This is a genomic window from Arthrobacter sp. TJ-254 (assembly GCF_058269175.1).
Genome location: NZ_JBZCNF010000001.1, coordinates 55,947 through 111,618, shown reverse-complemented (window position 1 = coordinate 111,618; position 55,672 = coordinate 55,947). Strand labels below are relative to the sequence as shown.

56 protein-coding genes (2 of these 56 only partly in view) are annotated in these 55,672 nt (G+C 66.6%); 25 read left to right on the top strand and 31 right to left on the bottom strand.

The features are described from left to right. A protein-coding gene (locus AC4D14_RS00570; RefSeq protein WP_490899627.1) for a glutamyl-tRNA reductase crosses the window boundary here: on the top strand, positions 1 to 433 show its 3' end. It extends 956 nt beyond the left edge of the window; only the last 433 of its 1,389 coding nucleotides appear in the window; its start codon lies off the left edge, out of view; it ends in the stop codon at positions 431 to 433. Between the two features lie 83 nt (positions 434 to 516). Here the strand turns inward: AC4D14_RS00570 and moeB are convergent, their stop codons facing one another. Further along, a complete protein-coding gene (gene moeB / locus AC4D14_RS00565) occupies positions 517 to 1,710 on the bottom strand; it encodes a molybdopterin-synthase adenylyltransferase MoeB (protein WP_490899626.1) in 1,194 nt (397 codons plus the stop codon). Between the two features lie 109 nt (positions 1,711 to 1,819). On the opposite strand from moeB, the gene AC4D14_RS00560 reads away from it, so the two are divergent. Together AC4D14_RS00560 and AC4D14_RS00555 are read left to right on the top strand one after the other, a co-directional pair. Then, a complete protein-coding gene (locus tag AC4D14_RS00560) occupies positions 1,820 to 2,440 on the top strand; it encodes a TetR/AcrR family transcriptional regulator (protein WP_490899625.1) in 621 nt (206 codons plus the stop codon). 48 nt (positions 2,441 to 2,488) lie between these two features. Beyond that, a complete protein-coding gene (locus tag AC4D14_RS00555) occupies positions 2,489 to 2,713 on the top strand; it encodes a DUF3107 domain-containing protein (RefSeq protein WP_490899624.1) in 225 nt (74 codons plus the stop codon). An 82-nt stretch (positions 2,714 to 2,795) separates the two neighbouring features. On the opposite strand, the gene AC4D14_RS00550 is transcribed toward AC4D14_RS00555, so the two are convergent. Beyond that, entirely contained in the window at positions 2,796 to 3,536 is a 741-nt protein-coding gene (locus AC4D14_RS00550; protein ID WP_490899623.1) for a ferritin-like fold-containing protein, read from the bottom strand. Between the two features lie 188 nt (positions 3,537 to 3,724). Here AC4D14_RS00550 and AC4D14_RS00545 point away from each other — a divergent pair, with 188 nt between their 5' ends. The 3 genes from AC4D14_RS00545 (at position 3,725) to AC4D14_RS00535 (ending at position 8,043) form a co-directional block, all read left to right on the top strand. Next, positions 3,725 to 5,230 (top strand): RNB domain-containing ribonuclease, encoded by a 1,506-nt coding sequence (locus AC4D14_RS00545; RefSeq protein WP_490899622.1) that lies wholly within the window; start codon positions 3,725 to 3,727, stop codon positions 5,228 to 5,230. Positions 5,231 to 5,469: 239 nt separating this feature from the next. After that, a complete protein-coding gene (locus tag AC4D14_RS00540; RefSeq protein WP_490899621.1) occupies positions 5,470 to 7,161 on the top strand; it encodes a DEAD/DEAH box helicase in 1,692 nt (563 codons plus the stop codon). 6 nt (positions 7,162 to 7,167) lie between these two features. Beyond that, positions 7,168 to 8,043, top strand: coding sequence for a DNA-methyltransferase (locus AC4D14_RS00535; RefSeq protein ID WP_490899620.1), 876 nt, complete (start codon positions 7,168 to 7,170; stop codon positions 8,041 to 8,043). A gap of 43 nt (positions 8,044 to 8,086) precedes the next feature. Here AC4D14_RS00535 and AC4D14_RS00530 read toward each other — a convergent pair whose 3' ends face one another. Beyond that, positions 8,087 to 8,929, bottom strand: coding sequence for a PHP domain-containing protein (locus tag AC4D14_RS00530; RefSeq protein ID WP_490899619.1), 843 nt, complete (start codon positions 8,927 to 8,929; stop codon positions 8,087 to 8,089). Between the two features lie 172 nt (positions 8,930 to 9,101). On the opposite strand from AC4D14_RS00530, the gene AC4D14_RS00525 reads away from it, so the two are divergent. Beyond that, positions 9,102 to 10,664, top strand: a complete 1,563-nt coding sequence (locus tag AC4D14_RS00525; RefSeq protein ID WP_490899618.1) for an aminopeptidase P family protein — start codon at positions 9,102 to 9,104, stop codon at positions 10,662 to 10,664. A 112-nt stretch (positions 10,665 to 10,776) separates the two neighbouring features. On the opposite strand, the gene AC4D14_RS00520 is transcribed toward AC4D14_RS00525, so the two are convergent. After that, a complete protein-coding gene (locus tag AC4D14_RS00520; protein WP_490899617.1) occupies positions 10,777 to 11,592 on the bottom strand; it encodes a YflT domain-containing protein in 816 nt (271 codons plus the stop codon). 104 nt (positions 11,593 to 11,696) lie between these two features. After that, entirely contained in the window at positions 11,697 to 11,957 is a 261-nt protein-coding gene (locus tag AC4D14_RS00515; RefSeq protein WP_490899616.1) for a CGNR zinc finger domain-containing protein, read from the bottom strand. Between the two features lie 316 nt (positions 11,958 to 12,273). Here AC4D14_RS00515 and AC4D14_RS00510 point away from each other — a divergent pair, with 316 nt between their 5' ends. Continuing rightward, positions 12,274 to 12,594 carry a hypothetical protein gene (locus AC4D14_RS00510; RefSeq protein ID WP_490899615.1) on the top strand — a complete coding sequence of 107 codons (321 nt, stop codon included), beginning with the start codon at positions 12,274 to 12,276 and terminating at the stop codon, positions 12,592 to 12,594. Positions 12,595 to 12,605: 11 nt separating this feature from the next. On the opposite strand, the gene AC4D14_RS00505 is transcribed toward AC4D14_RS00510, so the two are convergent. Further along, complete coding sequence (locus tag AC4D14_RS00505) at positions 12,606 to 12,974, bottom strand: hypothetical protein (RefSeq protein ID WP_490899614.1); 369 nt, start codon at positions 12,972 to 12,974, stop codon at positions 12,606 to 12,608. Between the two features lie 99 nt (positions 12,975 to 13,073). On the opposite strand from AC4D14_RS00505, the gene AC4D14_RS00500 reads away from it, so the two are divergent. From AC4D14_RS00500 to AC4D14_RS00480, 5 genes are all read left to right on the top strand, one after another. Beyond that, on the top strand, positions 13,074 to 13,751 hold the full coding sequence (locus AC4D14_RS00500) for a winged helix-turn-helix transcriptional regulator (RefSeq protein ID WP_490899613.1): 678 nt from the start codon (positions 13,074 to 13,076) through the stop codon (positions 13,749 to 13,751). Between the two features lie 440 nt (positions 13,752 to 14,191). Beyond that, complete coding sequence (locus AC4D14_RS00495) at positions 14,192 to 14,494, top strand: DUF3040 domain-containing protein (RefSeq protein WP_490899612.1); 303 nt, start codon at positions 14,192 to 14,194, stop codon at positions 14,492 to 14,494. Between the two features lie 130 nt (positions 14,495 to 14,624). Then, positions 14,625 to 15,908 (top strand): magnesium transporter MgtE N-terminal domain-containing protein, encoded by a 1,284-nt coding sequence (locus AC4D14_RS00490; protein ID WP_490899611.1) that lies wholly within the window; start codon positions 14,625 to 14,627, stop codon positions 15,906 to 15,908. Beyond that, on the top strand, positions 15,901 to 16,500 hold the full coding sequence (locus AC4D14_RS00485; protein ID WP_490899610.1) for a DUF1003 domain-containing protein: 600 nt from the start codon (positions 15,901 to 15,903) through the stop codon (positions 16,498 to 16,500). The genes AC4D14_RS00490 and AC4D14_RS00485 overlap by 8 nt, the downstream gene beginning before the upstream one ends. Continuing rightward, the gene (locus tag AC4D14_RS00480; RefSeq protein ID WP_490899609.1) at positions 16,497 to 17,618 is read left to right on the top strand and encodes an Mrp/NBP35 family ATP-binding protein; all 1,122 of its coding nucleotides are present in this window, start codon (positions 16,497 to 16,499) and stop codon (positions 17,616 to 17,618) included. The genes AC4D14_RS00485 and AC4D14_RS00480 overlap by 4 nt, the downstream gene beginning before the upstream one ends. 19 nt (positions 17,619 to 17,637) lie before the next feature. Here AC4D14_RS00480 and AC4D14_RS00475 read toward each other — a convergent pair whose 3' ends face one another. After that, on the bottom strand, positions 17,638 to 18,030 hold the full coding sequence (locus tag AC4D14_RS00475) for a sec-independent translocase (RefSeq protein WP_490899608.1): 393 nt from the start codon (positions 18,028 to 18,030) through the stop codon (positions 17,638 to 17,640). Between the two features lie 56 nt (positions 18,031 to 18,086). Then, complete coding sequence (sigE, locus tag AC4D14_RS00470) at positions 18,087 to 18,734, bottom strand: RNA polymerase sigma factor SigE (RefSeq protein WP_490899607.1); 648 nt, start codon at positions 18,732 to 18,734, stop codon at positions 18,087 to 18,089. 266 nt (positions 18,735 to 19,000) lie between these two features. On the opposite strand from sigE, the gene AC4D14_RS00465 reads away from it, so the two are divergent. Beyond that, positions 19,001 to 19,639 carry an O-methyltransferase gene (locus AC4D14_RS00465; protein WP_490899605.1) on the top strand — a complete coding sequence of 213 codons (639 nt, stop codon included), beginning with the start codon at positions 19,001 to 19,003 and terminating at the stop codon, positions 19,637 to 19,639. A gap of 7 nt (positions 19,640 to 19,646) precedes the next feature. Here the strand turns inward: AC4D14_RS00465 and AC4D14_RS00460 are convergent, their stop codons facing one another. From AC4D14_RS00460 to AC4D14_RS00440, 5 genes are all read right to left on the bottom strand, one after another. Next, positions 19,647 to 19,814 (bottom strand): DUF3117 domain-containing protein, encoded by a 168-nt coding sequence (locus AC4D14_RS00460; protein WP_081737717.1) that lies wholly within the window; start codon positions 19,812 to 19,814, stop codon positions 19,647 to 19,649. A gap of 164 nt (positions 19,815 to 19,978) precedes the next feature. Further along, the gene (locus AC4D14_RS00455) at positions 19,979 to 21,166 is read right to left on the bottom strand and encodes a hypothetical protein (protein ID WP_490899604.1); all 1,188 of its coding nucleotides are present in this window, start codon (positions 21,164 to 21,166) and stop codon (positions 19,979 to 19,981) included. Between the two features lie 5 nt (positions 21,167 to 21,171). Continuing rightward, complete coding sequence (locus AC4D14_RS00450; protein ID WP_490899603.1) at positions 21,172 to 21,783, bottom strand: DNA-3-methyladenine glycosylase I; 612 nt, start codon at positions 21,781 to 21,783, stop codon at positions 21,172 to 21,174. Next, positions 21,780 to 22,112 carry a DivIVA domain-containing protein gene (locus AC4D14_RS00445; protein ID WP_490899602.1) on the bottom strand — a complete coding sequence of 111 codons (333 nt, stop codon included), beginning with the start codon at positions 22,110 to 22,112 and terminating at the stop codon, positions 21,780 to 21,782. Before AC4D14_RS00445 ends, AC4D14_RS00450 begins: the two co-directional genes overlap by 4 nt. 26 nt (positions 22,113 to 22,138) lie before the next feature. Continuing rightward, entirely contained in the window at positions 22,139 to 22,939 is an 801-nt protein-coding gene (locus AC4D14_RS00440) for an LOG family protein (protein WP_490899601.1), read from the bottom strand. Positions 22,940 to 23,054: 115 nt separating this feature from the next. On the opposite strand from AC4D14_RS00440, the gene AC4D14_RS00435 reads away from it, so the two are divergent. The 4 genes from AC4D14_RS00435 (at position 23,055) to AC4D14_RS00420 (ending at position 26,365) form a co-directional block, all read left to right on the top strand. Continuing rightward, positions 23,055 to 23,831, top strand: a complete 777-nt coding sequence (locus AC4D14_RS00435; RefSeq protein ID WP_490899600.1) for an amino acid ABC transporter ATP-binding protein — start codon at positions 23,055 to 23,057, stop codon at positions 23,829 to 23,831. Positions 23,832 to 23,892: 61 nt separating this feature from the next. Continuing rightward, positions 23,893 to 24,735, top strand: coding sequence for a glutamate ABC transporter substrate-binding protein (locus AC4D14_RS00430; protein WP_490899599.1), 843 nt, complete (start codon positions 23,893 to 23,895; stop codon positions 24,733 to 24,735). Between the two features lie 77 nt (positions 24,736 to 24,812). After that, positions 24,813 to 25,490: an ABC transporter permease subunit gene (locus tag AC4D14_RS00425; protein ID WP_490899598.1), complete on the top strand. Its 678-nt coding sequence runs from the start codon at positions 24,813 to 24,815 to the stop codon at positions 25,488 to 25,490. Beyond that, positions 25,487 to 26,365 carry an amino acid ABC transporter permease gene (locus AC4D14_RS00420; RefSeq protein ID WP_490899597.1) on the top strand — a complete coding sequence of 293 codons (879 nt, stop codon included), beginning with the start codon at positions 25,487 to 25,489 and terminating at the stop codon, positions 26,363 to 26,365. The genes AC4D14_RS00425 and AC4D14_RS00420 overlap by 4 nt, the downstream gene beginning before the upstream one ends. A gap of 129 nt (positions 26,366 to 26,494) precedes the next feature. Here the strand turns inward: AC4D14_RS00420 and dapE are convergent, their stop codons facing one another. Further along, positions 26,495 to 27,589 (bottom strand): succinyl-diaminopimelate desuccinylase, encoded by a 1,095-nt coding sequence (gene dapE, locus AC4D14_RS00415; protein WP_490899596.1) that lies wholly within the window; start codon positions 27,587 to 27,589, stop codon positions 26,495 to 26,497. Positions 27,590 to 27,622: 33 nt separating this feature from the next. Here dapE and dapD point away from each other — a divergent pair, with 33 nt between their 5' ends. Continuing rightward, complete coding sequence (gene dapD / locus AC4D14_RS00410) at positions 27,623 to 28,594, top strand: 2,3,4,5-tetrahydropyridine-2,6-dicarboxylate N-succinyltransferase (protein WP_490899595.1); 972 nt, start codon at positions 27,623 to 27,625, stop codon at positions 28,592 to 28,594. A 12-nt stretch (positions 28,595 to 28,606) separates the two neighbouring features. After that, complete coding sequence (locus tag AC4D14_RS00405) at positions 28,607 to 29,476, top strand: hypothetical protein (RefSeq protein WP_490899594.1); 870 nt, start codon at positions 28,607 to 28,609, stop codon at positions 29,474 to 29,476. An 8-nt stretch (positions 29,477 to 29,484) separates the two neighbouring features. Here AC4D14_RS00405 and AC4D14_RS00400 read toward each other — a convergent pair whose 3' ends face one another. Further along, positions 29,485 to 30,096 carry a hypothetical protein gene (locus tag AC4D14_RS00400; RefSeq protein ID WP_490899593.1) on the bottom strand — a complete coding sequence of 204 codons (612 nt, stop codon included), beginning with the start codon at positions 30,094 to 30,096 and terminating at the stop codon, positions 29,485 to 29,487. Positions 30,097 to 30,225: 129 nt separating this feature from the next. Between AC4D14_RS00400 and galE the strand changes: the two genes are divergently transcribed. Continuing rightward, the gene (gene galE / locus AC4D14_RS00395; RefSeq protein ID WP_490899592.1) at positions 30,226 to 31,245 is read left to right on the top strand and encodes a UDP-glucose 4-epimerase GalE; all 1,020 of its coding nucleotides are present in this window, start codon (positions 30,226 to 30,228) and stop codon (positions 31,243 to 31,245) included. A gap of 145 nt (positions 31,246 to 31,390) precedes the next feature. Here galE and AC4D14_RS00390 read toward each other — a convergent pair whose 3' ends face one another. The 3 genes from AC4D14_RS00390 to fdxA all read right to left on the bottom strand — a co-directional run bounded on the left by AC4D14_RS00390 (position 31,391) and on the right by fdxA (position 34,301). After that, positions 31,391 to 32,674 carry a citrate synthase gene (locus AC4D14_RS00390; protein WP_490899591.1) on the bottom strand — a complete coding sequence of 428 codons (1,284 nt, stop codon included), beginning with the start codon at positions 32,672 to 32,674 and terminating at the stop codon, positions 31,391 to 31,393. A 155-nt stretch (positions 32,675 to 32,829) separates the two neighbouring features. Next, positions 32,830 to 33,978 (bottom strand): succinyldiaminopimelate transaminase, encoded by a 1,149-nt coding sequence (gene dapC, locus AC4D14_RS00385; RefSeq protein WP_490899590.1) that lies wholly within the window; start codon positions 33,976 to 33,978, stop codon positions 32,830 to 32,832. Next, complete coding sequence (gene fdxA / locus AC4D14_RS00380) at positions 33,975 to 34,301, bottom strand: ferredoxin (protein ID WP_120164998.1); 327 nt, start codon at positions 34,299 to 34,301, stop codon at positions 33,975 to 33,977. Before fdxA ends, dapC begins: the two co-directional genes overlap by 4 nt. A gap of 230 nt (positions 34,302 to 34,531) precedes the next feature. On the opposite strand from fdxA, the gene AC4D14_RS00375 reads away from it, so the two are divergent. Further along, positions 34,532 to 34,765: a putative acetyltransferase gene (locus AC4D14_RS00375; RefSeq protein ID WP_490899589.1), complete on the top strand. Its 234-nt coding sequence runs from the start codon at positions 34,532 to 34,534 to the stop codon at positions 34,763 to 34,765. A gap of 218 nt (positions 34,766 to 34,983) precedes the next feature. Here AC4D14_RS00375 and AC4D14_RS00370 read toward each other — a convergent pair whose 3' ends face one another. Beyond that, positions 34,984 to 35,679, bottom strand: a complete 696-nt coding sequence (locus AC4D14_RS00370) for an endonuclease domain-containing protein (RefSeq protein ID WP_490899588.1) — start codon at positions 35,677 to 35,679, stop codon at positions 34,984 to 34,986. A 389-nt stretch (positions 35,680 to 36,068) separates the two neighbouring features. Between AC4D14_RS00370 and AC4D14_RS00365 the strand changes: the two genes are divergently transcribed. Beyond that, entirely contained in the window at positions 36,069 to 36,560 is a 492-nt protein-coding gene (locus AC4D14_RS00365; protein ID WP_490899587.1) for a helix-turn-helix domain-containing protein, read from the top strand. 81 nt (positions 36,561 to 36,641) lie between these two features. On the opposite strand, the gene AC4D14_RS00360 is transcribed toward AC4D14_RS00365, so the two are convergent. From AC4D14_RS00360 to AC4D14_RS00330, 7 genes are all read right to left on the bottom strand, one after another. Further along, complete coding sequence (locus tag AC4D14_RS00360; protein WP_490899586.1) at positions 36,642 to 37,100, bottom strand: hypothetical protein; 459 nt, start codon at positions 37,098 to 37,100, stop codon at positions 36,642 to 36,644. 16 nt (positions 37,101 to 37,116) lie between these two features. Further along, positions 37,117 to 39,033 carry a translational GTPase TypA gene (gene typA / locus AC4D14_RS00355; protein WP_490899585.1) on the bottom strand — a complete coding sequence of 639 codons (1,917 nt, stop codon included), beginning with the start codon at positions 39,031 to 39,033 and terminating at the stop codon, positions 37,117 to 37,119. 207 nt (positions 39,034 to 39,240) lie between these two features. Beyond that, a complete protein-coding gene (locus AC4D14_RS00350; RefSeq protein ID WP_490899584.1) occupies positions 39,241 to 40,956 on the bottom strand; it encodes an ABC transporter ATP-binding protein in 1,716 nt (571 codons plus the stop codon). Next, a complete protein-coding gene (locus tag AC4D14_RS00345) occupies positions 40,953 to 41,924 on the bottom strand; it encodes an ABC transporter permease (protein ID WP_490900459.1) in 972 nt (323 codons plus the stop codon). The genes AC4D14_RS00350 and AC4D14_RS00345 overlap by 4 nt, the downstream gene beginning before the upstream one ends. A 13-nt stretch (positions 41,925 to 41,937) precedes the next feature. Continuing rightward, positions 41,938 to 42,864, bottom strand: a complete 927-nt coding sequence (locus AC4D14_RS00340) for an ABC transporter permease (protein WP_490899583.1) — start codon at positions 42,862 to 42,864, stop codon at positions 41,938 to 41,940. A gap of 136 nt (positions 42,865 to 43,000) precedes the next feature. Further along, positions 43,001 to 44,641 carry a peptide ABC transporter substrate-binding protein gene (locus tag AC4D14_RS00335; protein WP_490899582.1) on the bottom strand — a complete coding sequence of 547 codons (1,641 nt, stop codon included), beginning with the start codon at positions 44,639 to 44,641 and terminating at the stop codon, positions 43,001 to 43,003. A gap of 352 nt (positions 44,642 to 44,993) precedes the next feature. Next, a complete protein-coding gene (locus AC4D14_RS00330) occupies positions 44,994 to 46,808 on the bottom strand; it encodes an ABC transporter ATP-binding protein (RefSeq protein ID WP_490899581.1) in 1,815 nt (604 codons plus the stop codon). A 101-nt stretch (positions 46,809 to 46,909) separates the two neighbouring features. Here AC4D14_RS00330 and AC4D14_RS00325 point away from each other — a divergent pair, with 101 nt between their 5' ends. Beyond that, positions 46,910 to 47,536: a PH domain-containing protein gene (locus AC4D14_RS00325; protein WP_490899580.1), complete on the top strand. Its 627-nt coding sequence runs from the start codon at positions 46,910 to 46,912 to the stop codon at positions 47,534 to 47,536. A 17-nt stretch (positions 47,537 to 47,553) separates the two neighbouring features. Here the strand turns inward: AC4D14_RS00325 and AC4D14_RS00320 are convergent, their stop codons facing one another. From AC4D14_RS00320 to AC4D14_RS00310, 3 genes are all read right to left on the bottom strand, one after another. Further along, a complete protein-coding gene (locus AC4D14_RS00320; protein WP_490899579.1) occupies positions 47,554 to 48,588 on the bottom strand; it encodes an ABC transporter permease in 1,035 nt (344 codons plus the stop codon). Next, positions 48,585 to 50,126, bottom strand: a complete 1,542-nt coding sequence (locus AC4D14_RS00315) for an ABC transporter permease (protein WP_490899578.1) — start codon at positions 50,124 to 50,126, stop codon at positions 48,585 to 48,587. The genes AC4D14_RS00320 and AC4D14_RS00315 overlap by 4 nt, the downstream gene beginning before the upstream one ends. 174 nt (positions 50,127 to 50,300) lie before the next feature. Continuing rightward, a complete protein-coding gene (locus tag AC4D14_RS00310; protein WP_490899577.1) occupies positions 50,301 to 52,094 on the bottom strand; it encodes an ABC transporter family substrate-binding protein in 1,794 nt (597 codons plus the stop codon). Between the two features lie 513 nt (positions 52,095 to 52,607). Between AC4D14_RS00310 and AC4D14_RS00305 the strand changes: the two genes are divergently transcribed. Further along, entirely contained in the window at positions 52,608 to 54,596 is a 1,989-nt protein-coding gene (locus AC4D14_RS00305; RefSeq protein WP_490899576.1) for a DUF6541 family protein, read from the top strand. A 57-nt stretch (positions 54,597 to 54,653) separates the two neighbouring features. Here the strand turns inward: AC4D14_RS00305 and AC4D14_RS00300 are convergent, their stop codons facing one another. Then, a complete protein-coding gene (locus AC4D14_RS00300; protein WP_490899575.1) occupies positions 54,654 to 55,106 on the bottom strand; it encodes a hypothetical protein in 453 nt (150 codons plus the stop codon). Between the two features lie 174 nt (positions 55,107 to 55,280). Further along, on the bottom strand, positions 55,281 to 55,672 hold the end of the coding sequence (locus AC4D14_RS00295; RefSeq protein WP_490899574.1) for a LysR family transcriptional regulator. 502 nt of this gene lie beyond the right edge of the window; only the last 392 of its 894 coding nucleotides appear in the window; its start codon lies off the right edge, out of view; it ends in the stop codon at positions 55,281 to 55,283.

The following is a 55,672-nucleotide window of genomic DNA, read 5'->3' as shown; positions in this document are numbered from 1 at the left end:
CGACCTGGTGCAGGAGGCCGCACAGAACTTCCAGCAGCAGCAGACAACCCGCGCGATGGACTCGGCAATTGTTGCGCTGCGCAAGCATACCCAGCAGGTCCTCGACGCCGAGATGGAGCGGGTGCGCGCCCAGCACGGCTGCACCGCTGCCGCCGAGGAAGTCGAGTTCGCCCTTCGCCGCATGGTCCGCCAGCTGCTCCACGTCCCCACGGTGCGGGCACGCGAACTCGCGGCCGACGGCAGGCAGGACGACTACCTCGCGGGCCTTGAAGCCCTGTACGGCCTCGACGTGAAGCCGGCGGCCGAGGCTCCCGCAGTGCCCCTGCGCGCTGCAGATGCGCCGCACGGCTCCGGGCACCCCGGACACGCACAGGCGGTGCAGGACGGCATCCAGTGCCCGGTCGTCCACGAGCCCCCGGCAGCCTCCGCCTGACTCCTCGCCCCCAGCATGTCCCGGCCGGCGAAAATAGGTCCGGCCCGGGCAGGAGCGCGCGGCGACGCGGCCGAAAAGAATCGTCAGTAGACGGGTTTGTCCGGTTCAATCCGCCGAACCCACTCAAGGATTCCGCCGTCGACGTCGAACACCGTGTCGAACCCGCGCGCCCGGAGCCGGCGGACCGTTTCGGCCGAGCGCGCCCCCGACTTGCAGTGGAGGTACACGGTCCGCGTCGGATCCGGGGTGTAGCTGCCCGAGAGGATGCGGTCCTTCGGAACGAGTTCGGCACCGTCGATCCTCACGATCTCGTACTCGCCGGGCTCGCGGACATCGAGAAGGTCGAAGTCGGCCTCTCCCCTGCGCCGGCGCCCCAACAGCCCGGCGAGCTCGGTGACGCTGATTGACGGCGGCGCAGCGGCCGTCGTTCCGGTGCCGCAGAAGGCCTCGTAGTCCTGGAGCTCCCGCACCGGCTCCCGGTCCGGGTCCCTGCGCACCTTGAGCTCCCGCCAGGACATGCCCAGGGCGTCAAAGACAAGGACCCGGCCCAGCAGGGTCCTGCCGATCCCGGTGATCAACTTGATCGCCTCATTCGCCATCACCGAGCCGATCTGCCCGCAGAGGACGCCCAGGACTCCGCCCTCGGCGCAGGAGGGGACGGTTCCCGGGGGCGGCGCCTCCGGGTAGAGGTCGCGGTAGCTGGGCCCATGCCTGTCCCAGAAGACGCTCACCTGGCCGTCGAAGCGCAGGATCGACCCCCAGACGTAAGGCTTGCCCAGCAGCGAGGCAGCGTCATTGACGAGGTAGCGGGTTGCGAAGTTGTCGGTCCCGTCGATCACGAGGTCGTACCCGGAAAACACCTCGAGCGCGTTCCCGGTGTCGAGGCGCAGCGGATGCAGCACAACCTCGACCAGCGGGTTGACCGACCGGATGCTGCGTTGGGCGGACTCGGCCTTGAGGCCGCCGACGTCGCCCACCCCATGGATCACCTGCCGCTGCAGGTTCGAAGTGTCCACCACGTCGTCGTCGACCACCCCGAGGGTGCCAACCCCGGCGGCTGCCAGGTAGAGCAGCACGGGCGAACCGAGACCGCCGGCACCGATCACCAGCACCTTCGCGTTCTTGAGCCGCCGCTGGGCCTCGCTGCCGAACTCGGGGAGCGTGAGGTGGCGGGAGTACCGCTCGGTCTCTTCGCGCGTCAGCTCCGGGAACGGTTCAACGAGCGCCGGAAGGGCGGCTGCCTCGGCCTGCGCGGCGGCAAAATGGGGAGCGCTCATGCACTCAATGTATGCCCGCGCCGCCGCCCCTGCCAGCCGTACGGGGGCGCTGGAGCGCTTCATAGGTAAACTGAACCCGACGACACCAAGGAACAGAGGGTTGCAGGAAGTGAGCGCAGAAGCATCATCGGGCGGAAAGGCCCTGCGGCTGCCGCGGAACGAACGCCGGCGCCAGCTGCTCAATGCCGCCCACGAAGTGTTCGTCGTTCACGGCTTCCACGGCGCCGCGATGGACGATATCGCCGAAGCGGCCAAGGTGAGCAAACCGGTGCTGTACCAGCATTTTCCGGGGAAGCGGGAACTGTACCTTGCCCTGCTTGACAGCCATCTCGCCGAGCTGACGGCCCTGCTGCTCGAGGCGCTGCGGTCCACTGACGACAACAAGCTCCGCGTCCAGGCAACGATGCGCGCGTACTTCAAGTTCATCGCCCAGGACAGCCGGGCCCACCGGCTCGTCTTTGAATCCGATGTCAGCAACGACCCCGATGTCAGCAGCCGGCTCGAGGAGTTCAACGCGCACTTCGCCGCCGAAATCGCCGGCGTCATCGCCGAAGACACCCAGCTGTCCGAGGTCGAAGCCACCCTGCTGGGCCGTGCGCTGGCCGGTATGGCGCAAATCAGCGCCCGCTTTTGGCTTGAGACCGACGGCAGCCTCGACATCGATTCGGCAAGCGAGCTCATCTACCGTTTAGCTTGGCGCGGAATCAGCCGGTTCCCCAAGGAAATCTAGAGTAGGTTTCCAAGAGCTCATTGGTTAACAACACAGGAGGCATCCGCCGTGGAAGTAAGAATCGGTATTCAGCACGTCAACAGGGAGATTCTGCTTGAGTCCTCGGAATCCGCGGATGCGATCGCCGAGACGGTGGCGCAGGCAATGAACGGGGGCGCTGAGCTGCGCCTGACCGACAACAAGGGCCGCAGGGTCATCGTTCCCTCGAGCGTGCTCGGGTACGTGGAGATCGGCGCAGAGGAACAGCGCCGCGTAGGCTTCGGGGCGCTCTAGCCCGGCGGAGTTGCCTGTTGGTTCCGACGGGGGCCGCCCGCCGCTGCGGCGGTCCCCGGTCCGGGACACACCCCCGCACCGCTCAGGCGGTGAGGCCGAGCGCTCCCATCCGGCGTGAATGGTTCCGGGTGAGCTGCGCGAACAGCGCCGTGGTGTGCTCGACGTGGTCGGCCGTATCGGCGAAGAGCAGCCCCCCGAGGAACTCGCGCTCGATCCCGATCCGCTGCGCCTGCGTCAGCGCCTCCCCCACAAGCCGCCTGCCCCACAGAGCCAGACGCGACGCAAGGCGCGGGTCGTCGCCCAGCGCCTGCTTGAGCCTGCGGTGAAGCAGGGGCGTTCCGTCGTCGGCCTCGATCCGTCCGATCAGGTCGCGGGTGGCGGGATCAAGCCGGTCCGCGAGCGCACGGTAGAAGTCCCCCGAAATCGAATCGATGACGTACGCCTTCATCAGCGATTCGTACCAGTCGGCCGGCCGGGTCCGTTCGTGGAACGCGTCGACCGACGCCTGGAAGGGCGCCATCGCCTCTTCAACCTCGACCCCCAGGGCGGCGAGGTGGCTGCTGACGAGTTCGAAGTGCTCGAATTCCTGGACGGCAAGCCTGCCGATGCTGGCCCGGTCGGCAAGGGTCGGTGAGAAGCGCGCATCGGAGGAAAGCCGTTCAAAGCCTGAAAGCTCGCCGTAGGCAATAACCCCCAGCAGGTCGGCAATGAAGCGGGCATACCGCGGATCCTCCACGCGCTCATCGGCCGGCGCTGCTGGGTTCGGGGATGATCCGGCGGTATCCGTGCGGGAATTGACGCCTTCGTTAGCGCGGTTGCTCATTCTCCTAACAGTACAGAAAGCGCGGCCCGCGCAGGCCTCACGCTGTCCTTCGCACAGGCGAAGGCCGGCGAGACGCGGAAGCGGCATGTGGAAAAGGCGTTGACGTCGCTGCGCGGGACCGGCACACCGGCGTAGCGGCGCAGCGGGCCTCCCTGCCGGTAGGCGGGTGCGTGTATTACGGTGAGCGTGTGCCGTTTACGCATCTTGAAATCAGGAACAGCGCTTCGCATCATCACCTCACCCAAGCGCTGAGCGCTCTGCGCGATGACCTCGAACTGAGCGAGGACTTCCCGCTGGAGGTCACCCGGGAAGCCCGGCAGGCCGTAACCGCCTACGAACTGCCGGCCGAGGACCTCACGGATCTTCCCTTCATCACCATCGATCCCCCCGGCTCCACCGACCTCGACCAGGCCGTGCACCTGGAGCGGGCCGGCGCCGGGTACAAGGTCTGGTACGCCATCGCCGACGTCCCCGGATTCGTTGAACCCGGCGGTGCTGTTGATGCCGAGGCGCGGCGGCGGGGCCAGACGATCTACGCCCCCGACGGGCGCATCTCACTGCATCCCGAGGAGATTTCCGAAGACGCCGCGAGCCTGCTGCCCGGGCGGCGCCGCGGCGCTTACGTCTGGGAGTTCGACCTCGACGCCGCCGCTCACGTCTCCTTGGCCACAGTGCGGCGCGCAACGGTGATGAGCCGGGCCCAGCTGACCTACGCACAGGTCGAGGAGCAGCTTCGCTCGGGCACGGCCTCCGACGGGCTGCTGCTCCTGCGGGAGGTCGGCACCAAACGCATCGACCTGGAACTCCAGCGCGGAGGGGCCAGCCTGAACCTGCCCGCCCAGGAGATCGGTTTCGAAAAGGGCCGCTACACCCTCCTCACCGCGCCATCGCTGCCCTCGGAGGACTGGAACGCCCAGATTTCGCTCATGACCGGCATGGCTGCAGCGCAGATCATGCTCGACGGCGGGATCGGCATCCTCCGTACCCTGCCGGCCCCCGATGATGCCGCCCTATCGAAGTTCCGCAGCCAGGCCAGCGCGTGCGGTGCGCCGTGGCCGACGGACGTTGCCTACGGGGAGTTCCTGCGCAGCCTGAACACCGACCACCCCGAACAGCTCGCCCTGATGCATGCCGCAGCGTCCCTGTTCCGCGGCGCCGGCTACACCGCGTTCGACGGCGATGTGCCCGACGCCGTGACCCAGTCGGCCATTGCCGCCCCCTACGCGCACACCACCGCGCCGCTTCGGCGCCTCGTCGATCGGTTCGTTCTCGTCACCTGCGAGGCGCTGTGTGCCGGAGACGAGGTTCCCGGGTGGGTCCGTGAAGCGCTGCCGGAACTGAGCGCCCTGATGGCCGCCTCGAACACAATCGCCTCCCGCCTCGAATCCGGCGCCGTCGACGCCGTCGAGGCCGCCCTGCTCAACGACCGGGTCGGGAGTGTCTTCGATGCCGTCGTGCTCACCGGGTCCAAGCCAAGCAACGGCGACGCCTCGGCAAAAACCCGCCCCACCGGAACGGTCCAGCTGATCCAGCCGCCCATCGAGGCGAAATGCTTCGGAGTGCTCACGGCAGGCATGCGCGTGCGTGTCCGGCTCGTCGAGGCGGACATCCTGCGCCGCACCGTGCGCTTCGAACTCGACGGCGCGCCCGGCGTTGAGACGGCACCGCCCGAGGCGAGCCGCTCGGCAAGGTAGACTTGACGGTATTAATGGATGCCCGGTCGTTATCGCCAATCACCGATGACCCGCAGTACCTCCTCGATCCCGAGTAGTTCCGCCGGCGCTGGCCCTCAACGCCCAGCCGGCACGCAGTTGCAAGCCCGCGATCGGCTTCCACTGGACGCCCTGTGCCTCCAATGTGCTCCGAGCTGGACCCAATCCTTCAGCCGCCGTCGAGCCTTGGTTGCCGCCGGGCCTAATTGAACGGTACCTAATTGAACACTCCGAACACCCCGAACGCTGAGCCCCTGCACCTTCAGGCGGACAACAGCGACGACGCAATCGACGTCGAAGAAAGCCTCGTCACCACCGAGGAGCCGCACAAGGAGGTCCCCGAAACCTTCGCCGACTTCAACGTGCGCCCGGACATCGTCGAGTCGCTCGCCGACGCCGGCATTCTCCACCCCTTCCCCATCCAGGCGATGACGCTGTCGATCGCCCTGGGCGGGCACGACATCATCGGCCAGGCGAAGACCGGAACCGGCAAGACGCTCGGCTTCGGCATCCCCGCCCTGCAGCGGGTTGTCGGCCCCGACGACGCCGGTTACGAGAAGCTGCCGGTGCCCGGGGCCCCCCAGGCGCTCGTCATCGTCCCAACGCGCGAGCTGGCCGTTCAGGTCGCCGGCGACCTCACAACGGCGGCGAAGAAGCGCAACGCGCGGATCGTCACCATCTACGGCGGCAGGGCCTACGAGCCCCAGATCGAGGCGCTGCAGCGCGGCGTCGAGATCGTTGTGGGAACGCCGGGCCGCCTGATCGACCTGCACCGCCAGAAGCTTCTGGTGCTCAAGAATGTCAAGACCGTCGTCCTCGACGAGGCCGACGAGATGCTCGACCTCGGCTTCCTGCCGGACGTCGAAACCCTGATCGCCGCCACGCCCCCGGTGCGCCAGACCCTGCTGTTCTCCGCGACGATGCCCGGCCCCGTCATCGCCATGGCCCGCCGCTACATGACGCAGCCCACGCACATCCGGGCGGCCGATCCCGAGGACGAGGGAATCACCAAGAAGGACATCCGCCAGGTCATCTACCGGGCCCACAACCTCGATAAGGCTGAGGTCGTGGCGCGGATCCTGCAGGCCCGCGGCCGCGGACGCACCATCATCTTCACCAAGACCAAGCGCACCGCAGCAAAGCTCTCCGAGGAGCTGATCGACCGGGGCTTCGCCGCCGGCGCCATCCACGGCGACCTTGGACAGGGCGCCCGCGAGCAGGCGCTCCGTGCCTTCCGCGGCGACAAGATCGATGTCCTGGTGGCCACCGAGGTCGCCGCGCGCGGCATCGATGTCGAAGACATCACCCACGTGATCAACTACCAGTGCCCCGAGGACGAAAAAGCCTACCTGCACCGTGTCGGACGCACCGGCCGGGCCGGCAAGAAGGGCACAGCCGTCACCTTCGTCGACTGGGACGACGTCCCCCGCTGGGGCCTGATCAACAAGGCCCTGGGGCTGAACTCGCCCGAGCCGGTTGAAACCTACTCCTCCTCGCCGCACCTTTTCACGGACCTTGACATCCCCGAGGGAACCAAGGGCCGGCTTCCGCGCAATGCCCGCAAGCTCGCCGGAATCGACGCGGAGGTGCTTGAGGACCTCGGCGAGACCGGCAAGAAGGGCCGCACGGGCGGTGCCTCCTCGGCGGGCCGCGGCGAGGAGGCACGTGGCGGCAGCGGCCGCTCCGGCCGTTCGTGGTCCCGCTCCGGCGCGGGCCGGTCAGACAACCCTGAACCGCGCGGACAGTCCGACGCCGCCGGCAGCCGCCGCCGTCGTCCGGCTGCCGCCGGTTCCGACAGCGGCACCGAGGCTCCCGCCGCGGCAGGCACCTCTCCCGAGCGGCCCCGCCGCAGCCGCACGCGCAGGCGCAACGGCGAGGTCGTTGCCAAGCCCGCCGGCGGCACGGAGGACTAGGCGGCAATGACGGTACCTGTCTGGACCCCGGACGGCGACAACCTCGTGGTCCACGCAGACAACGCCGACTATCTTCCAACGCTGCCCGATGCCTCGTTCGCGATGGTCTACGTGGACCCGCCCTTCAACACGGGGCGGGCCCAGCGGCGGCAGCAGACAACGATGGTGCGCAGCGAGCCCGGAACCGGCGACCGGGTCGGGTTCAAGGGCATGAGCTACTCCACCGTCAAGGGGATGCTCGCCAGCTATGACGACGCGTTCGAGGATTACTGGGAGTTCCTCGCACCGCGCCTCGTCGAGGCCTGGCGGCTCCTCTCGGACGAGGGGACGCTCTACCTGCACCTGGACTACCGGGAAGTCCACTACGCCAAGGTGATGCTTGACGCCCTGTTCGGGCGGGAATGCTTCCTCAACGAGATCATCTGGGCGTACGACTACGGCGCCCGGGCCAAGCGGAAGTGGCCCGCGAAGCACGACAACATCCTGGTGTACGTGAAGAACCCTGAGCGATACCACTTCGACAGTGCGGAAGTGGACCGCGAGCCGTACATGGCGCCCGGGCTCGTGACGCCGGAGAAGGCGGCGCTGGGCAAGCTGCCAACGGACGTGTGGTGGCACACGATCGTCTCCCCCACCGGCCGGGAAAAGACGGGATACCCGACGCAAAAACCGGAGGGACTCCTGCGGCGCGCCGTCGCAGCAAGCAGCCGCGAGGGCGACTGGGTGCTCGACTTTTTCGCAGGATCCGGGACCCTCGGCGCCGTTGCGGGGAAACTTGGCCGCAGGTTCGTCTGCGTTGACCAAAACCCGCAGGCGGTGGCGGTCATGCGCACACGGCTCGCCGCGTACTGCGGAGCCGAGGCCGGGCGCACGCCGGCCTGAGTGCACCCGGACCGGGCGCAGCTTTGCCCAGCCCGTCGTCCGGTCAGCGCAGGGCGCGGCCGGTGGCGCGTTCGGCGATGCGCGCGAGCGCGTCGGGCTGGGTGAGGTTCTCGCCCAGCCGGTTGGGTTTGCCCGTCCCGTGATAGTCGCTGGACCCTGTCACCAAGAGGTCGTGCCGGGCGGCGATCCGGTGCAATTCGATCCGTGACGGCTCGGGGTTGTCGCGGTGGTCGATCTCCAGCCCGAGGAGCCCGGCGTCGATCATGTCGTTGAACACGGGGTTTCCCACCACCCTGCCCCGGTTGGAGGCGCAGGGGTGGGCGAACACCGGAACCCCTCCGGCGAGGCGGATCAGCTCGACAGCCTCGGCGGGCGGCGGCGCGTAGTGCCCCACCCAGTACTTTGAACGCACTGTGAGGATCTTCTCGAACGCCTCGCTGCGTGTGGGCACCGCCTTCAGCGCCACCAGCGCGTCGGCGATGTGCGGACGCCCCACCGTTGCGCCGTCGCTGAGGTGCTCCTGGACGAGGTCCCACGAGATCGGAAAGTCTTCGGACAGGAGTTCAACCATCCGGCGGGCCCGGGTCCGGCGTGCGGTGCGGGAGCGTTCGATCTCGGCACGCAGGCCCGGGTGCTCCGGGTCGTGAAGGTAGGACAGGACGTGGACGCTGATCCCGGTGTCGGTCTGGCAGGAGACTTCCATACCGGGGACGAAGGTCACCCCGAGGGCCTCGGCCCGCGCGGCGGCGGCGTTCCAGCCTCCTGTCGAATCGTGGTCGGTCAGCGCCACGGCATCGAGCCCGGCCCGATGCGCCGACTCAATCAGCTCCGCGGGATCTTCGGTGCCGTCGGAGATGTTTGAGTGCGTGTGCAGGTCAATTCTCACCACCCCAATCTACGCCCTGCACAAAGGGGCAGCGCACCCGCAGCGGGCCGGATCCGCCGCGGCATTTGGCCCGCGGAGCCCCGGGGTGCAGCCCCGCGCCCAAATGTTTGGCCGCCCGAGGGACCGGTGAGACGATGATCGGGTGACTACAGCAGAGAATCCGAAAGCGCCAATGACCGAACCCGATGCCACCCCGGTGACCCCGGAAGAGCAGCCCCTATCCAGCCGCAACGAAAACCGGTCACAGCGCCCGGATTCGGATGCCTTCAAGGCCTTCATGGCCTCAAGCTGGGCCGCCGACGCCTCCGAACTGCCGGAGAAGGCGCCCGTGGCGTCCTTCGCGGCCCGGCGGCGCAGGGCCATCTCCGAGCAGTTCCCGGGTGAGCGCCTCGTCGTGCCCGCCGGCCCGCTGAAGGTGCGCTCGAACGACACCGACTACCGCTTCCGCCCCCACTCCGGATTCGCGCACCTCACCGGTCTCGGGCTCGACCACGAGCCCGAGGGGGTGCTGGTCATGGAACCCGTCGAGAACGGCACGGGCGACGACGGCGGAAACCACGCCGCCACCCTGTATTTCCGTGAGCTCGCCGGCCGCGACAGCGCGGAGTTCTACGCCAATGCGCGGTACGGAGAGTTCTGGATCGGCCCGCGCCCCTCCCGCGCCCAGCTCGGAGCCCAGCTCGCCCTCGAGACCGCGGACCTCGCCGAGCTCGAGACCGCGATCACCAAGGACGCCGGAGTGCCGCAGATCGGGGGGCGCAGCATCCGCCTGCTGCGCGAGGTCGACTTCAACGTCGACGCGCTCGTGGACACCTCCCGCATCAACACCGGCGTCGACCTGGAGAAGTCCGACGCGCTCGATGCCAAGCTCGCCGAGGCCCTCTCGGAACTGCGCCTGATCAAGGACGAATGGGAGATTGAGCAGCTCCGCACGGCGGTCGCCGCGACGGTCAACGGCTTCCATGAGGTGGTCCGCCAGCTCCCGCGGGCGATCTCCCACCCGCGGGGCGAGCGCGTCGTCGAGGGTGCGTTCTTCGCACGCGCCCGGGAGGAGGGCAACGACCTCGGGTACGACACGATCGCAGCCTCAGGGAACAATGCGACGGTGCTCCACTGGATCCGCAACAACGGCCGCGTCGACGCCGGGGACCTGCTGCTTCTCGACGCCGGCGTCGAAGCGGAAAGCCTCTACACCGCCGACGTCACGCGCACCATCCCGGTCAACGGCACGTACTCCGAGGTGCAGCGCCGGGTCTACATGGCCGTGCTCGAGGCCGCCGACGCAGGATTCGCCGCAGCGCAGCCGGGGCGGAAGTTCCGCGACGTGCACACTGCCGCGGTGACCGTCCTGGCCGAGCGTCTCAACGAATGGAACCTGCTGCCCGCACCGCTTGAGCAGGTCCTCTCCTCCGAGGGCCAGCAGCACCGGCGGTGGATGCCCCACGGCACGAGCCACCACCTGGGCATGGACGTCCACGACTGCGCCCAGGCCCGGAGGGAGCTGTACCTCGACGGGGTCATCACCGAGGGCATGGTCTTCACCATTGAACCCGGGCTCTACTTCAAGGCAGAAGACCTTTCGGTTCCCGAGGAGTACCGCGGGATCGGCGTGCGTATTGAAGACGACATCCTCATCACTGCGGATGGCCCCGTCAACCTCAGCGCCGCGCTCCCCCGCGATCCTGACGACGTCGAAGCCTGGATGGCGGGAATCTACAGCCCCACCGGCGAGTAGCCTTCCACATCCCGTCAACAGCGAAGTGCCCGGCACCGATTCCCGGTGCCGGGCACTTCGCTGTCTTCGCCGCTTGTCGCCTGCGCTCGGTTCTGGCCGCCGGCCGCGCCGGTCAGCGGTCCTTGGGTGGCTGGACCTGCGTTGAGCCGGAGGCCTCGGGGCGGGCCTCGGGCTCGGAGCCGGGGTCTCCGCGGGGAGGTGCAGGAGTATCAACCCGCACCCCGTACTGCGGGCGTCCGTCGGGGAGGTCGGGGAACTGCCCGCGCCGCGGTCCTTCCGGCTCCGCGGCTGGCCCCTCGGCGTCCGGCGCTGCGTCGGCCGGTGCCGCCGGCACGGCCGGCCGGGCCTCCTGCGGAACCTGGGGCCTGGCCTCGGGCTGTCCGGCAGCACCCTGCGGAGGTCCCCAGACCGCACCGCCGCCCGGGTGCTGGGCCTGGCCGTTCATCGGCAGGTCCTGGAGCCTGCGGCGGGCGTCGGCTGCAACCGTCGGGTCAACGATCACGTCGTAGCTCGTCGCGACGACCTGGCTGGTGGAGGTGAAGTCGCGCTTGCCCCGCTGGAACGCATAGGTGAGCACTCCGAAGAGCATCCAGAAGACGGCACCGAGCGCCATCGAGGAGAGCAGGCTCGTGTAGGGCTCACTTCCCCCGAAGAGGGTGAGGATGAGGCCGACGAAGAAGCCGAACCAGGCGCCCGTCGCGGCGCTGGCCAGCGCGACGCGGGGGTAGCTGAGCCGGCCGGTGACCCGCTCGACGGTCTTGATGTCATTGCCGATGATCGAGACCCGTTCGACGGGAAACTTATTGTCCGCCAGATAGTCGACGGCCTTTTGCGCGTCGAGGTAGGCGGTGTACCGGCCCACGGTCTCACCGCGCGGGAGCGTGCGGGATTCATCGCGGGAGGGTGTGCGTCCAAGAGGATTCGACATGGGCCCATTCTTCACCACATCCGGCCCACCGCGCTGGAGTATCGCTGGGAGTGAACTCGCGCCGCTTCCTCCTGTCCCCTGTCCACGCGGAGCACCGAAGGCTGCTAGTTCCCTTCGCGCTCCCGCAGCCTCGCCCGGTGGGCGGCGACGTTCGCCTTGTTGCCGCAGGTCTCGAAGGAGTCCCATTTCTGCGTGCGGCTCCGGGTGGCGTCGTAGAACGCCATGTCGCACAGGTGGTTCGGGCACACGCGCAGGCGCGGCCAGCCGTTCGCCTCGACGAGGGTGTGCACCGCTGCTGCGATGCCTCCCAGGTCGGCGTCGCCCGCGACGGGCCGCAGCCGAAACTTCCGAGGGTTTGAACACACGCTTGAAGGTCATCGAGCTGAGCAGTTCCGACACCTCTGACCATGCGCACTCCTGATCCGCCGGGTCTTCATCCAGAGTCCGGAACAGCGCATCGCGCAGCCGTCCGACGGCATCCAGATCGGGTGGCCCGGCGTGCTTCCCGCCGGCGCGTGCTGCTCCGGGACGAAAACAACATCGCCGACCACGGTTTCGCTGCAATCCTGCTCGACGTCGACGACGTCCGGCTCTCCGGCTGAACCCGCAGGTTCAGCCCGGCATCGCCTGGACCTCGGCTGGACGAAAGGCGGGTTGCGCGTTCATCCAGATGCCGGATGAGTGAAAGGCGCCACCAACTGCGGTGGCTCCACCCGCACCGGCGGATGTCAGAGCGCCGGAGCCGCCGTCACCGATTCCCGAAGGCTGCTCGACTCACTCACACGCCCCTCGGCGAGCGTCGGAGACGGGAGGACCGGCGAGGAAGAGGTGCTCGACGAAGCCGTCGTTGAAGGTCCGGACGCTGCGCGTGTTGCGGTGGAGCCGGCGCATGCCGCAAGTGTTGCGGCGGCCAGGAAGGTCAGGGCCGCTGCACGCAGCGACGTGAAATTTGCCATCGGATCCTCTTCGGTCGGGCTGGGCGGTTCGGGAAGGGTCGGGTAGAGGGCAGCGGTTCAGGCAGCCAGGGCCGTGACCTGATGAACCCGGCCGGCCTCGGCGAGGCTCTCCCCCGCGGCGATCGGGTCAAGCAACAGACAAACTTGCTCCTCTGTGAGCAACTGGGGAAAACTGATGGCGAGATGGGCCATCGTCATTGCGGCAACCATCCAGTAGGTTCCCTCGACCCGGCCCATGGTCCGGGCAACGAGCGCCCGCAGGGCCGCGCGGTCGATCACCTGGGTCTTCGGGGCAACCCGGACTGCGGTGCTGCTGTACAGGGTGTGCGACTGGATGAACTCGTAGCGCTCCGCAATGGCCTGAAGCTGGGCCGGGGTCCAGTCGGTTCCAAAGATGCGGTCCGCGGGGATGACTGCGGTTTCCATCGTTGCTCCTCGATGCGCCGGGTGATTCTAGTAGTTCAAATGTAGGACAGTTGGATCCTTGCCTAGTACCAACTTCTGCGGCTGCGATATAATTCCCATATGGCACAAAGAAGCTACGACGACTCTTGTGGAGCGGCCCTCGCGATGGACGCGGTGGGCGAGCGGTGGTCGATGCTGGTTGTCCGCGAGCTCCTGCTTGGACCCAAGCGATTCAGCGACCTGCGGGCCGGCCTGCCCAACGCAAGTCCAAACGTCCTGAGCCAGCGCCTCAAGGACCTCGAGGGATCCGGCCTCCTCCATCGCGTCAAGCTGGGCCCGCCGGCGAGCGTTCCGGCCTACGAACTTACCGAGCGCGGGTACCAGCTTGAGACAATCCTTCTCGAACTCTCGCGGTGGGGCTCCCATATCGCACACCGGCCGACCAAGGGCATGAGCTCCGACGCCTTTATCCTCCTGCTGAAGGCGCTCTACTACCCCCCAACGGAGTCGATGTTCGAGGCGAAGCTTCGCCTTCATATCGGGCGGGACGTCTTCACGGTTTCCGTTACGCCCCAGTCAATCGATGTCCGGCGGACCCCGGCCGGATCGGTCGACGTGGACGTGACAGGCGATGTGCTTGCCCTGTGGGACCTGATCTTCAGTGGAGAGATGGTCCCGGATGCCCTCGCCTCCGGGCGGATCACCTTGGAGGGCGACCCCGCCGTCGCGGCTGAATTCTTCACCCTCTTCTCCGTACCGCCTACGCAGCTGCGCGGGGTTGCCGAACTGGCCAGCTAAGCCTCGAACTCCCGGCCAGCCCCGCCAGGGCATGGCCGACCGCTCCACCGCGCCCATCCCGCGGCAAGGTCGAGCGGGTGCGGCGGGGCGCGCTCCCTGCGCAACCGCGGGCGAGCGCGCAACCACCTGACGCCTATGCCTGCTCCCACTGGAGGGCCCGTACAGCCGGCGCAGCGCAGCCTCAGGAAGGGCTCCTGCGGAGCGATCGGGGTTCCCGCGCCTTGGAAGCCTCCCCCCGCTTTCTCCGAACAAGGAATTATCGCCGGCTGGTGCGAGTTGGTAGTTTACTGGGACTGAATAGTCCTAACCGAGGACATGATACCTGCGTGGTACACAGCCTGGCGGCCCATACGGTCCGACAGACCAGAAAAACGCTCCCGCGCGCTTCCTCGCACCACTTCCCCCTCCCCCGCCCCTCAAGGACACCCAAGGAGATCCCGATGGCGCTTTCGGATCACGAGCAGAGATTGTTCGACCAGCTTGAGAAACAGTTCCGGGACGACGACCCCCAGCTTGCCGCGGCACTGGCCCCAGCCCCAACCTCCGCCGTCTCGAACCGCCGGATCGTCCTCGGCGTGCTCGCCGACCTCGCCGGGTTCCTGACCCTGCTCATCGCGGTAATGCTGTCCAACCCGACCACCAGCATCCTGGTCGGCATCCTTGGCTTCACGACAATGGGCGCCGGAATCTACTTCGCCCTCGCAAACGCCACCCCGGGGCCGCGGTTCCGGGAAGCCGAGTAGGCGCCGGCACCCCCTCCCCGTCCCCCGTCGATGCCCGCCCGGGGCTCCGGCGGTGCCCGTCCGGTGGGAGCCAGGGCTCAAAACCGTCACCGAATACACCGGAAGGCACGCCGGGAAGTAGCCTTGGCATGTGAATACCAATCCGACCCGCGTCTTCGTAGCACGCCTGCTCGGCCTCGATGTTTTCGACCCCTTGGGCGACCGTCTGGGCCGGCTGCGCGACGTCGTCGTGATCGACCGCGGCCCCCTCAAGGAACCCCAGGTAGTCGGAATCGTCATCGAGGTCCCCGGGAAGAAACGCATTTTCGTCCCGATGACCCGGGTCACTTCAATGGACACGTCGCAGATCATCTGCACGGGGCTGGTGAACCTGCGCCGCTTCGAGCAGCGCGGCGCCGAACTGCTCGTTGTGGGTGAGCTTTTCGACCGGCGGGTCACCCTGCGGGACGGCTCCGGCGACGCGGTCATCGAGGACATCGCGATGGAGAAGAACAGGACGGGCGACTGGCACGTGTCGCAGCTGTTCATCCGACGCGGCGGCCCCACCTCTGCACTGCGCAGTCTTCGCAGGGGAGGTGAGCGTCTCATCATCAACTGGCTCGATGCCTACCACGGCGCCGCGGACGAGCCCCAGGGCGCCTCCCAGTTCGTCGCGCAGCACGAGGACCTCAAGGCCGCCGACTTTGCCGAAGCCCTTCACGAGATGAGCAACAAGCGCCGCCTCGAGGTGGCCGGGGAGCTTCAGGACGACCGGCTGGCGGACATCCTCCAGGAGATGCCCGACAATGACCAGGTCCAGATCCTTTCCTCGCTGAACCGCGAGCGCGCCGCCGACATCCTCGAAGAGATGGACCCCGACGACGCCGCCGACCTGCTCAACGAACTGCCCGAGGCGCAGAAGGAGGAGCTGCTCCAGCTCATGGAGCCCGACGACGCCGACGACGTGCGCCGGCTCCTGCAGTACGAGGAGGACACCGCCGGTTCCCTGATGACGACCGTCCCTGTCATCCTCCCGCCCGAGGCGACGGTGGCCGAAGCCCTGGCCCACGTGCGCCGCGAGGAGCTCACCCCGGCCCTTGCCTCATCGATCTTTGTCTGCCGCCCGCCGCTTGAGACGCCCACCGGCAGGTACCTCGGCGTGGTGCACATCCAGCAGCTCCTGCGATACCCGCCACCGGAGCAGCTGGGCAATATCCTCGATGCCGACCTCGAACCGGTCAGTGACCAGGCCAATATCAGCGAGGTCTCCCGCATCCTTGCGACCTACAATCTCAACTCGCTGCCCATCATCAATAAGGAGGGCAGGCTGGTGGGCGCCGTCACCGTCGATGACGTGCTTGACCATCTCCTGCCCGATGACTGGCGGGCCCAGGACGACACACGCGCACTAAGGCGGGGAGGAACACGTGGCTGAGAGAATCCGATCGACCTCGACCGGTCTTGACACCCCACGGGAGAGCCGCAAACGGGTGATTCCCCGGCTGCGTCCCAACCCCGACCGGTTCGGCAGTGCAACCGAGAACTTCGCGCGCTTCATGGGCACGCCGCAGTTCCTCTTCTACATGACCGTGTTCTGCGTGCTGTGGCTGGTCTGGAACACCTGGGGACCGGCGGACGCCCGGTGGGACAGCGCGGCCCTGGGGTTCACGGCCCTGACGCTGATGCTTTCCCTCCAGGCCTCCTACGCTGCACCGCTGCTGCTGCTGGCCCAGAACCGGCAGGATGACCGTGACCGCGTGTCGCTGCGTGAGGACAGGCAGCGCGCGGAGCGGAACCTTTCCGACACCGAGTACCTGACCCGGGAAATCGCGGAACTCCGCATTGCCCTCCGTGAGGTTGCCACAAGGGACTATGTCCGGTCCGAGCTTCGCTCGGCCCTCGAGGAAATCCTTGAAGCGGCCGACGGCCAGGAGATAGCCCTCACCAAGAAACCGCGCAGGAAGCCGTCGGAGAACACCATGGGCCTGCCCCGCGTGACCCCACCGGTCGCGAGCGACAGCCAGTGATTTCAGAGGCTGCGGTCCTCGGGGCCCTCGGCTCCGTTCTTGACCCCGAACTCCGCCGGCCGATCACCGAGCTGGGAATGGTTGACCGTGTGGACGCCGATCCGTCAGGTGCAGTGACGGTGAGGGTGCTGCTCACAATCTCCGGCTGTCCGCTGCAGGAGACGATCACCGCAGACGTTGAGCACGCGCTGGCCGGGGTTGAAGGCGTCAATTCCGTCAGCGTCGATCTTGGAGTGATGAACCAGGAGCAGCGCGATGCGCTCAAGACGATGCTGCGCGGCGCCGGCGGTCAGCGGGGAATCCCCTTCAATGACCCAGGATCCCTCACCCGCGTCTACGCCGTGGCGAGCGGAAAAGGCGGAGTGGGCAAGTCTACGGTCACGGTGAACCTTGCGACGGCGATGGCCGCCGAAGGCCTGCGCGTGGGCATCATCGATGCCGACGTCTACGGTTTTTCCGTTCCCGCCCTGATGGGGATCACGCAGCAGCCAACGCGTGTTGACGAGATGATCCTTCCGCCTGTTGCCTACGGGGTGAAGGTCATTTCGATCGGCATGTTCGTCAACACCAACCAGCCGGTGGCCTGGCGGGGCCCTATGCTCCACCGGGCGCTTGAGCAATTCCTCACCGATGTCTACTTTGGCGACCTCGACGCCCTGTTCCTCGATCTGCCGCCGGGAACCGGGGACATCGCCATCTCGGTGGCGCAGCTGCTGCCCCGCTCCGAGCTCCTCGTCGTCACCACCCCGCAGAGCGCGGCCGCAGATGTGGCCGAACGAGCCGGGGCCATGGCGGCCTCAACGGGCCAGAAGGTCGTCGGGGTGGTCGAGAACATGTCCTGGCTTGACCTGCCCGGAGGGGACCGCATCGAGCTGTTCGGTTCCGGCGGAGGGCAGGCACTGTCCCAACGGCTGAGCGCGACCCTTTCAGCGGAAGTGCCCCTGCTGGGCAGTGTCCCAGTCGAAATCGCACTGCGCGAGGGCGGCGACGCCGGAGCCCCGATCGTGCTCGAAACGACCTCGTCGCCGGCCGCTGGCGCCCTCCGGAGCATCGCCCACTCTCTGGCGCGCCGGCCCCGTGGCCTTGCGGGAACCAAACTGTCGGTATCGCCCCGCTGACCGCCCTGCGGACGCCTGCCTACGTCGCTTCGGCGTCGTACGGTGCCGGCTGGCCCGAGGCGAGCCGCACCGGAGCCGCAGCGGTGTGAGCCGACGGCGGCATGGTGGATCGGGCGGCCGCCGGGCCGTCGGGGCTGACGGGCTTGAAGGTGTCGTCGAGGTCCTCGAGGAGCGCTTCCTTGATGATGCGCCGCGGATCGTACTGGCGGGGATCGAGTTTCCGCCAGTCGACTTCGTCGAGTTCGGGCCCCACCTCTTCGCGGAGCTGCTCGCGGGCACCGCTGGCCATCCTACGCAGGCCCTTTACCAGGCGGGCGAGCTGCGCCGCGTACTCCGGAAGCCGCTCCGGACCCAGGATCACAACGGCGAGCATCGCCAAGACCACAAACTCGAGACCGTTGATTCCGAACACGTGAAAAGACTACCTTTCCCTCCCGCGGCCGGGCGATTCGTCGGCCGCCGGGGGAACTACCCGATGCCGGCGATCCGCGGGAGCTGCAGCACGGGAGGCTTCGCGGGCTTACGCGGGTCGCGGTGCGCCAGCTTCTCGCGGAGGATCGTCCTGCCCCGATGGATCCGCGAACGGACTGTTCCAAGCTTCACGCCGAGGACACGCGCCACCTCGTCGTAGGCGAGCCCCTCAAGGTCGCAGAGGACCACAGCGGCGCGGAAATCCGGCGGCAGCTCATCGAGGGCCGCCTGGACGTCGATGTCGAGATTGTTGAACTCGAAGCTGCGCTCGGGGCCGGGGTGCCCGGTGGGCAGCCTGGCTTCGGCTTCCTCGGAAAGCCCGTCGAACCGGATCCGTGTCCTGCGCCGGGCCTGGTCGAGGAAGAGGTTGGTGGTGATCCGGTGCAGCCAGCCATCGAGAGTTCCGGGCTTGAAATTCGCCAGCGACCGGAACACGCGGACGAACACCTCCTGGGTAAGGTCCTCCGCGTCGAACTTGTTGCCGGTCAGCCGGTATGCGAGCCGGTACACCTTTGGCGAGTGCACCGTAACTACTTCTTCCCACGTCGGTGCGACCCAGTCGGCCTCCTGCGCGTCGCCCCCGTAGGGACGGTCGACATGCGGGACGGTCTGCTCGGCGGCGGCTGCCGCCCTTGGGCTAGACATCTGTTTCCCCTTATCGCCTTTCAACAGCCATTTCGCTGCGGTGCCGTTCAAGGCCGCGGTGATGCGGTCCTGATCACCGTGATTCGTTGCGGCGGGGTGGCTGGATGCCCCAATAAAGAAAATTCTTCAGTACAAAGCTGGGAACTGGCTGGTAATTATGCGGGAGCCACCGGGCAGCGGTGCGCGCGGGGCTCCGGCTTCGGCAGTAGTGTTGGAGGCGGGTTGGGGGACCTGCGACATTGCACATTACTAAAGAACGGACACCGATGGCCGCGGACAAGCAGAGCAGCTGGTCATACACTGAGGGACTTCCCGTCGAGGACGAAGTACTCCTTCGCGCCCGCGACCGCTCCTACGAGCTGGGAGTGACGCCGGTGTCCCCCGGAGTCGGTGCCGCGCTGACCGTCCTCGCCGCAGGCTCCAAGGCACAGACAGCCGTCGAGGTGGGTGCCGGGGCAGGAGTGTCGGGGGTATGCCTCCTGCGCGGACTGGGCCGGAACGCGGTGCTCACGACGATCGATTCCGATGTCGACCACCTGCGCACGGCGCGCGAGGCCTACGCCGAGGCCGGGATCCCGGGCAACCGGACGCGCACGATTTCCGGACGTGCCTCGGATGTCCTCCCGCGCCTCACCGACTCCGCCTACGACCTCGTCTTCATCGACGCCGACAAAGCGGGACTGCCGCTCTACGTCGACCAGGCGGTGCGGTTGCTGAAGCCGGGCGGGATGCTGATCGTCAACGACGCGTTGGACGCCGACCGGGTTGCTGATCCCGCGATCCGGGAGTCCTCGACGAATGCCCTGCGCCAGGTGGGTAAGACGATCCGCGAGAACGACCAGCTCCTCTCGGCCCTGGTCCCGACTGGGTCGGGGCTCCTGCTCGCCGTGAAACGCCAGAAGTGAGCGGCTGCTAGCCGGTCACCGTCAGCAGGCAGTCCTTCAGCTTCCCTGCCTCTTCGGCATTGAGTTCGACCACCAGGCGACCTCCGCCGTCGATGGGCACGCGCATGATCAAGCTGCGTCCCTCCTTAGTGACTTCCATCGGTCCGTCGCCGGTTCGCGGTTTCATGGCAGCCATAAGGATCGTCCCTTTCAACAGTGCGTTGCCGGCCAGCGGCGCCGCGTCAGTAAGCGGTGTGCGGCAGCGCCCTGCTGGGCACGACGCGCCAGCACACGTCATCGAATACATTATTCAGCACAATCAACCGGCGAGCTAATCCGCGTGCGGCGTGGATCACAGTTTCATGGTGGATAGTCGGCATTTCCCACCACCGGGCTCCAGGCCCAGAGCACCCGTACCCACACGATCTGGAGGACAAGGCACACCGCCAGGACGGCCCACCGGTACGTTGGGGACCGCGAGGCGAGGGCCGCCGCGAGCGCGAGGGGAAAGAGCGGAAGCAAGATCCGGAAGGTGCTCGACTGGGGATTCCAGAACGCGGCGAGGTACACAAGATAGGCCGCGCACCAGCTCACGGGGCCGGCGCCCAGGCTGCGGACCGGCCGTGACCGGAACAGGAGGAAGCACCCTGCCGCGAGGACCAGCAGCGCCAGCGGGCCTCCCACCGGCCCGAGGTAGGCCGCCGCCGCGTTCGGCCAGGGTGCGAACGGTGCAAGTTCCTCACCGCGCCACGCCGTCTCCGTTTCGACGTACGCGTTCGTCTCCCCCGTGACGGCCCACGCCGCGGCAGGCCAGGCCAGCGCCGCGGCTCCGGTGACGAGGCCCAGCACGGCGAGCCGGAGCGGCGCGCCGCCGGTTTTTCGGTCGGCTGGGGCATCCGGGGGCCGCCGGCGCAGCGCCAGCAGTTCGATCACGAACAGGATCAGCAGCAGCAACGCGAAGGGGACCCCCGCGGGCCTGGAGAGGCACATGGCGACGACCACCGGAACGGCGGTGAGGTACCGGCGCGTGAAGACCAGCAGCAGCGACAACGCCAGCAGCAGCAGGTTCAGTGACTCCGCGTAGGGAATCTGCAGGATCGGGGAAACCGGAAGGAACGCGACAAAGGCCACGCCCCACAGCGCGTCGCGGGGTTCCGCGGCGAGCCGGAACAACCGGTAGATGACCAGGGCCGCGGCGAACCCGCACGCCGTTGCGGCGATTGGTGCGAGCACCGGCCATCCTGCGCCCGTAAGGGAGTGGAGCAGCCGGACCAGGGCCGGGAACAGTGGGTAGAACGCCCACTGGTTGGGTGAGACGGCGCCGTCGATGTCCCGGGGAAGCTCCGGTGGATACCCTTCCTCGAAGATCCTCTCGTACCAGCCGCTGTCCCAGAACGCGACGAAGGACAAGTATCCGGGCGACGCCGCCGCCCAGGGGCTCGGCGCCTGGACGGCCGCGGCGGCAAGGAGCACCGCAGTGGAGACGATGCGCGCCGCACCGTAGACCAGCAGGACCTGCACCGGCCAGGGCCAGGCGCGCGGATGCACTCCAGTCAAGGCGCCGACGGGGCGGAGCTGGTATCCGCGGGCCGGGTGTGCCGGACCCAGCAGGCGTCGAGGTGGTCGTTGACGTAACCGGTTGCCTGCATCATTGCGTAGACGGTGGTTGGGCCAACGAATCGGAAGCCCAGCCGCTTCAGTTCCTTGGCCAGCGCCGTCGACTCGGGCGTGACAGCCGGCACTTCCTCAAGGGACGCCGGGGCCGGTCCGGCCGGCGGGCGGAAGGCTTCGAAGACCCCGCCCAAGGTGGTGCCTTCCGGGAAGGCGGCGACGACCTTGGCGTTCGCGATCGTGGCAAGGATCTTCGCCCGGTTGCGCACGATACCCGCATCAGCCATCAGCCGCGCGACGTCGTCGTCGGTGAAACGGGAAACGCGCAGCGGGTCGAACCCTGCGAACGCCTCCCGGAACGCTTCGCGCTTGCGCAGGATGGTCAGCCAGCTCAGGCCGGACTGGAAGCCCTCGAGGCTGAGCCGTTCGAACAGCGCGGCGTCGCCGGTGACGACCCTGCCCCACTCGTCGTCGTGGTAGCGCTCGTACTCGGTGGTGGACACCGCCCACCCGCACCGCAGCCGCCCGTCCGATCCGGGAACTGCGCCCGTCACCGTTCCGCTCCACCGCTGGGGCACCGCCGCAGCAGGTCCTCGATCCGGGCGTCCCGCGCTGCGAGCGCTTCGGCGAGGCGGTCAAGGACCTCGTCGACCTGATCCATGCGGTATCCCCGCAGGCCTAGTCCGAAACGCACCCGTCCGACGTCGGCAGCGGCGGGGTTGTCCGGCAGGAGCACCGGGGGCAGGGAGGCGACCGGTTCGGCGAGCCCGGGAACCGCCGCAGGGACCCGCCGGCCGCCCCGGAGGGGGAACCGCAGGCCGGCGGCCAGCACGGCGGTGCCGCCCAGCAACGCGATCGCGAGGAGAACGAGGAAGATACTCACAGAGCCATGGTGCCAGAGACCGCCGGTCAGGGTTCCTTATGGGTTTTGGTGTCGGCGATGACGAGCCGCACTGCTTCCTCGGCGTCGTCGACCAGGTGGACAAGCCCGAGGTCCTTTTCCGAGATCATTCCTTCGGCAAGGAGGGTTCCCTTTACCCAGTCCCACAGCGGGCCCCAGTAGTCGACGCCGATCAGCACGATCGGGAAGGAGGTGACCTTCCGGGTCTGGACGAGGGTCATCGCCTCGAAGAGTTCATCGAGGGTGCCGAAACCGCCGGGCAGGACGACGAAGCCCCTGGCGTACTTGACGAACATTGTCTTGCGGGCGAAGAAGTAACGGAAATTGATGCCGAGGTCGACCCACTCGTTCATTCCCTGTTCGAAAGGCAGCTCGATGCCAAGTCCGACCGACATTCCTCCCGCCTCGCAGGCGCCCTTGTTCGCCGCCTCCATGGCCCCGGGGCCGCCTCCGGTGATGACGGCGTACCCGGCACCGACCAGGCGCCGCCCGATGTCCTCACCGAGCGCGTAGAACGGCGAGTCGCGGGGTGTGCGGGCCGACCCGAAGACGCTTATTGCCGGGCCAAGCTGGGACAGGGTGCCGAAACCCTCGACGAACTCGCTCTGGATCCGCAGCACCCGCCACGGGTCGGTTTTCGTGAAGAGGGGCCCCTCCTCCGAGTCCAGCAGGAAGCTGTCGGATTGGGGCACCGCCGTCTGCGCCCGCCGGAGTTCAACCTGCCCGCGGCGGCGCGTGGCAGGAGGCGTCTGTCCGGGGGTTTCCGGCTGGCTGGCGTCGTCGTTCGGGGCTCGGTTCAGGTGAGGCATCCTCCTAGGCTAGCCGCCCCGGAGCCCGCCCGGGATTTGGTTGCTCTTGAATCACAATTTTCCTTTTTGGGCGCGTAAGTGTTGCCAGAGGGCATTCGTTCGCTAGATTCTTCCCATGACAAGTGAACCGCAGCCGTCTACGACCGCGTCTTCAGCGGCCCCCCTCGTATCCCTGAAAAAGGTGAACAAACACTTCGGCGAGCTGCACGTTCTCAAAGATATTGATCTCGAAATTGCCCGCGGCGAAGTGGTTGTTGTGATCGGCCCTTCGGGCTCCGGAAAATCGACCCTGTGCCGGGCGATCAACCGCCTCGAAACCATCGACGACGGCGAAATCCGCATTGACGGGAAAGTGCTGCCCGCCGAGGGCAAGGCGCTGGCCAAACTGCGCGCCGACGTGGGAATGGTGTTCCAGTCCTTTAACCTTTTTGCGCACAAATCGATTCTTGAAAACGTCACCCTCGGGCCCGTGAAGGTCAAGGGAATGAAAACCAGGGAAGCCAAGGACCTCGCGATGTCCCTCCTGGAACGCGTCGGCGTTGCCAACCAGGCCCAGAAGCTGCCGGCGCAGCTCTCCGGCGGGCAGCAGCAGCGCGTGGCGATCGCGCGGGCGCTGGCCATGAAGCCGAAGGTTATGCTTTTCGACGAGCCCACCTCGGCCCTCGACCCCGAGATGATCAACGAAGTCCTCGATGCGATGGTCTCGCTCGCCAAGGAGGGCATGACAATGATCGTTGTCACCCACGAGATGGGCTTCGCCAGGAGGGCCGCCGACCGCGTCATCTTCATGGCGGACGGCCAGATTGTCGAGCAGGCCACCCCCGAGGAGTTTTTCACCAATCCGCGGAGCGACCGCGCGAAGGACTTCCTCGGGAAGATCCTCGCCCACTGACCCACACCAAGTTTCATCACTGCACCGTCAAGGCCTGTTGGCCGCAACGCAAGGAGAAATCATGCGAAAGACCCGTTATGCAGCTGCCGCCATGGCAGCAGCCGCAGCCCTCACGCTCTCGGCCTGTGGAGGCGGGGGCGGAAATGAGAGCGGTGGAACCGGCGGCGAGGGCGACGCTGAATCCGTCAAGATCGGCATCAAGTTCGACCAGCCGGGCCTTGGATTCGATGAAGGCGGCTCCTACTCGGGCTTCGACGTGGACGTTGCGAAGTACGTGGCCAAGGAGCTTGGCTACACCGAAGAGCAGATCGAATTCGTCCAGGCTCCCTCGGCCAACCGCGAGAACCTCCTGTCGAACAACGAAGTCGACATGATTTTCGCGACCTACTCGATCACCGACGAGCGCAAGCAGACAGTCGACTTCGCCGGGCCGTACTTCGTCGCCGGCCAGGATCTTCTTGTCCCCAAGGACAGCGACATCAAGGGCCCCGAGGACCTCGCGGGGAAGAACCTGTGCTCGGTCACCGGCTCCACCTCGGCGCAGAAGATCAAGGACAAGTACCCGGACGTCAACCTCGTTGAGCAGCCCGGCTACGCGGAGTGCGTCAGCGTGATGGGCGGCGGCCAGATCGATGCCGTCACAACCGACGACATCATCCTCGCCGGCCTTGCCGCCCAGGAGGCCAATGCCGGCCAGTTCAAGGTCGTCGGTGCCCCCTTCTCGGAGGAGCGCTACGGCGTCGGCCTGCCCAAGGGCAGCGAACTCTGCGAAGACGTCAACACGGCCATCACCAAGATGATCGACGATGGTGCGTGGGAAGAGGCGCTGAAGGTCAACACCGAAGGCGCCGACTACTCGTACAACAAGGAACTGAACCCGCCGGAGCCCGAGGCCTGCGCGTAATCACCTCCCGGTATTGGTGGGGCTGCCCGTCGGGCAGCCCCACCATCGCATGTTCAACACCAACAAAGAGGTGAACCTTGGATAATTTCCTGTCGCTCTTTCAGACGTACGACGTCCCGGCCGCGTTCTGGGTCAATATCCAGCTGACGTTCTGGGCCGCGCTGTGGTCCCTGCTGCTCGGCACGCTGCTCGCACTGATGCGCATCTCGCCCATCCCAAGCCTGCAGTGGCTTGGCGCCGCCTATGTAAATATCTTCCGCAACACGCCGCTGACCATCATCATCGCGTTCGGCGTGCTGGGCCTGTACGGCCAGTTGCAGGTGGTGCTCACCCAGGACTTCGACCTCAACTTCTTCCGCCTTGCCGTGCTCGGCCTGTCGCTCTACCACGCGGCGTTCGTCTGCGAAGCGATCCGCAGCGGCGTCAACACGGTTCCCCTCGGCCAGGCCGAGGCAGCGCGGGCGATCGGGCTGAGTTTCCTTCCCGCCGCCCGCCTGATCATCCTGCCGCAGGCCTTCCGCGGAGCGATCGCCCCGCTGGGCAACGTGCTGATCGCGCTGATCAAGAACTCGACCGTTGCGGCTGCCGGGTCCGTTGCCGCTGAGGCCTCAAGCCTGATGAAGACCATGATCGAGTTCCGCGCCGACCTCGTGATCCCGATCTTCTTCACGTTCGCCCTGGGCTTCGTGATCATCGTGATCCCTGTCGGCCTCCTTACCACCTGGGCGTCCAGGAGATTGGCGGTGGCTCGATGAGCGCCCAAAGCGTCCTGTTCGACGCGCCGGGGCCCAAGGCGCGGCGCACCATCCTCGTGGGAAACCTGATCGGCGCCCTCCTGGTCGCCGGCCTCGTGGCCTACATCATTTTCCTGCTGGCCGGAAAGGGGCAGCTGGAGCCCGCCAAATGGACGCCCTTCCTCGAGGGCCGCACCTGGCAGTACTTCATCCTTCCGGGCCTGCTCAGCACCCTGAAGGCGGCCGCCGTCGCGGTGGTCACCTCCATCGTGTTCGGTCTGGTCTTCGGGCTTGGACGGCTCGCCCCGTTGGCTCCGGTGCGCTGGGTGGCAGGGATAGTCGTCGAGTTCCTCCGGGCGGTTCCGGTGCTGCTCATGATGATCTTCCTTTGGCTGGCGCTGGGGCGTTCGAACCTTGTCGACGACGCCCCCTTCGTGGCCGTCGTCGTGGCACTGACGCTCTACAACGGCTCGGTGATCGCCGAGCTCATCCGCTCCGGCGTCCACGGCCTGCCGAAAGGCCAGCGCGAGGCCGGCCTCGCCATCGGCATGACCCCAATGCGCTCGCTGCGCAGCATCGAGGTGCCGCAGGCGCTGATCGCGATGCTGCCCGCCCTGGTCAGCCAGTTCGTCGTGATCCTCAAGGACTCGGCCCTGGGCTACATCATCGGCTTCCCGGAGCTGCTGCAGAACGCACGCCGGCTCGGGGTGGGCGAGGGCAACCTGCTCCAGTCCCTGCTCATTGCCGCCCTGATCTTCATCGTCATCAACTTCGCCCTCTCGGCGCTGGCAACCCGGCTTTCGGGCCTGCTGAGCTTCCGCACCAAGGTGAAGGTGGGCAATGACAAACAGGACGGGGTCGTGAAGGCCGAACCCGAAGGGGTGACGGCGGCCTAGCCCCGCCCCCGTCCGGGGCCCACGGCATAAACAGTGAAGGCAGGGCACGCACCGCGGCGCGTGCCCTGCCTTCGTTTTGCTGCTGTTGCGGCGCCGCGGGAATCCCGGCCGGCGCCGCGGAGATCCGGGCTAGGCCGACAACCAGGTCCGCAGCGCCGTGAGGCACTGCCTCACCTCGTCGGCGTGGACGTGCTCGTTGTCGGAGTGGGCAAGAAGCGCATCCCCCGGCCCGAAGTTCACGGCGGGAATCCCGAGTTCGCTGAAGCGGGCCACGTCCGTCCAGCCGTACTTCGGCTGCGGAACCGCCCCGACCGCCGCCACGAAGTCCGCCGCCGCAGGGTGCTGGAGGCCTGGGCGCGCTCCCGCCGCGGCGTCGGTGCGTTCCACCTCGAAGCCCTCGAGCAGCCGGCGGACGTACTGTTCGGCCTCGTCGGGGCTTTTGTCCGGCGCGAACCGGTAGTTCACTTCAACAACGGTGCGGTCCGGGATCACGTTGCCGGCGGTTCCTCCGTGGATCATCACCGCGTTGAGGCTCTCCCGGTAGTCAAGGCCGTCGACAGCAACGGTGGCCGGGACGTGGTCGCGGAGCCGGGCCAGGACTTCGGCGGCGGCGTGGATGGCGTTCTCCCCCATCCAGGCGCGCGCCGAATGCGCTGCCCTTCCGGAGAGCGTGACCTCGAAGCGGGCGGTGCCGTTGCAGCCTCCCTCGACAGTGCCCGCCGTCGGCTCGAGCAGGACGGCGAAGTCGCCCTCCAGCCACGCCGGGTGGTTCCGCACCAGCCGCCCCAGCCCGCTCAGCGACGCCTCGACCTCCTCGTTGTCATAGAAGACGTAGGTGACATCGCGCTGCGGGTCGGCGAGGGTTGCGGCAAGGGCGAGCTGCACCGCCACTCCCCCCTTCATGTCCGTCGTTCCCCGGCCGTAGAGCACGTCGCCGTCCCAGACCCCGGGCACCGTGCCTCGTGCGCCGGCGGCCCCGGGCAGGGGCACCGTGTCGAGGTGGCCCGCGAGGATGACCCGCTGGCCGCGGCCCAGCGAGGTGCGGGCGATGATCGCATCGCCGTCGCGGAGCACTTCGAGGCGGGGCAGCGCACGCAGCACGCTTTCGATGGCGTCGGCCAGTGCGTTTTCATTGCCCGACACGCTGGGAATGTTCACCAGGTCGGCCGTAAGCAGGGCGACGTCGGTTGTCGGATCGAGGAGTTTCAGGCTGGGCTGGGTCATTTTCCAACCCTATCCCTCGGTAGACTGGGGGCCATGACGCAGAGCGCAGTTGATCTTTCCGGAACTGATGCAGGATCGCGGACGGCCTACGGCCTGGGTCTTGCGACAACCGCCGAGGATGGCGCCGTCCTCGATGTCTGGTACCCCGCGCCCGGCTTGGGTGGCGCGCCGGCCGCCTCGGAGGAACTCCGTGCCCGGCTCGAAGGCCTCGCCGGGGAGGGCGCCGACCCCCTGCGGCGCACCTCGGCCGGAGTGGTTTCGACGTCGATCCGCCTCGACGAGCCGCCGAGCGACACAGCCGACGCCTACCTCCGGCTGCATCTGCTGTCGCACCGGCTCGTCGCGCCGAACAGCATCAACCTCGACGGCATCTTCGGCATGCTCGCCAACGTCGTGTGGACCAACCATGGCCCATGCGCGGTCGCGGGCTTCGACGAGGTACGCCTCGCGCTGCGCGCCCGCGGTCCGGTGACCGTTTTCGCCGTTGACAAGTTCCCGCGCATGGTCGACTACGTGCTCCCCTCCGGCGTCCGCATCGCCGACGCCGACCGGGTGCGGCTAGGCGCCTACCTCGCTGAAGGCACGACGGTGATGCACGAGGGCTTCGTCAACTTCAACGCCGGCACCCTCGGCCAGTCGATGGTCGAAGGCCGGATCTCCGCGGGCGTGGTCGTCGGCAACGGGTCCGACGTCGGCGGCGGCGCCTCGATCATGGGCACCCTGTCCGGGGGCGGAACCCAGAAGATCACGATCGGAGAGCGCTGCCTGCTCGGAGCGCAGTCCGGTGTGGGCATCTCCCTCGGCGATGACTGCGTTGTCGAAGCCGGGCTCTACATCACCGCCGGCACAAAGGTCACCCTGCCCGACGGCAGCGTGACCAAGGCCGCCGAGCTTTCCGGGCAGTCCGGAATCCTCTACCTGCGCAACTCGACAACAGGGGTGGTCGAGGCCCGGCCCAGGACGGGAACCGGGATCACGCTGAACGCCGCGCTCCACGCGAACTGAGCACGCCTTCCTGTGACGAGCGGATACGCACGGCCACCGGCCCCGCGCCGCACCCTGAGGATCGCGGTTCCGGCTGCACTGGTCGCCCTCGCAGCGGTTGGGGCATGCCTTGCGGTTGCCCAGTTCAACGACTCGGAGATCCTGGTCCGGGAGCGCTGCACCGCTGAGGTCGGCGGAGTCCAGTACGAGCTCACTCCGCCGCAGACGCAGAACGCCGCCCTGATCGCGGGAGTGGCAGTGGCGCGCGGGCTTCCCGCGCGGGCCGCGTCGATTGCGATTGCCACGGCCATCCAGGAATCAGGGCTTCGGAACCTTGACTACGGTGACGACGCCGGCCCCGATTCACGGGGGTTGTTCCAGCAGCGGCCCTCGCAGGGCTGGGGCACCGAGGAACAGATTCTCGACCCCGGGTACGCTGCCGGAGCCTTCTACGACGCACTCGTGCGGATACCGGGCTACGAATCGCTGCCCATCACCGAGGCGGCGCAAAGCGTCCAGCGAAGCGCCTACCCCGAAGCCTATGCCGACCATGAACCCGAGGGCCGCGCCTTCGCGTCGGCGCTCACCGGGCAGTCCCCTGCGGCCCTGACGTGCGTGCTGCGCGAGCCCTCAACGGCGGGCAGCACCGTCGAGGTCGCCGCAGCCGCCGAGGCCGCGTTCGGCCCCCTCGGCGGGTCGGCCGAAGGTGAGGTGTACACGGTCGACGCCGCGGAGGCGGCCGGGTGGGCGGCCGCGCACTGGGCGGTCGGCAACGCCGAGCGGCTGTCCATCACCGCCGTGTCGTTCGGCGGGCAGCAGTGGCAGCGCTCTGAAGGAACCTGGCAGACCTTTGCGACCACCGCGGACCGGCTGACCATCACGGTCGCCGGAGAACCCGCATAACCACCCGATCAGGCGAGCATTTTCACAACCGGTTCGACATAACTGCGCAGCGCGGCCTCATCATCGGCAAGGTCCTGGCACATCAGGAGCCGGTCGGGCTCCACCCACCACGCCCGGCGGGCCCCGAGGGGCAGCTCGACAACATCGAGCGTGAACCGCCGCGCCCGCCGCCCCAGTTCGAGTTCGCGCTCCTCAAGGAGCCGGGCCAGGGTTCCTTCGAGTTTTCCGCCGCGCACCCCGGAATGGATCGCATACTCGGCGCACCGCTCCTCCGCCCATTCGATCGCGGTACCGAAGTGGGCGCGGGCCACCCGCTGCAGGGCCGGAGAGCCGTTGAGCTCGGTGAAGTCGGGAGGCGACGGGAGGACCGCATCGGACAGCTTCCCGGAAACCAGCAGGTGCCACCATGCTTCCCATTCGACGCGCAGGGTTTCGTGGCCGCCCACGTCGTCGATCAGCTGCGTGGGATCGACGCTCCGCACCTCCGGGCGCACCGGCGGCATCGCGGGTTCGCCGATGCCGTGAAGGCCGACACGGTCGCGCAGATAGAGGGCAACGAGAAGTACCTCCGAGGTATCGACGCTGAAGCGCCCGCCGGGAAGGGACGGCTGATGCGTCATGGGCCTCCTTAGGCACGAAGGTACTGCTCCCAAGGATAGACCTAGGGTCCCGAGCGCTCCAGAGCCCTGTCCGGGAGGCCCTCCGCCGCGGTGCCGGGACGGCCGCCGCGGCAAACTAGAATGGCAATCATGAGAATTCTTGTTACCGGAGGAAGCGGCTACATCGGCTCGCACACCGCGCTGGCGCTCCTCGAGGCCGGGCACGACGTCATCGTTGTCGACAATCTTGCAAATTCCACGGAGACCGCGCTGACGCGGGTCCAGGAACTGGCGGGACGCAAGCTGCGGTTCCACCGGGTCGACCTGCTTGATGAGCAGGGGCTCAATGGAGTCTTCGACACGGAGGACATTGAAGCAGTCATCCACTTTGCCGGGCTCAAGGCCGTCGGCGAATCGGTGGCACAGCCGCTGAGGTACTACCACAACAACGTCAGCGGCACCCTGAACCTCCTGCGAGCCATGGACGCCCACGACGTGCGCACGCTCGTGTTCAGCTCCTCCGCCACGGTGTACGGCGCATCCGAGGAGGTTCCCCTGACGGAGAAAATGCCCCTCGACGCGGTCAACCCCTACGGCCGGACCAAGGAACAGATCGAAGACATCCTCACGGACCTCGGCGCCGCCGACGGCCGGTGGAACATCGCCCTCCTGCGGTACTTCAACCCGGTGGGCGCCCACGAGTCAGGACGGATCGGTGAAGACCCGACGGGCGTTCCGAACAACCTCCTGCCCTTCGTCGCCCAGGTCGCGGTGGGCAGGCGGGAGAAGGTGATGGTTTTCGGAAACGACTACCCCACCCCCGATGGAACCGGCGTGCGCGACTACATCCACGTCGTCGACCTCGCAGCAGGGCACCTTGCCGCCCTGAACTACCTCACCAAGCACACCGGGGTGCACCGGTGGAACCTGGGCACCGGCAACGGTTCATCGGTCCTTGAGGTCCTTGCCGCGTTCTCCAAGGCGGCCGGGCACCAGATTCCCTACGAGTTCGCTCCCCGCCGGCCCGGAGACGCAGCGGTGAGCTACGCCGACCCCTCCTCGGCCCTGGCCGATCTTGGCTGGTCCGCGGTGCGCACCCTCGACCAGATGTGCGAAGATCACTGGCGCTGGCAGAAAAACAACCCCCAGGGCTACGCCACCGGCGAGTAGCCCCGGCGGTCCGGGATTAAGTGACGGCGGCGGCCGCTCTCCGAGGAGAGCGGCCGCCGCCGTTTGCCGTACCGCTGCGCCGCCGGGACCACCGTCAGAGCGCTGCCGTGCGGCGGGCTGCGGCGTCCGCCGCAGCCGCCCCGCCCTACCTGGCCGGGTAGTTGCGCTCGAGCGAGCCCGTGTAGAGCTGGCGGGGCCGGCCGATCTTCGTCTGCGGATCCTGCATCATCTCGCGCCACTGGGCGATCCAGCCCGGGAGACGTCCGATCGCGAAGAGCACGGTGAACATCTTCTCGGGGAAGCCCATCGCCTTGTAGATCAGGCCGGTGTAGAAGTCCACGTTCGGGTACAGCTTGCGTTCGATGAAGTAATCATCGGCAAGGGCCTTCTCTTCGAGGCGCATCGCGATGTCGAGCAGCTCGTCGTTGCCGCCGAGCTTCGTGAGGATGTCGTGGGCCGTGGCCTTGACGATCTTCGCGCGCGGATCGTAGTTCTTGTAGACGCGGTGACCGAAGCCCATGAGCTTCACGCCGTCTTCCTTGTTCTTGACCTTCTCCATGAAGTCCTCGGGCTGCATGCCCTTGGCCTTGATGTCGCGGAGCATGTTCAGCACCGCTTCGTTCGCCCCGCCGTGCAGCGGACCGAACAGGGCGTTGATGCCTGCCGAGACCGACGCGAACATGTTCGCGTGGGAGCTTCCGACGAGGCGTACCGTCGACGTCGAGCAGTTCTGCTCGTGGTCGGCGTGAAGGATCAGGAGGAGGTCGAGGGCCTTGACCACCATGGGGTCGAGGTCGTACGGCTCGGCGGGAAGGCCGAAGGAGAGCCTCAGGAAGTTCTCGACGAGGTTCATCGAGTTGTCCGGGTACAGCATGGGCTGCCCGATCGACTTCTTGTGGGCGTAGGCGGCGATGACTGGCAGCTTGGCCATGAGGCGGAACGTGGAGAGTTCCACCTGCTCGTCGTCGAACGGGTCCAGGGAGTCCTGGTAGAAGGTCGAAAGAGCGGATACGGCTGAGGAAAGAACCGGCATCGGGTGCGCGTCACGGGGGAAACCGCCGAAGAAGCCCTTGAGCTCTTCGTGGAGCAGGGTGTGGCGGCGGATGCGGCCGTCGAAGGTCGCAAGCTCCTCCGGCGTCGGCAGGTTGCCGTAGATCAGGAGGTAGGACACCTCGAGGAAGCTCGAGTTCTCGGCGAGCTGCTCGATGGGGTACCCGCGGTAGCGCAGGATGCCCGCGTCGCCGTCGATATAGGTGATTGCCGAGGTCGTCGCGGCCGTGTTCATGAAGCCCGGGTCGAAGGTGACGTTCCCGGTCTGCTTCAGGAGCTTCGAAATGTCGAAGCCGTTGTTGCCTTCAGCCGCGGCCAAAGTGGGCAGGCTGAGTTCGCCGCCGTTGAAGTGCAGCGAGGCACCGTTCTGCTCGGTCATTGACTCTCCTTCAGGAGCTGGAGTGAATTCATCGCAACGATGGAGGACACGGTCCGCGCGACGTTGGCATATTCAGCTGAAACGCTACCGCCAAGTTATCCGTGAACACTAATCCTGCGGGGGTTCGTTGTTGAAAAGCAACAAGGCCCCTTCGCTCAGCGGCCGCCCTGAAGCCTTGACGCGGCGGCGTCGACGCGCTCGTCACTGCCGGTCAGCGCCACCCGCACAAACCCATTTCCCGCCTCGCCGTAGAAGGTCCCCGGTCCGACCACGATCCCCAGATCGGCGAACCGGCCCATGGTGTCCCAGGTGGCCGAACCGTCGCTTGCCCAGAGGTAAAGCCCGGCTTCCGAGTCGGAAACCGTAAGCCCGAAGGACTCAAGTGCGGGGAGGAGCTTGGAGCGGCGGGACCGGTACCGGTCCTTCTGCGCCTGCACATGGGCGTCGTCTGCGAGCGCCGCCCGCATCGCCTCCTGCACGGGAAATGGAACGATCATTCCGGCGTGCTTGCGGGAATTGATGAGATTGGCCACAATCGCGCCGTCTCCGGCTACGAAGGCCGCCCGGTAGCCGGCAAGGTTCGATTGTTTGCTGAGCGAGTACACGGCAAGCAGCAGGTCGTTGTTCCCGCCGGAAACACGCGGGTCGAGGACGCTCGGCACCGGGTCGCCGCCCTGCGAGCTGTCCCACCGGCCCCAGCCCAGCTCCGCGTAGCATTCGTCCGAGGCGACAACCGCCCCGAGCGACCTCGCATCGTCCACGATCGCCCGCAGCGCCTCCGCCGGCAGCACCGAGCCAGTGGGGTTGGCCGGGCTGTTAACCCACACGAGCCGGACCCGTGCGCGGTCCTGCTCGGTCAGCTCCGCGAGGGAGTCTGCGGCGACCGGTGTCGCACCCGTCAGGAGGGCACCGACGTCGTAGGTGGGGTACGCGACTCGGGGGCGCACGACGATGTCGTCCGGGCCGAGCCCGAGCAGCGTCGGAAGCCACGCGACGAGTTCCTTCGAACCCACGGTGGGCATGATGTCGGCCGGGTCGAGGCCCGGGACGCCCCGGCGCCGGGCGAACCAGTCACTGATCGCTTCGCGCAGGGCAGCGGTGCCGTGCGTCGTGGGATAGCCGGGAGCGTCGGCGGCGCGGGTCAGCGCCTGGCGGATAAGTTCCGGGGTGGGGTCGACAGGCGTTCCAATGGACAGGTTCACGATCCCACCCGGATGCTTGGATGCCCGTTCAAGATAGGGAGCCAGCGCATCCCACGGGTAATCCGGCAGGCTCAGGCCGAAGGGACGCCCCTCCGGGTTCATGCGGGCTGGTTTTGCGGAGGGAGCGCGGCAATGATGGGGTGGTCCTTGCCCGTGTTGCCGACCTTGGCCGCGCCTCCCGGCGAGCCGAGGTCGTCAAAGAACTCGACGTTGGCCTTGTAGTACTCGGCCCACTGCTCGGGGGTGTCGTCCTCGTAGTAGATCGCCTCGACGGGGCACACCGGCTCGCACGCACCGCAGTCAACGCATTCGTCGGGGTGGATGTAAAGCGACCGTTCACCTTCGTAGATGCAGTCAACAGGGCATTCTTCAATGCAGGCCTTGTCCTTAACATCCACGCACGGCTGTGCGATTACGTAGGTCACTTCCCACGCCTTTCCTTGAGACGGTTGAGCTTCGGGCACTCTCAGGTGCCCTACCAGCTTACCCAGTTCCGGGACGGCGGCGGCACTGCTCCCCCGGTCCCGTGCCCACGGGCTCCCGGGCGGACGGGCTCCGGGTACACGATCTCGGGATGCGGGGCTTCCGGCGACCGCGGCCAGCCGGTGCGGGCTCCGCAGCCGCGGCTGCTTCCGCCCGCCGCTACGCTGGGACGATGACCGACCCCGCCGAACTCCTGCGCTCCCTTCCGGTGGGCACCCGGGTGGTTGTGCGTTACCGGGTGGAGGGCGGCCTGACCGACGCGCTCGGGGACGTAATGGCGGTTGACGATGCTTCGTGCACTGTCCGCACCCGCCGGGGAGACGACGTCGTGCCGCTGGCGGATGTCATCGCCGCCAAGCCAGTTCCGCCCGCTCCCCCGCGGCGCGCGCCCCGGCGGCCCTCCTAACTCCCCTTTACAGCCCCGTCCCCCGCACGACCCGCCATGCCCAACCCTGCCCGCCAACTTCAAGCCTGCCCGCTGGTCGAACCCGATCGGTGGGCATATCCGGACATGCCCACCCGCAAGAGGCCATCGGTGGGCAGCAGTACTGCGCGGGAAACGGTCACCGGGCTTCGGACACCCTTGGGCGGCGCCGAGGACGTCGAGGGGCGCGTCCGCCGGAGTCAGCGGGCCGGAATTCCCGCCAGTGCCTGCCGAACCAGGGTCAGAAACAGCTCCGGCCGGTGAACCACCATGGCATAGGTGACGCGCAGGACCCGGACGCCGGCCACGGTCAGCAGGTTCCACCGGCGGCGGTCCTCAGCGAAGTCGCCGTCCCCGCTGTGGTACTCCCTGCCGTCAACCTCAACGCCCAGCTCTCCCTCGACGAAGAGGTCGAGGCGGCCCACCCCGGCCACGTACACCTGGGTCTGCACGCTGAGACCGGCCTTGGTGATGTGGAACCGCGCGACCGTCTCAATGATCGACTGGGAATGCGGGTTGATCCGCCCGATCGTTGCGCGGGCCCGCCCGTCACGCCGACCGGAAAGGCGTCCGCGCAGTTCCTCGAGCCTGACCCCGTGCTGCACCACGGCGCACTCGACAATGCACAATGCGTCGAGTTCCGGGAGGCACCGCAGTGTCTGGAGGCAGATGTCGATAAGCGTCAACGGCCGCCGTGCCCGGTGCACCAGCAGGCCAGCGGGCAGCTGACGACCGTGATCGACCGCAACGTGAACCAGAACCGGCTTCCGGAGCACCCAGAGCCCATGCCACTGCGCGGCGCTGACGCAGGCCAGTTCGGCCCTGGCGCAGCATGCGGCAAGGAGGGATGGATCGGCGCCGGGAACAGCGAAAACTCCGCGTTCCGGCCTCGACATGCGGCCAGCCGACAGTGCTGCGGTGATCTGTGAGCCACCCACTCCGGCAGCCGTGAGCTGATGCCGCCGCGCCACACCGCCAAGCCCCCAAGAACCTGAACAACGTCCATCCGCCTACTCTGGCGGCGGGCGGGAAGTGCGGACTTTGCCAAGTGCCCTGTGTGGACAATCCGAGCGCACCTAGCCATTATCGGGCCCGAGACCGGCCCGCCAGGTCCGCCCGAACAGCGCGTTTGCCCACCGATCGGTACCTTCCGGTGGGCATATCCGGACATGCCCCCCGGGAGCGGCCGGCCGGTGGGCAGGGGCGCCGCGGGAGGTGATTCCGCTCCCGGATTTCGGCATTGGGTTTTACCAATCGTGGAGGCCTGCTGCCGTATGATAGGCCTATGCACAGCGACGAGGACCTCCAGGCACGCGGCCGGGCCCTGAGCTCTCCGGTCCGGCTACGCATTCTCCGTCTCTGCCTTCACAAGGCACGGACAAACAAGGAGATCGCCGAGGTCCTCTCCCTCAATCCCGCGACGGCGCTGCATCACGTTCGGACGCTGCTTTCGGCGGGGTACCTGCGCGCCGAAGAGCCCCGCGCCGGGAACCGCGGGGCCCGTGAGATCCCCTACCGCGCCACCGGCCTGTCCTGGGGCAGCAGCCTTCCCAATGCCGCCCCGGTGCTTGTGGAAACGTTCCTGCAGGAGATCGAGGGACTCGCGCCCTCCGAAATCGACGTGTGGCGCCTCGGGGTGCGTCTCAATGAGGCGAACCGCTCGGAAATGATGGACCGCATCCGTGCGATTTTCGAGGAGTATGCGGCGCGCGGCGACGACGACGGCACCGCCACGTCGATCATGCTCGCCCACCACCTCGACCGCACCGCCGACTAGCTGCACGGCCGGAAGCGCCGCCGGCAGCGGCCCGCCAGCCGGCAGCGGCCCGCCAGGCCAGGGCTCGGCGGGGGCCGGCGTTCAGCGGCGCCGGCCGGTGCCCAGCAGCGCGGCGCACACTCCGACCCCGATCAGGGTCACGACGGCGAGGCCGAAGATCCAGATGTTGCCTGCCGCGGCCGAGGGAAGGTCGGGGCCGCGGTCGGTGCCGGTGAGGATGAGCGTCTCGCGGCTCATCGAAATCAGGGCCACGAGCACATACGCCGTGCCCCCGCTCAGGGCCGACACCAGGATGCTGCGCAGGCGCAGGCCGCACCAGACCTGGATGCTTAAGGCCAGGAGCAGCGCCGCGAGGGCACCCGCCGGAAGGTCGACGGCGCCGAGGCGCAGGATGTGGGCGTGAAGCGCGGTGCCGAGGACGGCGGTGACTATCCCGCCGGCCAGACCGAGCACCAGTGCGCGTGGCCGTGACGCCCGGTTAACCGGCTGACGCCGGCCCTCCCGGAGATCGGGAAGGCCGGCGTCGACGTTGGAATGCACGGGAAGCGGTCCGGGCCTAGGCGCGGGCCCGCGAGCGTGAGGCACGCATGCGCTCGTTGGCGTCGAGGATCACCTTGCGAATGCGGATCGACTCCGGGGTGACCTCAACGCACTCGTCTTCGCGGGCGAATTCGAGGGACTCCTCAAGGGTGAGGTTGCGCGGAGGGGTCAGGTTCTCGAAGCTGTCCGATGAAGCGGCACGCATGTTGGTGAGCTTCTTTTCCTTGGTGATGTTGACCTCCATGTCGTCGGCGCGGGAGTTCTCGCCAACGATCATGCCCTCGTACACCTCGGAGGTGGGCTGGACGAAGAACGAGCCGCGCTCCTGCAGGTTGATCATCGCGAACGGCGTCACGACACCGGCGCGGTCGGCGATCATCGAACCGTTGGTGCGGTATTCGATGTCGCCGGCCCAGGGCTCGTAGCCCTCGGAGATCGACGCCGCGATGCCGGCGCCGCGGGTGTCGGTCAGGAAGCGGGTGCGGAAACCGATGAGGCCGCGGGCCGGAACGATGAATTCCATGCGGACCCAGCCGGTGCCGTGGTTGGCCATGTTGGTCATGCGTCCCTTGCGGGCGGCCATGAGCTGGGTGACGCCGCCGAGGTATTCCTCGGGAACGTCGATGGTCATGTGCTCCATCGGCTCGTGGATCTTGCCGTCGATGGTCTTGGTGACAACCTGCGGCTTGCCGACGGTGAGCTCGAAGCCTTCGCGGCGCATCTGCTCGACGAGGATGGCCAGCGCCAGCTCGCCGCGGCCCTGAACCTCCCAGGCGTCGGGACGCGCGGTGGGCAGGACGCGCAGCGACACGTTGCCGATGAGCTCCTTGTCGAGGCGGTCCTTGACCTGGCGGGCCGTGACCTTGGCGCCCTTGACCTTGCCGGCCAGCGGCGAGGTGTTGATGCCGATGGTGACGGAGATCGCGGGGTCGTCGACGGTGATCAGCGGCAGCGGCTGCGGGTTGTCGACGTCGGTGAGGGTCTCGCCGATGGTGATGCCTTCGATGCCGGCGACCGCCACGATCTCGCCGGGTCCTGCCGACTCGGTCGGAACGCGGTCCAGTGCCTTGGTGGCCAGGAGTTCGGTGATCTTGACGCTCTTCAGCTCCCCGTTCTGGCGGGCCCAGGCAACGGTCTGGCCCTTGCGGAGGGTTCCGTTGAAGATGCGCAGCAGGGCGAGGCGGCCGAGGAACGGCGAGGCGTCAAGGTTGGTGACGTGCGCCTGGAGGACGCCGTCCGGGTTGTACGAGGGGGCGGGGATGTGCTCGATGATCGTCTGGAACAGGGGCTCCAGGTTGTCGTTCGAGGGGATCGTGCCGTCCGCGGGCTGCTCGAGCGAGGCCGCACCGGCGCGCGCCGCGGCGTAGACGACGGGGACGTTGAGGATCGAGTCGAGGTCCAGGTCGGGAACCTCGTCGGCGAGGTCGGACGCCAGGCCTAGGAGCAGGTCCATCGACTCGCTGACAACCTCTTCGATGCGGGAGTCGGGGCGGTCGGTCTTGTTGACGAGCAGGATCACGGGGAGCTTCGCGGCAAGGGCCTTGCGCAGCACGAAGCGGGTCTGGGGCAGCGGGCCCTCTGACGCGTCGACGAGGAGCACGACGCCGTCGACCATTGACAGACCGCGTTCCACCTCGCCGCCGAAGTCGGCGTGGCCCGGGGTGTCGATGACGTTGATGGTGATCGTCTCGCCCTTGGCCGAGGGGCCGTCGTAGAACACCGTGGTGTTCTTCGCGAGGATGGTGATGCCTTTTTCGCGCTCAAGGTCGCCCGAGTCCATGACCCGGTCGGCGACGTCGCCGTGGGCGGCAAAGGAGTTGGTCTGCTTCAGCATGGCATCGACCAGCGTGGTTTTTCCGTGGTCAACGTGGGCCACGATGGCTACGTTGCGGAGATCGCTGCGGACAGCGGTGTTGCCTGTGGTTTCAGACATGCTTAATGACTCAATTCAGTATCTAAAGCGGGGAATTGTCGGCGGCAGCAATGCGCGCCCTGCATCAAGTCTACGGGTTTGACAAAACGAGACCTAATGAGCCATCAACGCGGGGCCCCGCGGCGGGCGGTTTAAACAGCGAACGACGGCGGCGTTCCCCGGATTAAAGGGAGCGCCGCCGTCGTTTCGGCTGAGAGCGAAGCCGACCTACGCGGCCTCTGGAGGAAGCACGAGGCCCGCCCCCGGAATCGCCGCAAGCAGGGCCTGCGTGTAGGCGGTCTGCGGGTTGTCGAAGACCTCGTCCGTGGAGCCCTGCTCAACGAGCTTTCCCTTTTCCATTACGGCCACATGGTCGGCAATCTGCCGGACGACGGCCAGGTCGTGGGTGATGAACAGGTAGCTCAGGCCAAGTTCGGCCTGGAGGTCGGCGAGCAGGTTCAGGATCTGGGCCTGCACCAAGACGTCGAGCGCCGAAACGGCCTCGTCGCAGATGACGACTTCCGGATCCAGTGCCAGCGCCCGGGCGATGGCCACGCGCTGGCGCTGTCCGCCGGAGAGTTCGTTCGGGAAGCGCTGCATCATCGATGCGGGCAGCGCCACCTGGTCCAGCAGTTCACGGACCTTCTTTTCGCGGCTCTTGCCGTTGCCGACCCCGTGCACCCGGAGGGGCTCTTCGATGGTGCGGAAGATGTTGTACATGGGGTCGAGCGAGCCGTACGGGTCCTGGAAGATGGGCTGAACGCGGCGGCGGAAATTGAACAGTTCCTTCCGGCCCAGTGTGGTGATGTCCACCCCGTCGAACCGGATGTTCCCCTCCGTCGCCGTTTCGAGGCCGAGGACCATACGGGCAACGGTTGACTTGCCGGAGCCCGACTCCCCCACGACGGCGGTGGTTGTGCCGCGGGCGATGGAGAACGAAACGTTGTCGACCGCGGTGAAGTCGGTGGACTTGCCCCAGTTGCCGCGGATCTTGAAGACCTTCGACAGGTCCTTGACCTCGATCACCTTGTCCGTGGTGTCGGCCTTCGCTGGGTTCGGGGCGAGCAGGTCGTCCGTTTCGACGCCAAGCTTCTTGGCCGACTCGATCCGCCGCGACGCAATCGAGGGCGCCGAGGCGACGAGCTTCTGCGTGTAGGGGTGGCGGGGGTTGGTGAGCAGCTCGAGGGCGGGACCGGCCTCGACGACCTGGCCCTTGTACATGACGATGACCTTGTGGGCGCGCTCGGCGGCAAGGCCGAGGTCGTGCGTGATCAGCAGCACCGCGGTGCCGAGCTCGTCCGTCATCCGGTCCAGGTGGTCAAGGATCTGGCGCTGCACCGTCACGTCGAGTGCGGACGTCGGCTCGTCGGCGATCAGCAGGCGGGGCCTGCAGGACAGCCCGATCGCGATCAGGGCCCGCTGCCGCATTCCCCCGGAAAACTCGTGGGGGTACTGGTTGGCCCGGGACGCCGCGTCGGGCAGGCCGGCCTCGGCGAGGACCTTGGCCACGTCCTTCGGTGCGGAAGGCAGGCCGTTGGCGCGCAGCGTCTCACGCACCTGGAATCCGATCTTCCACACCGGGTTGAGGTTCGACATCGGGTCCTGCGGAACCATGCCGATGGAGGATCCGCGCAGTTCGACAATGCGCTTTTCGCTGGCGTGCGTGATGTCCTCGCCGTCGAACAGGATGGTCCCGTTCGAGACCTTGCCGTTGCCGGGCAGGAGCCCGATCGCGGCCAGCGCAGTCGTTGACTTGCCCGAGCCGGACTCGCCGACGATCGCCACTGTCTCCCCCGGCATGACAGTCAGGTGCGCATTGCGCACCGCCGGGACGTCGCCGTTCGAGGTGGTGAAGGTGATGGCGAGATCGCGGAGTTCAAGCAACGGCTTGGCCGCCGGATCCGCCGCCGGGGTCGGGATCTCATTTCCAATGCTGGTGCTCATCGCTTGCGGGCCTTTGGATCGAGAGCGTCACGCAGGGCATCGCCCAGCATGATGAAGCTCAATACGGTGAGGGACAGTGCGAGACCGGGCCAGAAGATCGCCATCGGGTTGCTGCGCAGCGAGGACTTCGCGGAGAAGATGTCATTGCCCCAGGACATGACCTCCGGGGGCAGGCCGATGCCGAGGAACGACAGCGTCGACTCCGCGACGATGAACGTGCCAAGCGAGATGGTCGCGATGACGATGACCGGTGCGATGGCGTTGGGGATCACGTGCTTGACCAGTGCGCCGATCGGCGAGACACCGAGGGATCGGGCCGCCATCACGAAGTCCGCGTTGCGCACCTCGATGACGGCGGCACGGGTGATCCGCGCGATCTGGGGCCAGCCGAAGGTCACGAGGATTGCCACGAGCGTCCACACGTTGCGGTTCTGCTGGAAGAACGGGAGCTGGACGATGACGATCGCGCCAAGGATCAGCGGCAGCGCGAAGAAGATGTCGCCGATGCGGGCCAGGATCGCGTCAACCCAGCCGCCGAAGAAACCGGCAAGGGCTCCGAAGAGCCCACCGATGATGAGCACGCCGAGGGTTGCGAACAGTCCAACGGTCAGTGAGGACTGGGTGCCGTGCACAACGCGCGAAAGGATGTCGCAGCCCTGCTGGGTGAAGCCGAGCGGGTGTCCGGGGGCGGGCCCGCCGTCGGAGTTGGCCAGCAGGCAGTTTGCGTTGGGCGGTTCGTTGGTGAACAGGCCGGGGAAGATTGCCACGAAGACAACCGCCAGGATCAGCGCAGCGCTGACCAGGAACAGGGGCTGGCGGCGCAGGCTCCGCCAGGCCTCGCTCCACAGGCTCGAGGGTGCGGCATCGCTCGTCGCACTGTCGGTCGGACGCACGGGAGTTTCCTCAACGTCGGCCACGAAGTGCTCGATGGGGTAGGCGGAGGTCTTTGTCCGGACCACCGTCTTCATATTCTTTTCAATCTCAGGCATACCGGATCCTTGGGTCAAGCCACGCGTACAGGAGGTCCACCAGCAGGTTGGCTAGGCAGAAGATGAGGATGAGGAACGTGACGATTGAGACAACCGCCGGCCCGTCCCCGTTCAGCACGGCGCGGTACAGCGTGAGGCCGACGCCGTTGACGTTGAAAATTCCCTCGGTGACGATCGCCCCGCCCATGAGGGCGCCGAGATCGGCGCCGAGGAAGGTGACCACGGGAATCATTGAGTTGCGGAGGATGTGCACGACGACGACGCGCTTGCGGCTGAGCCCCTTGGCGGTGGCCGTGCGGACATAGTCGGCGTTGATGTTCTCGATGATGCTCGTGCGGGTCAGGCGCAGCACGTAGGCAAACGAAACAAGCCCGAGGACGACTGCCGGAAGGATCAGCTCGGTAACCGTGGCGTCACCGCTCACCGTGGGGTTCGTCCAGCCGAGCTTGACGCCGATCAGGAACTGCATGAGGAAGCCGAGCACGAAGATGGGCACCGCAATGACCACGAGGGAGAGCACCAGCACGGAGGAGTCGAACAGCTTCCCCTTACGCAGGCCGGCGATGAGGCCGAAGATGATGCCGAACACGGCTTCGAAGATCAGGGCCATGACGGCGAGCTTCGCCGTTGTCGGGAAGACCTCGGCGATGATCGTGGCGATGGAGCGGCCGGAGAAGTTGGTGCCGAGGTCGAAGGTCAGGATGCCCTTGAGGTAGAGCAGGTACTGGACCCAGAACGGCTGGTCGAGGTTGTACTGCTCGCGGAGCGCGGCAATGACGGCGGGGGTACACCCGCGCTCGCCACAGATGGCTGCCGTGGCATCGCCGGGAAGGCTGAAGACCAGGAAATAGACGAGGAGGGTTGCTCCGAGGAAGACAGGGACCAGCTGCAAGAAGCGCCGGAAGATATACCAGGCCATTAGCGTGCACCTCCCGGCGCATCAGTCGTTCGGACGGAACGCTGCTGTGGGTTGTTCATTGGGGTTTGAACCTTTTCGTTGGAGCACGGAAAAGGGGCCTGCCCTGTGACAGGCAGGCCCCGATGCCGAGTTCGGGTTACTTGCCGGTGATGGCGTGGTAAAGCGGCACGCCGTTCCAGCCGAATTCAACATTGTCCACGTTGTTGCTCCAGCCGCCCTGGGCGACCTGGTACCACAGCGGAATGGCGGGGAGGTCCTCAAGGAGGGTCTCCTGCGCCTTGTTCATTGCCTCGTTGCCTTCTTCGATCGAGTCGGCGGCAAGGCCTTCCTTCAGCGCCTTGTCGAACTCCGGGTTGGTGTACACGGAGTCGTTCGATCCGGCGCCGGTGGCGTAGATCGGTCCGAGGAAGTTGTACAGCGAGGGGTAGTCAGCCTGCCAGCCGGAGCGGATCGCCCCGGTGAGGGTCTGCTCGGTCGCCTCGGTGCGGACTTCCTTGAAGGTGGCGTACGGCTTGCCGGTGATCTCGATGCCCAGGGTGTTCTTGACGCTGTTGACCAGTGCCTCGACCCAGGTCTTGTGATCGCCCTTGTCGGCGTTGTACGCGATGGTCAGGGCTTCGGAATCGTCGTAAGGCTCGAGCTTCTCGGCCTCGGCCCACAGTTCCTTGGCCTTCTCCGGGTTGTACTCAAGGTTTTCGCTGCCGGGCAGGTCTTCCTTGTAGCCGGGGAGGACGGGAGCGGTGAACTCCTTGGCAGGGGTGCGGCCGTTGTTGAAGATCACCTTGGTGATCTCGTCGCGGTTGATGGCCATCGACAGCGCCTGGCGGCGCAGCTTGCCTGCCTCGCCGTCCCAGTTTTCGAGGTAGTACGGCACGGCGATGGTCTGGTTGCCGGCGTACGGGGACTCGATCGAGCGCTCACCAAGGTCGTTCTTGAAGTTCTTGATGTCGGACGTCGGGATCGTCTTGAGGACGTCGAGGTTGTCCGAGATCAGGTCCTGGTAGGCCGTGGTGTCGTTCTGGTAGATCTTGAACGTCACGCCGCCGTTCTGAGCTTCCTGGGGACCTTCGTACTCATCATTGGGTACGAGTTCGATCTGCTCGTTGTGCTTCCAGGCACCTTCGGAAGCGAACTTGTAGGGTCCGTTGCCGATCGGGTTCTCGCCGAAGGCCTTGGGGTCCTTGAGGGCTCCCTCGGGCAGCGGGTAGAACGCGCTGTAGCCGAGGCGCTGGGTCCAGTCGGACTCAGGCTGCGACAGGGCAACGGTGAAGGTCTTGTCGTCAACGACCTTGAGGCCGCTCATCTCGGTGACGGTTGAGCCCTCGGCGCTTGCCTCGGCGTACCCTTCGATGCTCTCGAAGAAGTAGCTGCTCAGCTGTGCGTTCTTGGCTGCTGCGCCGTAGTTCCACGCGTCAACGAAGGAGGCTGCGGTAACGGGATCACCGTTGGTGAAGGTCTTGCCCTCCTTCAGGGTGATCGTGTAGTTCTGGGCGTCCTCGGTCTCGATGGACTCCGCCATTTCGTTCTGAACCTTGCCGTCGGCGTCGTAGCTTACGAGGCCAGCAAAAATCAGATCGAGGATGGCGCCGCCGCCAACCTCGTTGGTGCTCGTGGGAATCAATGGGTTCTGGGGTTCAGAACCGTCCACGACGATCACGGCATCGGTGTTGCCGCCGGTTGCAGCTTCATCATTGCTTCCGCCGCCACCGCATGCGCTCAGCGCGAAGACAGCGACCGCTGCCACGCTGAGAATTTTGGAATTGCGCGCAAAACGCATTCCGCCTCCTAGTTGTAGGTATCGACCCAGAGCATGTTACATCCGGGACTGCTGGCTTGGTTGGTACGCATGAGCCAACTCACACCGGGAAATCATATGCCCGAAATGATTGTGCAACGCAACAAAAAGAGGTGCGGCGCGCTGGACGACTCCCAGCCCGGTCACAGGAAGGCGGCCCCAACCCCGGGGTTTCAACGCTGGAGCAGTTCCCTCCGCCGGAAGGTAACGTTTTGGTAACGCGCCGTGGCGGCGGGCCCCGTGCTGTGCCCCGGGGCATTTCCGTGAGCGATAACACTTCCCGCAGGGGTCGCCGGCAGGGCCCGAGGGCCCTGTAGTAGGCCGGCGCGGGCGGCTAGTCCGACGACGCCAGAAGCCTTGCGCGCAGCTCCCGGCGCTCCCGCTGCTGTTCGGGGTCGGGAAGGGGAACCGCCGCCAGCAGCCGCTGGGTATAAGGGTCCTGTGGACTGCGCAGGATCTGGTCCCTGGTTCCCTGTTCAACGATCCGGCCGCGCCTCATCACGCAGATGTGGTCGGCGAGCACGTCGACCACCGCGAGGTCGTGGGTGACGAAGAGGCATGCGAACCCGAGTTCGCGCTGCAGGTTCTGGAAGAGCTCGAGCACCCTCGCCTGGACCGACACGTCGAGTGCCGACGTCGGCTCGTCGGCGACCATGAGCTTCGGCCTCAGCGACAGCGCCCGGGCGATGCCCACGCGCTGCTTCTGGCCGCCCGAGAGTTCGTGGGGATACCGGTTGCGGTAGCTACGCGGCAGTTCGACCTGGTCAAGGAGCACCTCGATCCGCTTCTGCAGTTCGGCGCCCTTCGCCTCGCCCGCAAGCAGCATCGGCTCGCCGATGCTTTCACCGATCGGCAGCCGCGGATTCAGGGATGAGGCGGGATCCTGGAAAACCATGCCGATGTGCCGGCGTACTGCCGCAAGTTCCTTCGACGTCGGTTTCATGGCGCTGATATTGGTGCCCACGACGGTCAGGGTGCCCTCGGCCACGGGAAGCAGTCCGACAGCCGCGCGGCCGATCGTGGTCTTCCCCGAGCCCGACTCCCCCACCAGACCGATCACCTGTCCGGGATAGACAACGAGGTTCGCCCCTTCGACCGCGCGGAACGCGGGGACCCGGCCCTGCTTCGGGTACTCGATGGCCACATCCTTCAAGGACAGGACCGGCTCCGCGCCCACCGGGTTGTCCAGTTCCTCCTCGAGCCCTGCCAGCACTTCCCGCTCCCGGCGGACGAGCTCGTCGTGGTCAACCCCGTCGAGCTCCGCGTGCGTCGCCGCGGCAAGTGCGGCAGTGATGTCGACGTCGCCGCCGGCGCCCTGCCCCAGGTGCGGGACGGCCGCAAGCAGCGCGCGGGTGTATTCGTGCTGCGGGTTCCCGAAGATCTGGGCGGCGGTCCCGGTCTCGACGATCTCACCCTTGCGCATGACGGCGATCCGGTCGGCCAGGTCGGCCACGACGCCCATGTCATGGGTGATGAGCACGATGGCGCTGTCGAGCTTGGTGCGCAGGTTGCGCATCAGGTCGAGGATTTCGGCCTGCACCGTGACGTCGAGCGCTGTTGTCGGTTCGTCGGCGATGAGCAGCCGTGGGTCGCAGGAGAGGGACTGCGCGATCATTGCCCGCTGGCGCTGCCCTCCGGAAAGCTGGTGGGGGTAGGAACGGAACGCCTTCTCGGGGTCCGGAAGCTCAACCATGGCGAGCAGCTGCAGGGCGCGCGCCTTTGCGTCGTCGGGGGATATCTGGCGGTGCAGGCGGAGGGTCTCCACGATCTGGAAACCCACAGTGTAAACGGGGTTCAGTGCGGTCATGGGTTCCTGGAAAATCACGGCGACGTCGCGGCCGCGCACCTCACGCAGCTGGGCGGGAGACATCGTCAGGACCGACTTCCCGTTGAGGATCACCTCCCCGGTGACCCTGCTGTTCGAGGGAAGCAGCCCGAGCAGCGACATCGAGCTCGCGCTCTTGCCCGACCCGGATTCACCGACGATTGCCAGGACCTCGCCGGCGTTCACGTGGTAGTTCAGGTTCTTGGCGGCGGGCACCCATTTCTTGTCAACGCCGAAGTCGACACAGAGGTTACGGACCTCGAGGACCGGCCCGCGCGTGCCGGTGGCGGAGTCGTCGGCACTGCCGATGATGTTGGCCGTCATGATGCACTTCCCTTCAATATGGCGCCCACCGGGTATCCCCGGCGATCCACCCGGCATTGCTTGATTGACCCGCCTGAGCGAAATCCTGAAACTATAGAGCGATGAGCAGCCCCCGCAGCACCTCCGGCGCTACAGTCTTCAAGGCCCGCACCAGCCTCTGGTTCACCGGGCTGGCCTTCGCGATCTCCGCGGTGGGCATCGCGTCGGTGCTCGCCTTCGAAGGATCGGCCGGACTCGGCTCGGTCGTGCCGCTTGCAGCCTTCGCTTATGTGGCGTGGTGGCTGTTCTGGTACCCGTGCGTCATCCTCGACAATTCCGGGGTGACCCTGCGCAACCCGCTGAGCACCGTGCAGGTGCCCTGGCCGGCACTGATCCACGTCGATACAAAGTACGCCCTGAAACTTGTGACTCCGAGCGCGTCGTTCACCGCGTGGGCCGCACCCGCTCCCGGTGTCTGGGGCACCCACGCGGGCAAGCCCGAGCACCTGACCAACCTCCCGGGAACGAGCTACGGTCCCGGCGGTTCGGTCAGGCCCGGCGACCTGAAGCACACCGACTCCGGCCATGCCGCCTACCTCGTTCGATCCCAGTGGGAGAAGCTTCTTGCCGAGGGCATCATCGACATCGACGCCACCGATTCCGCCGTCGTTGCCAAGCGCATCAACGCAGCGCCGATCCTCGTCGGTGTGCTCCTGATCGCCGGTGCCGCCGCGGCGGGCGTGCGCTGACGGGCGCGGAACCGCGCTCATGCGTCCACGGCGGGGCTTGATTCCTTGGCCTTGCGCGCGTTGAACTTCTTCTGCCGGGGGTCGAAGGCATCGCGGAGGCCGTCACCGATGAAGTTGATTGTCAGGCAGATGAGCACGATGAAGATCCCGGGAAACCAGAACAGCCAGGGGCGCGTCTGGAACGCTTCCTGGTTCTGGCTGATGATCAGGCCAAGCGACACATCCGGGGCGCGGACGCCGAATCCGAGGAAGCTGAGGGCCGTCTCGAGCAGGATGGCCGCGGACATCAGCAGCGTGGTGTTCACGATGATGACGCCGACGGCGTTGGGCAGGATGTGCTTGAAGATGATCCGCGCGTTCGACGCACCGGCGATCTTGGCGGCATCGACGAACTCGCGTTCGCGCAGGGAAAGGAACTCCCCGCGCACGAGCCGCGCCATGCCCGTCCACGCGACAAGGCCGAGGAAGATCCCGAGGAAGTAGACGGCCGCTCCGCCGGTGAGACCGCCCCCGACGGTGCGGCCCAGCACCGCTGCGAGGACGATGAGGGGGATGATAATGACGATGTCGGTGAAGCGCATCAGCACCGCTTCGGTCATGCCCCTGAAGTACCCGGAGCAGGCTCCAACAACCACGCCGACGAAGCCCGCAATGGCTCCGGTCAGGAACATGATGATGATCGAGTTCTGCGCGCCCCGCATGGTCATCGCGAAGTAGTCGCGGCCGATGGCGTCCTGGCCGAAGGGATGGTCGCCCCAGCTGAAGGGTCCGGTGACGGTTGGGGCTCCGCCGCCGACGACGGGCAGGAACTGTGTGTGGTTGTACTTCCACCACCCTGGGATCCCTGCAAAGCCCAGGGAGGTGAACGCCAGGATGAAGATCAGGGCGAACACGACAAGGCTGATGATCGCTGCGGTGTTGTCGAAGAACCGCCTGCGGACGATCTGGCCCTGCGACATGCCCTTCAGCTCGGGATCGGCAACCGGCCCCGTCTCCCGGGGCGAAGGGCCTACTTCGCCGCGTGGGGTTTCGGACGAATCCTGGATAGTCATGCTTTCACCCTTACGCGTGGGTCAAGGACCGAGTAGACGAGGTCTGCAATGAGGTTGAACAGGAGCGCGAGGATGCCGACCACCAGGAAGAATCCCATGATCGGGTTGGGGTCGGTCCGGTGGAGGGCCTGGACGAAGAGCTGGCCCATGCCGGAGAACGCAAACACCTGTTCGGTGATGACGGCGCCGCCGATCAGCGCCCCGATATCGAAGGCCACCAGGGTTGCCAGCGGGATCAGGGCGTTGCGGAACGCGTGGCGCATCACGACGACGCGCTCGGAGAGGCCCTTGGCGCGGGCGGTGCGGATGTAGTCCATGTTCATGATTTCGAGCATCGACGCCCGCGAGTAGCGGCTGTAGCTCGCTAGCGAGGCCAGCAGCAGGGCCAGCGTGGGAAGCAGCAGGTGGGTGAAGCTGTCCAGCCCTTCGATCCAGAAGTTGCCCTCCAGCCCGGGGGTCGACGCGCCGATCGTGGCGATCGGCCGACCGCGCACGCGTGAATTGTCGACGTAGGAGGGCCAGGTGACCATGAACCGGTCGAGGACGATGAGCCCGCCCATGAGCAGTCCGGTCAAGGCCGCGGCGCGCATGCTCTGGCCGCGGTCGTAGCCGCCCATCGCATAGCCGACGCCGATTCCCACAAGGACGGTGAGGACGCCGAGCCCGAGCATCAGCCAGATGGTTGCCGCGCCGAGCACTGGATTCACCACGTAGTAGGCGACGAGCCCGAGCGCCACCATAATCATCGCCGAGCCGAGCGCCCGGCGGTTCTTGAGGCCCGCCGTGAGCAGTGTGATTCCGTAGGCCAGCGCCACACCGGATACGAGGATCACCACCGGTCCCAGGCCGGGGTTGGTGAACCAGTCGACGAGGTTGAGGACGGAGAAGAACGCTGCCGCGGCCAGTGCCCCGAGCGCGAAGGCCACGGCTTTGCGCTTGGCCGAGCCTCCGGCGAACAGCATCCAGATCACGCCGCTGACAACGGCAAGCACAACGATGCTCGAAGCGGGAATGTCCGGGTCGCGAAGGAAATTGTTGAAGCCGATGGCGCCGAACTCCTTGAGCAGCACCGCGAGCCAGAAAATGGGAAGGGAGAAGAACAGGAAGGACATGAAGGTCACGCCGTAGTCCAGCCCGCTGTACTGCCGGAGGGCGGTGATGATGCCCAGGGAGATTCCGATGACGATCGCGAGGATCGTCGCGGTTGTGACAAGGAGGATTGTGTTGCCCGTTGCCCGCATCAGCGCGTCGGTCACGGCTTCGCCCTGGATGCTCCGCCCGAGGTCGCAGTTCCCAAGGAACGGCACAACGCACTGCACCGCGCCGGAGAGCCAGCCGAAATACCGCAGGGGGGCCGGCGTGTTGAGGTCGAGCAGTTCGGTGCGCGCCTGGATGAGCTGCTCCCGGTTGGGGGCGTTGCTGGCGCGCAGTTCCTCCAGTGGATCCCCGGACGCCGCCGTGAGCAGGTAGACGAGGAATGAGGCGCCGAACAGGATGAGGAGCGCTGTTATAAGACGCCGAACGATGTAGGTGACCATGCTGACGAGGCCTCAATATCTGTGTCGCCGATTTTCCGGGCTATCGCTGAATTCTAATCCAAGCGCACAGTGTCCGGAATTATGTGGACCGGGGGCGGGGAAATGCGAAAGGTGCCGGAACCGGTTGACGCGGTTCCGGCACCTTTCAGGATTCGGTGACGAGGTCGACCGAAACTACGAGGTGACTTCCCAATCCCAGAAGTTCCACCAGATGCCGGTCTGGTTCGGCATGTACACGGGGCCCTTGATGTTGTCGGTATGGGCGTTGATTCCGGGCAGCTGGAACAGCGGCAGCCCGTACTTGGAGTCCCAGATCAGCTTGTCGATCTGGATCTGCAGATCCTGCTGGACGGCAGGGTCGGTCTCGACGATGAGCTGGTCCATGAGCTTGTCGGCTTCGGGGCTTGAGAACGTGTTGAAGTTCGAGCCCGCGTCGGTCTTGAAGATCTGGGGCACGCCCGAGACCGAAACACCGTTGTTGATCCAACCGAAGATCGTTGCGTCGTACGTGCCGTTGCCCAGGGCCGCTGACCAGTCAGAGGCTCCGAGCCCGCCGTCGACGATCTTGAATCCGGCCTGCGTCGCTGATTCGGCGATCAGCGTGTAAGCGTCAAGACGGTTCGGGTTGTCCCGGTTGTACATGATGCGCACCTCGGGGGTTGCCCCGTCGAGGAGTTCCTTGGCGCCTTCGATGTCGACCTCGTTGTACTCTTCCGACCCGTTGTTCTCGGCCGATTCCTCGTACCCTTCCTGGTCGGCCAGGAACAGCTGCGAGTTCAGCGGAGTGGCCTCGGGGTTCAGCTTCTTGATGATCGAGTCGACGATCTGGGTCCGCGGCACCGTCTTCATGAACGCTTCGCGCACGTTCTCTTCCTTGAAGACTCCCGTGAAGTTCAGGTCGAGGTGGTCGTAGGACAGTTCATTGCCCCGCAGGACCTGGATGCCTTCGAGGGCTTCGAGCTGCTCGGCGGTGTCGGCCGATGCCTGCGGCGCGATGATGTCGACCTCGCCGTTCTGCAGGGCCTGCACCTGGGCAGGAGCCTCGCCGATGTAGCGGATGGTGATCTCGTCGACCTTGGGCATTGGCCCCCAGGTGTAGTCCTCGTTGCGTACAAGGGTCATGCTCTGGTCCGGGGTCATGGCCGACACGATGAACGGGCCGTTCGAGAGGAACAGCGAGGGGTCGGACGGCAGTGACTTGGTGTCGAAGCCGGTGTTCCAGAAGTCTGCGACAGCCTTCAGCTCCGGGCGGTCCTGCGGGTTCTCCGGATCGCCCTTGGGCTCCGTCTGGATCAGTTCGATGAGCGCGTCTTCGTCGGCGAGCCCGGCATTCGTAGCGACGACGTGGGCGGGCATCCCGATGCCGCCCTCCGTCATCGTGCCGAAGGCCACTTCGTAGTCGGCGAACGGCTCTGAGTACGTGAGCGTCATCGACCGGCCGTCGTCGCCGATCTCGGGAACGTCGGTGAGGGCAAGTCCGCTGGTGTCGCCCGCGTAGTCGAAGTAGTTGGTTCCCGACGTCACCTCGCCGGCGTCGTCGGTTTTCGCGTCGTTGAAGTGTCCGGAACCGACGGCCCACGCCAGGAGCATGTCACCCGCATCGACCGGTTCGCCGTCGGACCACTTGACGTCCTCATTGATCGTGTACTTCACGGTCAATGGATCTTCGGAAACCACATCGAGGGTTCCGAAATCGGTGTTGGGGACCACTTCAAGTTCATTGTTGATGTAGTTGAAGCCGGAATGCGTGATGTAGGCAATATTGCCGTTGATATCGACATTGCCTTCCGAGGTTCCGTTGTTGAATGAACTGAACGCGTTCACTTCAACAACTCGGATTTCGCCGCCGGTTTGTTCTCCGTCAGTGCCTTCGGTGTTTTCGGCACCGGTATTGGCAGCGCACGCGCTAAGAGCAAGTGCAGCGGCAGCCGCGACACTCACCGCTTTGGAAATACGTCCGAAACGCATTCCGCCTCCTATTTTATTGGTGTGGATTCAGCCCCCCATGTGGTCTTACATGGCGGGCCACGCGCCATATTGTGGGGTGGCGCCCCTCACATGAGCAGAAGCCTAGTAGCCGACGGTTACTAGCGGGTATCGATTCAATTGCGGCGCTGCGGTTGTTACCGAGATGCAACCAAAGCAGGACGCCGGCCACGGCGGCGCCCGGGCCGGCGGAGCTCACGGGGAGACTCCGGGGGCGTTGTCTGATTCAGGCCCGGGCATTAGTGTGGTCTGGGCCGCCATATAGGTCTCACAACGCTCATGGCGGTGGCATCGGGCCCGTCCGGTATGGGGATCGGACGGGCTCCCGCCTGCCTCATCCTCGTACCGGACGGCGCCCAGGCAGGTATCCCGCGTCCCGGACGGGTGTCCGCCCCTGTGGCGGCAGGAGCGGGCAGGCGCTAGTTCCTTCGGGCAGGCAGTTCCCCGGGACCATCCTGGTGCGGGGAATCAATCCGCTGCCGCTAAGCTTGCGGCGTGACCTCTCCCGCCGAAGCCGCACTGGCTCTGCTTGCAGCGGCGGTGATTCTCACCCTCCCTGGTGCCGCCATCCTTCGAATGCTGCGCGTTCGCGGCTTCGCCTTTTCCGCACTCACCCCGGCACTCTCAGTGTCGATTGTCAGTGTCAGCGCCATCGTGGGGCCGTGGCTTGGTATGAGCTGGGGCTGGTGGGTTCCAGCAGCCGGACTGGCTGTGGTCCTGGTGGTGCTGGGAATCCTTCGCAGGCTCCTACCGGCGGTGGCCGGGGAACCGGCACCGCAGACCCTGGCACGGACCTCGGGTGGACTGGAAGGCACGGCCCTGCGGTGGGGGCTGGCTGGAGTAGCCGCAGCCGCGGTGCTCGTGACCCTGAGGTTCGCCATTGCGGCCGGCGGCCTTGAGAGCATCACCCAGAACTACGACACCGTCTTCCACCTCAACGCCGTCCGCTACATTCTGGTCGACGGCGACGCTTCATCCTTCGCGATCAACGCCTATGTGCGTCCCACAGCGGGCGGATCCTTCTACCCGGCAGCCTGGCACGACGTCGTGAGCCTGGTGATCCAACTGTCCGGGGCGAGCATCCCCGCGGCAACGAACCTCGTCTGGATCCTCACCGCCGCCGTCGTCTGGCCGCTGAACGTTCTGTTCCTCACGCGCACGCTGGTCGGCCCGGTCCCCGGAGTCCTCGCAGCGGCGGGCGTCTTGGCCGCCGGGTTCTCCGCCTTCCCGTACCTGCTTCTGTACTACGGATCGGTCTACCCGAATTTCCTGGCGAACGCGCTGCTGCCCGGCGGCCTCGCTCTGGCCCTGATCCTGCTCCGGCAGGGCCGGGAACCGGCCCTGGCGCTCACCGCTGCCGTCGTGCAGTTCGTGCTCTACCTGCCCGGCCTCGCGCTTTCGCAACCCAACGCGGTCTTCTCGCTGGTGTTCCTGCTGACTCCGCTCATTGTGCTCATGGTTATGCGGTGGTTCAGGGAGGGCTTCCGCCGATCCCGCGCCTCCGGGCTGAAACGCCTGGGCTCGGTCCTGGTGTCTGCCGCGGTGCTCGGCGCGCTGCTGCTCTCCAACCCGACGTTCATGAGGCTCTTCGGGTGGAAACACCCCCAGGGCATGCCCTTCTACGAAGCCCTCCTGCGGGGATTCACGAACTGGCCCTCCCCCACGATCACCCCGCCGCTTGTCCTCACCATTCTGGTGGTGCTCGGGCTCTACCGGCTGACCCGTCACGAGCACCGCGGGTGGCTGGTCGCCACCGTCGTGCTCACCGCCGTCACCTATGCCTTCGCCATCGGCTCCGAAAGCCGGCTCGCGAACCTGCTGATCGCGCCGTGGTACGGCAACCCCGACCGGATTGCCGCCCTCGCGCCGATGTTCGGCGTGCCGCTGGCCGCCGTCGGCACCGCGATGGTGCTTAAACGGGTCTCCGAGCGCTTCTCGCGGTCCTGGCTGAGGGCTCCCGTGGCTGCGGTGGTGCTCGGCTCCGTCGTCGCCGCTTCATCGGTCACCCTGTGGCAGATGACCGGCAACCTCGGCGATGCCTTCCGCGTGCCCAACACCCCCCACCGCGAAAAGCAGCTGGACCGTGACGAACTGGCCCTCCTGCGGGAGCTTGACCGCCATGTGCCGGCCGACGCCCTGGTGATCAGCAACCCGTGGAACGGTTCGGCTCTGGCCGAGGCACTGTCGGACCGCCGGATGGTCTACCCCTACATGTCGATGGCGGCCCTGGACGAGGACCGCGACCTGCTCCGGCGGCGTCTCGACGAGATCGGAACCGCTGATGCCGTATGCGCCGCTGCCCAACGGCTCGGCGTCGAGTATCTTCTCGATTTCGGGGACGACCTGATTTCCGCGGCGGACATCCCGGGGAAGCTCCGATACCCGGGGGTCAGCCGGGCGGCCATCTCGGGATCGTTCGAGCTGGTCCATGAGGTAGGGCACGCCGGCGTTTACAGGCTCAAGGACTGCGCCCCCTCCCCCTGAAGTGGGCGGGCCGCGAGCGTCCCGTCGTCCGCATTCGCGCCTGGGTCCTTGACGCGCCTAGGTCCTTGAAGCCCTTTCAATTAGGGCGAGGCGGGTGGAAATTGCTCCCGCGGCGGCGGTGAGACCGGATAGAGCCAGCGCCAGCACCAGCACGGGCCAAACACTGGCATCGGCGCCGCCCACCTCCTCCTGATAGGAGGCATGGCCTAGGAATACGCCGAGGGATATCCAAACAAGGAGATGGAATGCAATTGCTGCGGCGGTCGGATAGCCGATCCATGATGACCGCGCCGACCACGACCTGCCGATCGAATGGCCCCACCGAACGGTTCCAAGCCCACATACCAGCAGGAGCAGCCAACAAATAACGAAGAAATGGGCGATGTTCGTGGATCCCCACACGTCGGCTGCAGTAGCCGTGCCTGTTGAACCCAGCAGGATCAGGGCTGCAAGTGCCGTCGCTGCCGTTATCGCTGAAGGAACCGCGATCGGCGCCTTTCCCATGCTCATCCCCGGATCGGTTAGTCGGTCCCCAGGTCTGTGGCACCGCCCGCGAACCCGAACTCGAAATACAGGACCCCCGCCGGGCCCGAGCCGAGCAAGTCGTTTCCCTCCCCGCAGACGCACCCCTAAGCCAGTACTCAAGGTTCCATTTCGAGCGAATGGCTGGGAACTCGAAGTAGTTCAGGGCGTCGCGGCTTCACGGAGTGCCGTGAGTGCGGTGTGAATGAGGCGGGCCCTGACGGGGTGGGTGCGGGTGAAAGCGACGATGCGGCGACCGACGGTAGGCCCGGTGAGGGGCCGGACGGCGAGACTATCGGGCATCCCTGTCAGGGCAATCGGGGGCAGGACAGTAACTCCGAGGCCGGCAGCAGCAAGGCTGAGGGCCGCATGATGGTCATCGAGGCGGGCGACGTACCGCGGAGAAAAGCCGGCTGTCGTGCAGGCCCGGGCAATAATACGGCCGGTTGGCCCGTCGTGGATGTCGTGGTCGATCCATGCTTCGTCACGCAACTGGACCATGTCCACCACGTCCTGAGAGCACAAGGGGTGGTCCACCGGCAGGACCAGCCGCA

What these genes read in the sequence shown, in the direction of transcription:
- moeB (WP_490899626.1), bottom strand. Translation starts at nt 1,710, where the DNA reads ATGAGCGCTCCCCATTTTGCCGCCGCGCAGGCCGAGGCAGCCGCCCTT.
- AC4D14_RS00550 (WP_490899623.1), bottom strand. Translation starts at nt 3,536, where the DNA reads ATGAGCAACCGCGCTAACGAAGGCGTCAATTCCCGCACGGATACCGCC.
- AC4D14_RS00535 (WP_490899620.1), top strand. Translation starts at nt 7,168, where the DNA reads ATGACGGTACCTGTCTGGACCCCGGACGGCGACAACCTCGTGGTCCAC.
- AC4D14_RS00525 (WP_490899618.1), top strand. Translation starts at nt 9,102, where the DNA reads ATGACCGAACCCGATGCCACCCCGGTGACCCCGGAAGAGCAGCCCCTA.
- AC4D14_RS00520 (WP_490899617.1), bottom strand. Translation starts at nt 11,592, where the DNA reads ATGTCGAATCCTCTTGGACGCACACCCTCCCGCGATGAATCCCGCACG.
- AC4D14_RS00505 (WP_490899614.1), bottom strand. Translation starts at nt 12,974, where the DNA reads ATGGAAACCGCAGTCATCCCCGCGGACCGCATCTTTGGAACCGACTGG.
- AC4D14_RS00500 (WP_490899613.1), top strand. Translation starts at nt 13,074, where the DNA reads ATGGCACAAAGAAGCTACGACGACTCTTGTGGAGCGGCCCTCGCGATG.
- AC4D14_RS00495 (WP_490899612.1), top strand. Translation starts at nt 14,192, where the DNA reads ATGGCGCTTTCGGATCACGAGCAGAGATTGTTCGACCAGCTTGAGAAA.
- sigE (WP_490899607.1), bottom strand. Translation starts at nt 18,734, where the DNA reads ATGTCTAGCCCAAGGGCGGCAGCCGCCGCCGAGCAGACCGTCCCGCAT.
- AC4D14_RS00465 (WP_490899605.1), top strand. Translation starts at nt 19,001, where the DNA reads ATGGCCGCGGACAAGCAGAGCAGCTGGTCATACACTGAGGGACTTCCC.
- AC4D14_RS00460 (WP_081737717.1), bottom strand. Translation starts at nt 19,814, where the DNA reads ATGGCTGCCATGAAACCGCGAACCGGCGACGGACCGATGGAAGTCACT.
- AC4D14_RS00440 (WP_490899601.1), bottom strand. Translation starts at nt 22,939, where the DNA reads ATGCCTCACCTGAACCGAGCCCCGAACGACGACGCCAGCCAGCCGGAA.
- AC4D14_RS00435 (WP_490899600.1), top strand. Translation starts at nt 23,055, where the DNA reads ATGACAAGTGAACCGCAGCCGTCTACGACCGCGTCTTCAGCGGCCCCC.
- AC4D14_RS00430 (WP_490899599.1), top strand. Translation starts at nt 23,893, where the DNA reads ATGCGAAAGACCCGTTATGCAGCTGCCGCCATGGCAGCAGCCGCAGCC.
- AC4D14_RS00420 (WP_490899597.1), top strand. Translation starts at nt 25,487, where the DNA reads ATGAGCGCCCAAAGCGTCCTGTTCGACGCGCCGGGGCCCAAGGCGCGG.
- dapE (WP_490899596.1), bottom strand. Translation starts at nt 27,589, where the DNA reads ATGACCCAGCCCAGCCTGAAACTCCTCGATCCGACAACCGACGTCGCC.
- dapD (WP_490899595.1), top strand. Translation starts at nt 27,623, where the DNA reads ATGACGCAGAGCGCAGTTGATCTTTCCGGAACTGATGCAGGATCGCGG.
- AC4D14_RS00400 (WP_490899593.1), bottom strand. Translation starts at nt 30,096, where the DNA reads ATGACGCATCAGCCGTCCCTTCCCGGCGGGCGCTTCAGCGTCGATACC.
- galE (WP_490899592.1), top strand. Translation starts at nt 30,226, where the DNA reads ATGAGAATTCTTGTTACCGGAGGAAGCGGCTACATCGGCTCGCACACC.
- AC4D14_RS00390 (WP_490899591.1), bottom strand. Translation starts at nt 32,674, where the DNA reads ATGACCGAGCAGAACGGTGCCTCGCTGCACTTCAACGGCGGCGAACTC.
- dapC (WP_490899590.1), bottom strand. Translation starts at nt 33,978, where the DNA reads ATGAACCCGGAGGGGCGTCCCTTCGGCCTGAGCCTGCCGGATTACCCG.
- AC4D14_RS00375 (WP_490899589.1), top strand. Translation starts at nt 34,532, where the DNA reads ATGACCGACCCCGCCGAACTCCTGCGCTCCCTTCCGGTGGGCACCCGG.
- AC4D14_RS00370 (WP_490899588.1), bottom strand. Translation starts at nt 35,679, where the DNA reads ATGTCGAGGCCGGAACGCGGAGTTTTCGCTGTTCCCGGCGCCGATCCA.
- AC4D14_RS00365 (WP_490899587.1), top strand. Translation starts at nt 36,069, where the DNA reads ATGCACAGCGACGAGGACCTCCAGGCACGCGGCCGGGCCCTGAGCTCT.
- typA (WP_490899585.1), bottom strand. Translation starts at nt 39,033, where the DNA reads ATGTCTGAAACCACAGGCAACACCGCTGTCCGCAGCGATCTCCGCAAC.
- AC4D14_RS00350 (WP_490899584.1), bottom strand. Translation starts at nt 40,956, where the DNA reads ATGAGCACCAGCATTGGAAATGAGATCCCGACCCCGGCGGCGGATCCG.
- AC4D14_RS00345 (WP_490900459.1), bottom strand. Translation starts at nt 41,924, where the DNA reads ATGAAGACGGTGGTCCGGACAAAGACCTCCGCCTACCCCATCGAGCAC.
- AC4D14_RS00340 (WP_490899583.1), bottom strand. Translation starts at nt 42,864, where the DNA reads ATGGCCTGGTATATCTTCCGGCGCTTCTTGCAGCTGGTCCCTGTCTTC.
- AC4D14_RS00335 (WP_490899582.1), bottom strand. Translation starts at nt 44,641, where the DNA reads ATGCGTTTTGCGCGCAATTCCAAAATTCTCAGCGTGGCAGCGGTCGCT.
- AC4D14_RS00330 (WP_490899581.1), bottom strand. Translation starts at nt 46,808, where the DNA reads ATGACGGCCAACATCATCGGCAGTGCCGACGACTCCGCCACCGGCACG.
- AC4D14_RS00325 (WP_490899580.1), top strand. Translation starts at nt 46,910, where the DNA reads ATGAGCAGCCCCCGCAGCACCTCCGGCGCTACAGTCTTCAAGGCCCGC.
- AC4D14_RS00320 (WP_490899579.1), bottom strand. Translation starts at nt 48,588, where the DNA reads ATGACTATCCAGGATTCGTCCGAAACCCCACGCGGCGAAGTAGGCCCT.
- AC4D14_RS00315 (WP_490899578.1), bottom strand. Translation starts at nt 50,126, where the DNA reads ATGGTCACCTACATCGTTCGGCGTCTTATAACAGCGCTCCTCATCCTG.
- AC4D14_RS00310 (WP_490899577.1), bottom strand. Translation starts at nt 52,094, where the DNA reads ATGCGTTTCGGACGTATTTCCAAAGCGGTGAGTGTCGCGGCTGCCGCT.
- AC4D14_RS00300 (WP_490899575.1), bottom strand. Translation starts at nt 55,106, where the DNA reads ATGAGCATGGGAAAGGCGCCGATCGCGGTTCCTTCAGCGATAACGGCA.